We start from the raw sequence: 50,649 nt of genomic DNA on the forward strand, positions 1-50,649 counted from the left end.
CGCGGCTCGTCTGGCGGCGCATCTACCGGCTCGAACCGGAGCAGATCGCGTCCCTGCTCGAGACCCGCGACGCCATGATCCACGGCATCAGCGACGGCATGGTCGCCGTCGACGCCCAGCACCGGATCGCCCTCCTCAACGACGAGGCGAAGCGCCTGCTCGACCTCGACGACGAGGCGACGGGTCGGCCCGCCGCCGACGTCATGGAACCGGCCCTCGCGCAACTCCTCACCGATCCGGCGGACACCGACGAGACGGTGCTCTCCGGGGAGCGCGTCCTGCTCGCCCGCACCTCCGACGCCCTCGTCGACGGCGTCCGCGTGGGGCGGGTCATGATCCTCCGTGATCGCACCGAGCTCTACCAGCTGCTCACCGATCTCGACGGCGAACGCGACGCCACGCAGGCCCTCCGCGCCCAGGCGCACGAGTTCGCGAACCGCATGCACACCATCTCCGGCCTGCTGGAGCTCGGCCGCACGGAGCAGGCCGTGGACTTCATCCAGCGCTCCGGGCACGGTGGATCGCTGGTCTCCGGCTCGATCGCCCCCGGCATCCGGGACCCGGATGCCGCGAGCCTGCTCATGACCAAGGGCACCATCGCCGCGGAGAAGGGCATCACCCTGTCCATCGACGACACCTCCACCCTGGAGCCCGACGGCACCACCGACGTCGTCACCGTCCTCGGCATCCTCGTCGACAACGCGCTGGAGGCCGTGGCCGACGGCGGCCCCGGGCGGATCATGGTGCACCTCGAGACGACCGACGACGGCGTCCGCGTCACTGTCTCCGACGACGGGCCCGGCGTCCCACCCGAGGACTTCGCCGGCATCTTCTCCTCCGGGTACTCGACGAAGGACGGCGGCAGGACCGGGACGCGCGGTTTCGGCCTCGCGCTCGTCGACCGGATCGCCCGACGGCGGTCCGGGCACGTCGTCGTCGACGACTCCGAACTCGGCGGGGCCGAGTTCACGGTCTGGCTCGCGCCCTCGCTCGCCGACGTACCGCACTCCACCCTGCAGGTCCCGTGAGCACGCCGGCGCTGATCCCCACCCTCGTGGTCGACGACGACCGCGAGGTCGCCGGCATCCACACCGGATTCCTGCTCGCCCACGGCGCCTTCGACGTCGTCGGCGTAGCGCACACCGGCGCGCGCGCCCTCGAGCTCGCGGAGGTGCTGCAGCCCCGACTCGTGCTGCTGGACATCCACCTCCCGGACATGTCGGGGATCGAGGTGCTCCGGGCGCTGCGGAACCGCCCGGGCGAGCCCCTCGACGTCGTCGCGATCACCGCGGCCCGCGAGCTCGACACCGTGCGTGCCGCCGTCGCCGGCGGGGTGCTGCACTATCTCGTGAAACCGTTCAGCGCCACGGTCCTGAACCAGCGGCTGGATCATTACGTGGCGTACCGGCGCGAGCTCGACGCCCATGCCGGGGACAGCTCGCCCGCCCTGGACCAGCACCGCATCGACCGGCTGCTCGGCTCGACGGCGGGGTCCGGATCCGCCCCGGGGACGCCGGGGACGACGCCGACCACCACGCTCGCGCCCCCGAAGGGGCTCTCCGCGCCGACGCTCGACGCCGTGGTCCGGGACCTGCGCGGGCAGGGCCGGGGGACGTCGGCCTCCGAGGTCGCGGCCCGCCTCGGGATGGCCCGCGTGAGCGCCCGGCGCTACCTCGAGTTCCTGGTCTCGCGGGGGCAGGCGCGGATCGTCCCGCAGTACGGGTCCGCGGGCCGGCCGGAGAAGTTCTACGTCTGGACGTCTCACACGGGTGAGGAATAACGGCCCCTCCCGGAGGTTGTGAACGGTATGAGTGAGAACACCACAGACCAGGCGGACGCTCCGCGCAGCACGATCGGCTTCATCGGCAGCGGCAGGATCGGGTCCCAGCTCGCCCGCCTCGCCGTGGCCAACGGCTACCGGGTGATCATGAGCAACTCGCGAGGCCCCGAGACGCTGCAGGACCTCGTGGCCGAGCTCGGGGACGCGGCCCGCGCCGGCACCACCGAGGAGGCGGCGACGGAGGGCGACGTCGTCGTCGTGACCGTCCCGCTGCGGGACATCGGCGCCGTGCCGGTGAAGCCCCTCGCCGGGAAACTGGTGCTCGACACGTGCAACTACTACCCGCAGCGGGACGGCCGGATCGCGGACCTCGAGGACGAGAGCACGACGACGAGCGAGCTCCTCCAGCGCCACCTGCCCGGATCCTCCGTGGTGAAGGTGTTCAACAACATCTACTACGGGCACCTGACCACGGACGGCAGGCCGGCCGGCGCCGCGGACCGGCGCGCGCTGCCCATCGCCGGGGACGACTCCGATGCCAAGCAGGCGGTGGTGGAACTCCTCGACGAGTTCGGCTTCGATGCCGTGGACGCCGGGGGCCTCGCGGAGGGCTGGCGCTTCCAGCGCGACACGGCCGCCTACGGCCCAGCGCTGGACGCCGATAACCTGCGCGAGGCACTCGCCCAGGCCCGCCGGTACGCGGAGATGCAGCCGTAGCGTCCCCGGAACGGAGCCTCGCTTCGGAGTCGTCGCGGCGCGGGGATCAATGGGGCCGCCGCGGCGCGGGGATCAGCGGGGCCGCCGCGGCACGCGTTCGGCGCCGGCTGCCCGCCCGGGTACGCCTACCGGCCACCCGTCACGACCGCCGAGCAGCGCGTCGCGTCACATACCTGGTACCGGACGGACGGCTTCTTCGCCGTCGTGGAGTACCGGCCGGAGTTCGGGATGGTGCGGCGCACCCCGTCGGTGAGGAGCGTGACGGTGAAGCCGGAGGCCCCCGTCCACCCGAGCGTCGTCGAGGTGATGCTGCGGGCCTTCGTGCTCGTCGCGCTCAGGGTGATGGCGGGGGTGGGGTTCGGGGTGGTGGTCGGCGTGGCTGCTGCCGGGACGAAGGAGAAGTCCCGGACCACCACCTTCTCGGGCTTCACGTGCGCGGGATCGCCACCGCCGCCATCCGTCACCCACAGGTTGAAGTGGATGCTCTCGCGGGCAGGCTCGGGGACATTCTCCCCCTGCAGCACGGTGCGCTTGAGCAGCGTGCCGGAGTATCCCTCCCCGGCGAAGGTCTCGAAGGTCAGCTTGTTCGGCTCCCAGACCAGGCGGTGCGTCAGGATCGGGTGGTTGGTCACCCCGAAGACAGCGGTGTCGTTTCCGATGCCGGGCCCCTTGGAGGCGTCGATCCAGTAGCCGTGGCCCTGCGTGATGGGCCATACCTGGTTGTAGTTGCTGCCGCCGCCCCAGGAGCTCGCCTCGCACAGATCCACCTCGTTGAAACCCGGAGCCGCCGCCGGGTCGTAGGTGAACAGGCACCCCCACACCACCTCCTTCTGCAGCGTGGTCAGGTCCTTCTCCACCGTGGTGCTGTAGGTCCCGTAGCCGAAGCCGCGCCGTGTGGTGTTGAACTCGGCGCCGATCGCGGCCTGCCCCGTGGGGTTGGAGAGCTTCAGCGTCACGTATCCGTTGGCGTCCGGGCTGCCCACGTTCGCGGGATCGAACTGCTGGTTGTAGTGCGGCGCCCCGGCCCACCAGCGCTTCTCCCAGTTGAAGCCCTTCCAGGCGAAATCGCCGGCCGGGCCGGGGTCGGCGAGGGATGTCGCCCGGGGGGCGGTGACGGGCGCGGTCCCGGCGGCGGCGACGGGCGCCGAGACCGACCCCGTGACGACGACGGCGGCCAGGACGGTCGCGAAGAGGGACCGGATACCCGCCCGCCGGGGTGGATGGGTCCAGAGACGGGGACGGACGGGTGTGGTCGATGGGTGCATGGCTGAGACCTTCGGTGTGCGGGAGCCGGACGGCTCCTCCATCGTCCCGCCTCCCCGCCGCGCGCGGCGGGTCCTCCGACGCAGTTATGACCCAGTTTTCGCGCAGTCAGTCCCCCATCACGACCCGCGGCGGTCGCTCGGGTATTTTGGATCCAGTGCTTCGTGGTCCCCGGACCCGGTGAGCGTCTCAGTGCGGCCGACCCGGCGCACATAAGTCACCGACAGTGCCTCCGAGCACTGAAGCAGAAGTGGAACGTGCTGCCGCATGGGGACAGAGACAACCGACCGCTCCGTGGATCCTTCACGCCGGGGTGCCGGCCACGGCGGCCGCACCCTCCTGATCAGGGCCATCGTGCTCGTGACGGCGGTCCTCGGCCTGAACTACATCGTCTGGCGGTGGCTCTTCTCGATCAACTGGGACGCCTGGTGGATCGCGATCCCGCTGGTCCTGGCGGAGACGTACTCCCTGATCGACTCCCTGCTGTTCGGCTTCACCGTGTGGAGGCTCAAGAGGCGGGAGCCCCCCGAGGCTCCTGCCGGCCTCACCGTGGACGTCTTCATCACCACCTACAACGAACCACTCGACCTCGTCCTGACCACGGCGCGGGCCGCCAAGGCCATCCGGTACCCCCACCAGACCTGGATCCTCGACGACGGCAACCGCGCCGACGTGCGGGCGGCCGCGGAGGCGGAAGGCATCGGGTGGATCACCCGCTCGGGGGACTGGAAGGACATGCCGCGCCACGCCAAGGCCGGCAACCTGAACAACGCCCTCATGTCCACCGACGGCGAGTTCCTCCTCATCCTCGATGCGGACCAGATTCCGGACCCCCTCATCCTGGACCGGACCCTCGGATACTTCACCGATGAGAAGATGGCCCTCGTCCAGACCCCCCAGGTCTTCGTCAACGTGCCGGACTCGGACCCCCTGGGAAGCCAGGCTCCGCTCTTCTACGGGCCCATCCAGCAGGGCAAGGACGGCTGGAACGCCGCCTTCTTCTGCGGCTCCAACGCCAACATCCGGCGGGAGGCCCTCATGCAGCTCGGGGTCACCCGCTACGTCACGGAGATCGAGCTCGCCCTGCACAAGGCGCTCAAGACCTCCGACAGGGTCATCGCCCGCGCCAAGAAGAACCTCGGCGCGGACAATCTGCGGGTCGCCGAGGCCCTGGACCTCGTGGCGAAGGACCTCCGCCGCGTCCGCCGTCGCCTGCAGAAGGGCGAGGGCATCTCCGAGGTGACGTACGAATTCCAGCAGCGCGTCCTGGCGGTGACGCGCGGCCTGGTCGCCGCGGACATCGCCGCGTTCCACGACGACCTCGCCTCCCTGTCCGACCTCGGCATCGAGGGCTTCGAGGACGGGCTGCAGGGCGCAGCGCCGAGCACCCCCGCCCTCGCCGTGGTCGACGACGCCGCCCTCGACCAGCTGGCCCAGCGTTCCTGGTCCCCGCTGGCGGCGATCGACGCCGTCCGCGTCCTGATCGAGTCGGTCAACGCCGAGCGCTCCGGTGAGGCGCAGGCCGTCATGCCGATGGCCACCATCTCAGTCACCGAGGACATGGCCACGTGCATGCGGCTGCACTCCCTGGGCTGGAAGTCCGCCTACCATCACGAGAAGCTCGCCGACGGCCTGGCGCCGGAGGACCTGAGCTCGATGCTGACCCAGCGCCTTCGCTGGGCGCAGGGGACCATCCAAGTCCTGTTCCGTGAGAACCCCTTCGCGCAGAAGGGCCTGACCCTCGCCCAGAAGCTCATGTACGGGGCGACGATGTGGAGCTATCTCTCCGGGTTCGCCGCCGTCATCTACATCGCGGCGCCCATCATCTACCTGATCTTCGGCATCCTCCCGGTGAGTTCGATCAGCACCGAGTTCTTCGTGCGGCTGATCCCGTTCCTGCTGGTCAACCAGCTGCTGTTCGTCGTCGTCGGGAAGGGCGTGAAGACCTGGCGCGGCCAGCAGTACTCCCTCGCCCTGTTCCCCGTCTGGATCCGGTCCATCACCTCGGCGTTCGGCAACGTCTACCTCGGCCGCGACCTGGACTTCGCGGTGACACCGAAGACCCTGCAGCAGGACACCGCGCTGCGCTGGGACCTCGTGAAGCCGCAGCTGTGGGCGATGGGCCTGCTGGCCGGAGCGGCGGTCGTCGGCGTCATCCGCATGGTCCTCGGCCAGGCGGACATCCTCGGGACGTCCGTCAACATCGTGTGGGTGATCTTCGACCTCGTGATCTTCAGCGTCATCATCGAGGCTGTCCGCTACCGCGGCTACGAGCACTACCAGGCGGACATCGCCGCAGCGAAGGCACGGCAGGGCGCGACGGGCAGTCCGCGCTAGGTCCCGCCCCGCCAGAGGCGCCGCCAGACGGAGCGCTTCGGTGGTACCGGTGGAGCGGCCGCCTCCGCCGCCCGACGCGCTGCGGCCCTGCGGTCGCGCCAGCGCTCCACCTCGGCGTCGACGTCGCGCAGTTTCGTGATCACGGGCGGGCCGCCGAGGAGCTGGCGCCTGGCGTCCACCACCCGGTAGTTGAAGTCCTCGAGGACCTCCCGCACCTGGCGCTCGCTGTACTGGCGGTCGAGGCGCTCGTCGAGTTCGGCGTCCTCGGTGCGCAGCAGGATGGCGCGGGGGCCGAGGCCGGTGATGTTCTCGCGCTGGATCAGGCCCTTCACCCACCAGTCCGGGTCGTGGGCCTCCCCCAGCCCCGGAATCGGTTTGCCCGCGAGGGCGAGGTTGTCGAAGTCACCGCGTGCCACGGCGCGATCGACGATGAGGCGTGCACGCTTCCCCTCGTCCTCACCCCGGCGCAGCGGCGCCATCTCGCCGTCGGCCGGCGGTCCGTCGTCGTTCTGGCGTTCCAGTTCGGCCTTCGCGGCACCCTCGTCGCCCTGGACGGCGCGGTACTGGGCAGCCCGGCGCAGCCTCTCCTCGTGCTCCTGTGACCTGCCCATGCCGATGCCCCCTTACTGTGCCGTCCCTTCAGTATTCCGATGCGCCGAATCGGCCCGCAACCGGTTTCCCTGTGGACGAACGGGCCACGGCGATGGCGTATACCCGGCGGGAGCGCGTGCACCCGGCGCGGCGGTGCAGACCCGGGGTAACTGCCCCACGGGTCTGCACACCCGCCGCGGCGGCACCGGGGGGAACGACGACGGCGGGCCACCCCGCAGAGGAGTGACCCGCCGTCGGCACGAAAAACCTACGGGACGAGCCACACCGTCGTGTCGCCGGGCAGCTTGCCGTCCTCGAGCGGCGAACTGCTCAGCAGCACCGTGCCCTCGGGCAGGTCCACCGGCGCCGAGCCGAAGTTGGTCACGGAGTGCCAGCCACCCGGACGGGTGAAGTGCAGGACGTCGCTGGTAAGCTCGTCCACCCACTCGAAGTCCTCCTCGCCCTGCAGTTCACGCCGCAGCGCGAGCGCACGCCGGTAGAAGCTGAGGTGCGAGGCCTGATCGGCTTCCTGCGCCTCGACCGCGTACTCGCCGAACCATGCCGGCTGCGGCAGGTGCGCGCCGCTGAAGCCGAAGCCGAAGGACTCGCCGTCCCGCGTCCACGGCAGCGGGACCCGGCAGCCGTCACGGCCCACGTCGATGCCCCTGTTGCGGAAGAACGTGGGATCCTGCCGGTGCTCGTCGGGGATGTCCGCGACCTCGTGCAGGCCGAGCTCCTCACCCTGGTACAGGTAGGCGGAGCCGGGCAGGGCGAGCATCAGCTGGGAGACGGCGCGGGCGCGCCGCTCGCCGAGTGCGCGGTCCAGCGCCGGCTCGGAGCCGCCGCTCAGGAGCCAGGCCGAGCCGTCCTGTCCGCCCCCGCCGCCCTGCCCGGCCCTGCCTTCCGTCGCGTCGGCGGGCGGCAGGCCGTAGCGCGTGGCATGCCGGACGACGTCGTGGTTGGAGAAGACCCACGTCGACGAAGCCCCCGAGGAGGCCGCCTCGCCGAGGTTCTTGGTGATGATGTCGCGGAACTGGGCGGGGTTCCAGTCGGCCTTGAGGAGGTCGAAGTTGAAGGCCTGGCCGAGTCCCTCGGGGCTGGCGTAACGGGCGCGACGGTCGGCGTGGACCCACGCCTCAGCGACGGCGGTGCGCGGCGGGGTGTACTCGTTGAACACGGTGCGCCATTCCGCGAAGACCTCGTGGACCTCGTCGCGGTCCCAGAACGGGTGCTTGCCCTGGTTGTTGCCGTTCTCGGGTCCGAGTTCGGCCTTGGACGGCAGCGGCTCGGTCATGTCCTTGGTGAGGGCATGGGCCACGTCCACGCGGAAGCCGTCGACGCCGCGGTCGGACCAGAAGCGGAGCGTCTTCAGGAAATCGTCACGGACCTCGCGGTTGTCCCAGTTCAGGTCCGGCTGCTCGCGGGCGAAGAGGTGCATGTACCACTGGCCGTCGGCGGTGCGCTCCCAGGCCGGACCGCCGAACACGGAGTCCCAGTCCGACGGCGGCTCCGATCCGTCGGGGCCCTTGCCGTCGTGGAAGATGTAGCGGTTCCGGGCGGCGGACCCCTTGGGGGAGGCGAGCGCCTCCCTGAACCATTCGTGGCGGTCGGAGGTGTGATTCGGGACGATGTCCGCGACGAGCTTGATGCCGGCCGCGTGCAGGGCGGCGACCATCTCGTCGAAGTCCTCGAGGGTGCCGAGCTTGGGATCGACGTCGCGGTAGTCGTCGACGTCGTACCCGCCGTCGGCGAGCGCCGACGGATAGAACGGGCTGAGCCAGACGGCGTCCACGCCGAGGGAATTGAGGTACGGGATGCGGGACGTGATGCCCTTCAGGTCGCCGATGCCGTCGCCGTTGGAATCGGCGAAGCTCCGGGGATAGATCTGGTAGACGGCGGCCTGGCGCCACCAGTGCGGATCCTGCATGCGCCCGGCAAGCGCCTCGGCGGACAGCTCGGTGGTGGCGTCGACGACGGAATCGACGTCGGGATTGACGGTGGAAGTCACGAAGGTGAGCCCTTTCGTTGGTCGGTCGGATGGGTTGCTTCGAAGGGGTTACTTCGACGATCCACGCATCACGCCGGAGATGACCCAGCGCTGCGCGAAGATGTACACGATCAACAACGGTGCCATCGCCATGAGGTAGGAGGCGAATGCCACCGGGTAGTTCGTATTGAACTGGCCCTGGAAGATGAATTGTGCGAGCGGAAGAGTCTGCGCCGACGGGTCGGAGAGGATGACCAGCGGCAGCATGAAGTCGTTCCAGGCCCAGAGGCAGGTGAGGATCCCGACGGTCGCGTTCATGGGGCCCAGCAGTGGGAAGATGATGCGCCAGAAGACCGTCCACGTGGTGGCGCCGTCGGTCAGCGCGGCCTCCTCGAGTTCGAGCGGGATGGACCGGATGTAGGCGACGTAGACGAAGATGTTGAACGAGAGCCCGTACACCGTGTACAGCAGGATCAGTCCCAGCTGGTTGTCGAGCCCGAGAATGGCGGTCTGCTTCACCACGGGCAGCATGATGATCGGGAACGGAACGAACAGGGCGGCGATGAAGTAGAGGTACAGGCCCTTGAAGAACCGCCGGTGCAGGTTGCGGGCGATCGCGTAGGCGACCATCGAGTTGGTCAGGAGCGTCAGCAGCACCGCGCCCACCGTGACCAGTCCGGTGTTGAGCAGGGCCCGCGGGAAGCTCGTGAGCGTCCATGCCTCGGCGAAGTTCTGCCAGCGCGCCGAGGTCGGTAGACCGAAGCCCGTGCCACCGAGCTGGTCCGGCGTCTTGAGGGCGGTGACCACGGTGAGGTAGAGCGGAATCAGGATCGTGAACGCGCAGACCGCGACGAGCGCGGTCAGCCACCAGTTCACCTGGCGGCGGTCGGGCCGGTGGATCTGCTTGACGTCGTCCGGCCGGGGGTCGGCGAGCACGCGGCGGCCCGCGGATTGCGATGTGGCGGTCATCAGAACGAAGCCTCCCTGCGCTGCAGGATGCGCAGCTGGATGAATGAGATGGCGATGATCACGAACAGGTAGATCACGGCATTGGCGGTCTGGTAGCCGTACTCCCCGCCCTGGAAACCTCCCCGGTAGATCAGCACGGAGATCGACTCGGTCGAGGTACCCGGCCCGCCGGCCGTCAGCGAGATGATCTGGTCGAACACCTGCAGGAAGTTCTTCAGGCTCAGCACCATGTTGATGGTGAAGAACGCGCCGATCATCGGGAAGGTGATCGAGGTGAACTGCTTCCACGGGGTGGCGCCGTCGAGGGCAGCCGCCTCGTAGAGTTCCGTCGGGATGGTCTGCAGACCGGCGAGGTAGATGATGATGTTGAACGCCGCCGCCTGCCATACCGACAGGATCACGACGCCGATCCACGCGGTGTCCGGGCTCGCAAGAATGCTCGTGGTCAGGGACGTGATGCCCAGGGCCTCGGCGATCGCGGGGACGGAGTTCGAGAACACGTAGTTGAAGACGTACCCGACGATCAGGATCGACAGGATGTTGGGGATGAAGAAGATCCCCCGGAACCCTGTCTTGAAGCGGATCCGGCCGTTGAGGGCGATCGCCACCGCGAGCGCGATGATGTTCACCGCGATCGTGGAGACGATCGCGAAGAGGAAGGTGAACCCGTAGGCGTTGTAGATGCGGTCGTCGCCGAACAGATTGACGTAGTTCTGCAGGCCCACGAAGGACCATTCGCCGTACCCCGCGTAGTTGGTCAGGCTGAAGAACATCCCAGTGAGCAGTGGCAGGGTGTGGAACACGGCGAACAGGGCCACCGCGGGCAGGACCATCAGGTAGAAGACCCGCGGCACCCGCCGATCCTGCCGCATCGCGGGAGGAGGCGTGCCCCGGCGTGCGGGGCGGCTCACATCGGTGCTCATGTCAGTCCTTCTCGTTGGGGATGGTACGGGCGGCGATCTTGCTCCACTCGCGGTCCATGACGGACAGGAAGCCCTCCACCGACCCGCCGAGGGCCAGCTCCTGCAGGTACTGCGGCAGGGGCAGGCTCGCCGGCAGCTGGTGGTCGATGAACCCGATGATCCGGTTGTCGTCGAAGTACGGTGCGAGGCCGGCCAGGGCCGGATCGGTGGTCTCGGCACCGGTGGTGAGCGGCGAGAAGGCGCTCTGCTCCTGGGCGTACTGCTGCACCACCTCCGGTGACATGAGGAACTCGACGAACCTCCTGGCCTCCTCGGGGTGCTCGGTGTCGCGTCCGACGGAAACGGCGACGTCGACGCCGGAGACGACGACGGTGTCCTCCGGCGAGTTGGTGGCCGGGTAGGGGAAGGACCCGATGTTGGCGTCCGGGTTGGAGGCGCGAATCGCGGGGATGGCGTAGCTGCCCTGCATGTACATCGCGGACTCCCCCGCGCCGAAGGCCGCGTTGCCCGCGTTGTAATCGCGGCTGGCGGCGCCGTCCTGCCCGAAGCTGTAGAGGGTCGTCAGCTTCTCCATGGCCTCCGGGTAGTCCTTCGAGAAGGACACCTCCCCTGCCGCCACGTCGGATCCCTCCGCACGGAGCCGGTCGAAGAAGTCCTCCGGCTGGAGGGCCCCGCCGAGGTTCACGAAGGCCGGGCTCACGGTCCAGCCGTCCTTGAGGGTGGTGTAGAACGGCGTGACGCCGGCGTCCTCGAAGGTCTGCGCCGCAGCCAGCAGTTCGTCCCAGGTGGTGGGGACCTCGACGCCGTACTGCGCGAAGAGGCCCCTGTTGTACAGGATGCCGCTCGCGTTGCTGGAGAACGGCACCGCGTTCACTTCGCCGGTGCTGCAGGAGCCGAGTTCACCGATGATGTCGCCGACGGCGGGCCGCACCTGCTCGACGACCGTCAGGTCGGAGAGGTCCGCGAACACGCACGCCTCGGCGAGCTCGCCGTACCGCCCGTTGCCGTTGAGGGTCAGGACGTCCGGGGTCTTGTCCTTCACGAGCAGCGTCCGGATTGCGGTGTCAGCATCGGGGACATGGTTCTGCACCACCCTGATGTCGGGATTCTCCGCCTCGAACCGGTCGATGATGCCGTTGAAGTTCGCTACCGCCTCCGGCTTGAACTGGAAGAAGTTCAGGGTGACGACGTCGTCCTGGGTAGCGCAGGCGGAGAGGACCAACGCCAGCGCTGTCCCTCCGACCAGGTATCGGACGGCTCGCGGCGCGCGGCCGGGGGGAAGCTTCACAACAGGCTCTCCTTCGTGCGGTGGTGATGCGAGGCCGATTGCGGACACGCACGAGCGACACGAGTTATTTTTACGGCAGAAATAACAATTGTGTCAACCGTCACCTATGGGAGCCTTCTAGCCACAAGGGACGGGCGGAGGAGCCCTCGAAGCGGCCCTTTACCTGTACTTTGGAAATAAGTAATCCCTCCGGAATGGACGCTCATGGACGCGGTCACCTCGCTCGCCCCCTCCAGCCCCGCCCGAGCACTGGCGCGCGAGGTCCTCATCCGGGGCCCGATCTCCCGCGGCGACCTCGCGTCACGGCTCGGCCTGTCGGTCGCCAGCCTGACCCGCCTGAGCAAGCCGCTCCTCGACGCCGGCGTGCTCCGCGAGTCCGAGGAGGCCGGCGTCGCATCGATCGGACGCCCCGTTCGCCCCCTCGAGATCAGCCCGGACGCGCACCGGTTCGTGGGCGTCAAACTCACCGGCGACACCGCGGCAGCGGTCGCCACGAACCTCAAGGCCGACGTCGCCGGGACCGGCGAGCGCGCCCTGCCGAGTCATGCCATCGAGGACGTGGTCGATGCCATCGTCGGTGCTGTGGCCGATCTCGGCGCGATCGACCAGTTCAGCGGTATCGGCATCAGCATCGGCGGCAGGGTCAACGCGGACTCCTCGGTGCTGCGGGCCCCGTTCCTCGGCTGGCGCGACGTCCCCCTCGCCGACCTCGTGCGGCAGCGCACCGGACTGCCCGTCGTCGTCGAGAACGACGTCGTCACCCTCACCATCGCGGAGCAGTGGTTCGGTGCCGGACGCGGCGAGAAGGACTTCGCCGTCCTCACGGTCGGCGCCGGCGTGGGCTACGGGCTCGTCATCAACGACGTCGTCATCGCCCCGCCGGACGCGGGGCTGGGCCTCGTGGGGCATTACCCGCTCGATCCGACCGGCCCCCGCTGCATGGACGGCCACCGCGGCTGCTCGTCCGCCGTTCTCACCATTCCGGCCATCTGCTCCCAGTTCGCCGCCTCCACCGGCGAGCAGCGCTCCTACGCGGAGATCCTGGCGCTCGCCGCCCGGGGGCATCCGGTGGCGCAGGGGGTGGTGGAGGCCGCCGGCACCGCCCTCGGCCTGCTGGTGTCCGCCGTCGCGAACCTGACGATGGTGGATCTCGTCATCCTCTCCGGCGAGGGCATGGACCTCGCCGACGTCGCCGGCCCGTCGCTGCACGCCGCGATCGACTACCACCGGGACCCGGAGGCCTCCCCCGTCCGGCTGAGCCGGCAGCCGACCGACTTCGCACAGTGGGCGCGCGGAGCCGCCGCCGTCGTCATCCAGCGCACCATCCTGGGGACGCTCCGCTGACGCGCTGCACACTCCGGCACGGAATTATCCAGCAGGCTGATGAATTGCACCCTGTATGACTACTATCGCGATCATCGGAGCAGGACGCGGCCTCGGCGCCGCCGTGGCACGCCGTTTCGGAGCGGAAGGCTTCTCGGTGGCCCTCATCTCCCGGAGCCAGGGCAAGCTCGACGCCCTCGCCGAAGGCCTCGGAAAGGAGGGCATCCAGGCCCGCGGGTTCGCGGCGGACGTCCGCAACCCGGAGTCGATCGCTGCCGCCCTCGAAGCGGCGACGGAGACGCTCGGCCCCATCGAGGTACTGCAGTACAGCCCCCTTCCGCAGAAGGACTTCATGCGGCCCGTCCTCGAGACCACACCGGCGGACCTCCGGGGCCCCGTCGAGTTCTCCATCTACGGACCCGTGGCCGCCGTCCACCAGGTGCTGCCCGGCATGCGCTTCCTCGGCGAGAACCGAGGCACCATCCTCTTCATCAACGGCGGCTCGGCCGTGAAGCCGGGCCGCTCCGTCACGGGGACGTCGGTGGCCTTCGCGGGCCAGGCCGCCTACGCGCAGCTGCTGCACGAGGTGCTCGGCGAGGAGGGCATCCACGTCTCGCAGCTCATCATCGGCGGCCGCATCATCGAGGGCGATCCGGAGAAGGACCCGAATGTCCTCGCCGACCTCATCTGGGGCCTCCACGCACAGCGGGACACCTTCCGCCACCAGGTCAGCGCCGATTGACCGGACTGTCCCGGCTGTCCCGCCGACCGCCCCGGCTGTCCTGCCGACGGACCCGGACCGGGCTACTTCCCGACGCCGTCCGCGAGTCCGCGCACGAAGTACCGCTGCGTGAGGAAGAACAGCAGGATGACCGGGACGGCGGCGATCGTCATCCCCGCGAACACCACGGGGTATTCCGTCCCGTGCTTGCTCATCAGGTTGGTCAGCCCGATCGGCAGGGTCTGCAGGTCTCCCCCGCTGGTGAACACCATGGCGAACAGATACTCGTTCCAGGTGAACAGGATGTTCAGGATGACGCTGGAGACGAGGATCGGCTTGCACATGGGCAGGATGATGCTCCAGAACGCCCTCGCCTTGCCGGCCCCGTCCACGGCCGCGGCCTCATCGATCTCGAGCGGGAGGTCCACCATGTATGCGCGGATGAGGAACGTGGTGAACGGGATCCGGAACGCGACGTAGAGGATCAGCAGGGCCCAGAACGTGTTGTACAGCCCGAGTGCCTGGAACATCTTGACGAGCGGGATCAGCGCGACGGCGGGGGCGAGCATCAGGCCGCCGAGGATCAGCGCGAGGACGGTCCGGCTGAAGGGGATCTGCATCCGGGTGAGCCCGTAGGCGGCCCAGGCGCTGATGAAGACCGTCGCGATGGTCGCCGTGACGGTGACCAGGACGCTGGTCACGAGGTAGCTGCTGACGCCGCGGTTCCAGGCCTTCACGTAGTTGTCCCAGGTGAGCTGGAGCGGCAGCGCGAAGGGGTTCCCGAAGAGCTCGCTGTTGGTCTTGAAGCCGTTCAGGACCATCCACAGCAGGGGATAGATCACGACGACGGCGAGGGCCAGCAGGAACGACGCCACGAAGGTGCGCGCGACCACCCCCAGGAGACTTGTCCGGGTCACCATTCGACTCTCCTCTTCCGTGTGATGGCCAGCTGCAGGAGCGCGACGCCCAACGTCAGGACGAAGATCACCGTGGCGATGGCGGCGGCGTACCCGAAGTCGTTGCGGCCGAAGCCCATGCGGTAGAGCCAGCTGACCAGGACCTGGCTCGAATTGTTGGGACCTCCACTGGTCATCACCATGACCTCGTTGAACACCTGGAAGGCACCCGAGAGGGTCACGATGATCATCAGCCCGGTCATCTCGCGGGTCAGCGGTACCGTGACCTGCAGGAACCGGCGGACCGGCCCGACGCCGTCGAGCGAGGCGGCATCGTAGAGGTCCTGGGGGATGCGCTGGATGGCGATCGCGAACAGCAGCGTGGAGTAGCCGAAGCCCTGCCACTGGCTCATGGCGATGACGGCCCAGATGGCGGTGCCCTCCTGCCCGAGCCACGCCTGCGTCAGGGAATCAAGCCCCACGCCCCGCAGGGCCGCGTTCAGGATCCCGAGTTCCGGCTCGTAGATGAAGTAGAACAGCAGCCCCGCGACCGTCAGGGAGATCGCGGACGGGACGAAGTAGATGGCCCGCAGCGCGCGCCGCCACCGCTCGGACCGCAGGCCCTCCACCAGTGCGGCGAGGAGCAGTGCGCCGAAGACCTGGCAGACCAGCGACACCCCGGCATAGGCGGAGTTGTTGAGCAGCGCGCGCCAGAACACCGGGTCGCCGGCCAGCTTCTCGTAGTTGGCCATCCCGACGAAAGAGGACCCTCCTGCGTAGATGTCCCACTTCATGACGCTGTACTGCAGGTTCTGGAGCAGGGGAAGGTAGACGAACACACCCAGGACCAGGAGTGCGGGAGCCACCCAGGCCCAGCCGCGGGTCCTCCGGTGCCGCCGCACCCTTGCGCCCCCGGTCCGGGGAAGCAGGGGCGCGGCGGGTTCGGTCCTACTCGGCGCTGTCTGAAGCGGCGCGGACACTGCTCAGGACCTCTTCGGGAGTCTCGGATCCGGACACCAGCGCCTCGCCGCCGGCGAGCCAGGCGTCCGCGACGTCGGGCACCGTGACGGCGTCGAGCCACCCGAGCAGGTAGCTGGCCTCATTGAGCTTCCCGACGCCCTCGACGACGGCGGGGCTCGCCGTCGATTCGGAGACGGCGCCCACGATCGTGCTCGGCTGGCTGAAGGGGGCTTCGGCGAGCGTCTCCGCGTTGGCCTTGCTGGTGACGAACTTGAGGAAGTCGACGGCGAGTGCCTGGCGCGGCGACCTGGCGTTGACCATCATGCCCTCGGGCGACCCCTCGAGCGCGGCCGGATCCCCCTCCGCGCCTTCGGGCGCGGGCAGGGCGAAGATCCCGAAGTCCTCGGCGGTGATCTTCGAGGAATCGGTGACGACAGAATCGAACTCCAGGATCTCCTGGAAGTACATGGCCGCCTGGCCAGCGGACTGGGCCTGCTGGGCGGTCGAGTACAGCACGCCGTTGGAGTCCGACCCGGTCGCCGTGCAGTCCTGCACCAGGGTCTGGAACTCCTCGAGCGACGTCGTGTAGCCCGGGTGGTCCCAGGAGGCGGTCGCCGGGACGAAGTCCTTCTCGAGGACGTCCTGCGGCACGTTGTAGGCGAAGAGCTGCTGGAGGACGTGCAGTCCCGGCCAGCCGTCCTTGTTGCCGAAGGCCAGCGGCTCCACGCCCTGCGCCTCCAGCTTCGGGCAGGCGGCGATCAGTTCCTCGAACGTGGCTGGGACGGCCACGCCGGCCTTGTCGAAGAGGGCCTTGTTGTAGCCCATGAACTTCCCGTTGTTGTAGAGGGGAACGGCGTAGTACTTGCCGTCCTTGGCGAAGGCGTCCAGCGATGCCGCCCCGAAGGTTGATCCCCACTCCGAATCGGGGGCCAGCACGGCGCTGAGATCCGTGGCCAGCCCGCCCTCGATGAACTTGTCGGCGTAGTCGCCGGTCCACGAGAAGTAGATGTCGGGCAGGGCCGAGGAGGCGACGAGGGTCTTGGTCTTGTCCTTGATGCTCTGGTCGGTCTCCTGGATGATTTCAAAGTCGACGTCCGGGTGCAGGGACGTGTACTCGGCGGTCAGATCCTCGAAGTAGGGGGACAGCGGTTCCCCGCCGAACTTCGTCAGGATGGATAGGGTGCCGTCGTACTCGGGCGCGGCCGTGAGGTCGGCGGCCTCGATCTCGGCTCCGCCTCCGCAGGCCGTGAGGCTCACCAGAGCCGCGGCCGTGACCGCGCATACCTTCAGTCGGACGTTCTTCATGGCCGATCCTCCTTCATTGGCCGGGACCTGCCCGGAAGCCGTGCGCTGCGGATCGACGGCGGCCCGCTGGGCCGGTCCATCTCCGCGTGGTGCGGATCACAGTAACCCAGATTTGATACCGGTACCAGGGGCGAGCGTGAATATTTCCGACGAATCGATCACTAGCAACAAACCAGCCGACAAACTGTTGACGCTGCAGAATTCGTCGTGCAACGATGTGCCGGTGATACCGGTATCAGTCCGGTGCCACCTCGCCTCTTCCGAAGGGATCATCATGCTGAAGTTCGATGAGGATCAGTTCCTCACCCGCGCCCGGAGCTTCCTGGGCCTCCAGCCGCGCATCGAAGAAGTCGTCGCCGGCCTCTCCGACGTCGACGCCGTCTTCCTCATCGGATCGGGGGGAACCTACGCTGCGATGTGGCCCTACGAGCACCTGCTTCGCCGCACCACCAGGATCCCGGTCCGCTCCGCCATCGCGGCGGAACTGGTCCTCTCGGGCGATGCCCTGCTCACGGAGCGGGCGGTCGCCGTCTTCGCCTCGGCCTCGGGCACCACCGAGGATGTCATCCAGGCCATCGAGTACTGCCGCGCCCGCGGTGTCCGCACCGTCGGATTCACCGGGATCGCCGACAGCCCGATCGCACAGGCCGTAGACCACGCCCTCATCAGCGAGCCCGATGCCTGGCCGTTCGATCTCGGCCTGCTGCTCTTCACCACGCGGTTCCTGTCCGAACGCGGCGAGTTCGCCGGCTACGACAAGCTCGTGGACCAGCTGCAGGCCGTCCCGGCTGCCCTCGTGGAGGTGGCCCGCAAGGCGGAGCCCGTGGCCGAGGCCTTCGCGGCACGCCACAGGGACACGGACTTCCACTTCGTCGTGGGCAGCGGCAATCTCTGGGGCCATGCCTACCTGTACTCCATGTGCATCCTCGAGGAGATGCAGTGGCTGCGCACCACCCGGGTGCACGGCGCCGAGTTCTTCCACGGCTCCCTCGAGCTGATCGAACCCGACACCAGCGTCCTGCTCTTCGTGGGCGAGGACGAGACCCGCCCCCTGATGGAGCGCGTCGTGAGGTTCTCGGAGAAGTACTCGCAGGCGACCACCGTCCTGGACACCGCCGACTACGCGCTGGAGGGTGTCGACGACGAATTCCGCGGCCTGCTCGCCCCGCTGGTGATGGACACGATCACCAGCCGGATCAGCAAGCACCTCGAGAAGCAGCGCGACCACTCGCTCGACCTGCGCCGGTACTACCGGGTCGTGGAGTACTGAGCCGACCGGACGGCGAGTCCCTCCTGCCCGGCCGGGTGCCACCCACCCGGCCGGGAGTCCCTCCTTCGAGCAGCAAGGCACCCATGCGCGTTCTCGGCTTTGGCGACAATATCGTCGACCGCTTCATCGACCGCCGCACGTCCTATCCCGGCGGCAACAGCGTCAACTTCTCCGTCTTCGCACGCCGCCTCGGTGCCGACGCGGCGTACCTCGGCGTCTTCGGGAACGACCGGTTCGGCGACCTGCTGAAGGAATCCCTCCGCGCGGAGTCCGTCGACATCTCACGCTCGGTCACCCGGATCGGGCCGAGCGGCTGGACCAACATCCGGCTCGAGGACGGCGAGCGCCAGTTTTTGGACTGGAACGGTGGCGGGATCACCCTCGCGGAGCCCCTGCACCCCTCCGCCGAGGACCTCGCCTACCTGGCCGGGTTCGACGTCGTGCATTCCAGCGTCTATTCCGGCATCGAGGAGCACCTGCCCGCCCTGCACGCCGCTGGCCCCCGCGTGAGTTTCGACTTCTCCTCGGACGACGACCGGCGGTCCGAGGCGTACCTCGCCGCCGTGTGCCCGTTCGTGGACCTGGCGCAGTTCTCCTCCGCTGATCTCGGCCACCGTGAGACACGCGATCTCCTCTCGACGGCGATCCGCCACGGGGCCGGCGCCGCCCTGGCGACCCGGGGCACCGAGGGCGCCCTGTTCCTGGCCGGCGGCACCTTCCACGAGGGCGGCGTGGAGTACATCCCGCCATCGTCCGTCGTCGACACGATGGGCTGCGGGGACGCGTACCTGACGGCCATGATCCTCCGGCTGCTGCAGGCGGGCTGGTCACGGGAGGCGCCGCCGGATGCCGGAGAGGTGGCGGCCTCGATGCAGGCTGCCGCCCTCTACTCGGCACGGCAGTGCACGGTCGAGGGGGCCTTCGGGCACGGGTGGCCGTTCTCCGACGCGGACCCGGACGAGGCCCGGGCTGCCCTGGCCGGGCCGGGCGTCCCGCTGCCTCGCTACCATTAGCCCATGGCGTCCGAGCATCCTCCCATCAGCGCGCCCACCATCTCGGACGTCGCCGCGGCAGCCGGTGTCGGGCGGGCGACGGCGGCCCGCACGCTCGGTGGCTACGGCTCCGTCAGCGCCGTCGCACGGGAGCGGGTCCTGGCCGCCGCGGAACGCCTGGGGTACCGGTCGAACATCCTCGCGCGGAGCATGACCACCGGAGTCACCAATTCCCTCGGGATCGTCGTCGCCGACATCGGGAACACCTTCTTCTCCGGCCTGATCCGGGGCGCCTCCGACGCCGCGAGCGCCAGGAACCTCGACGTGATCGTCATCAGCACCTACGAGGACCTGGCCGCCGAACGGCACGCCGTCGGCGTCCTCCTCGACAAGCAGGTGGACGGCATCGTGGTGTCCTCGGCGGCCGTCGGCGCACCCGACGCCGAACACCTCGCCGAGGCGACCCGTCGCGGCACCCCCGTGGTCCTGATCGACCGCCTGGTCCCGGGACTGCACCTCGACGCCGTCGTCGTCGACAACCGGGCGGAGGCCCGGCGCGTGACGCGGACGCTCATCGAGGCCGGCCACCGGCGGATCGGGTTCCTGTGGGGCCCGACGACCGATACCGGGATCGACACGCTGGACGAGCTCCTGACCGTCAACACACGCAGCCTGTGGAGCGATGCGGAGCGCCTGCGCGGGTACCTGGACGCACTCCAGGACGCGGGCATCCCCTACGCACCGGGCCTCGTCACCACGGGGGCGAAGACCGAGGAATCCGCGGCGCGGGCCGCCCTGGCCATGCTGCAGTCGGAGGATCCGCCCACCGCCCTCTTCGCGACGGAGGCGGAAGCACTCATCGGCGCCCTGCACGCCGTCCAGGACCTCGGCCTCTCCTACCCCGGGGACGTCTCCCTCGTGGGCTTCGACGACACGAGCTGGGCGACCGTCATGCAGCCGCCGCTCACGATGATCGCCCAGCCGGTGGACGCGATGGGGCGCCTGGCGGTGGAGCAGGTCGTGTCCCGCATCGGCTCGCCGGAGTACGAGCCCCGGCTGCACATGCTGCCGGCCGAGCTCATGACCCGCTCGTCCATCGGGCCGCCCTCCCGGGTGCCGGGCGCGCCGACCGCGTCGGCGGGGAAGGCCTGAGCCCTCCCCCGCCGGCTCGCTGTGCGCCGCGGAGTTCCCGGTCAGGCGAAGCGTCCGGGCCGGAAGGTCTCCAGCATCGGGTGCCTGCGCCCGGTGACGATCTCGTTCGCCAGCAGCTCGCCTCCGATCAGCCCCAGCGTCGCCCCGGAGTGGGTGAACGCGACGAAGCATCCGGGCACGGTCCCGAGTTCACCGAACACCGGCTCGCCGTCGCCCGGGATGGGCTTGCGGCCGATCTTCCAGGACGACGCAGTGAGCTGCGGCTCGCCCTCCAGCAGCCGGGCGGCCTCGTCGGCGAGTTCGTTCACGACCGCCTCGGGGATCGAGTACGTCCCGTCGGCGTTCTGGGTGATGCTCTCCTCGTACCAGTCGTGGTCGAGCGCGAACGTGTTGCCGGGGTTCGGCCGCACGGCCGCCCTCGGGGTGTTCAGCACGGTTCGCACCGGGTGTTCCACGGGAGCGGTCGTCACGAGCATCGACACCGGTGAGGCGTCCGGGATCTCGACCCCCAGTCCGGCGACGACGGCGGGCGTCTGCGGTCCGCAGGCCACGGCGACGGCGTCCGCCGGGAAGGACCCGGCGTTCGGGGTCCCGATGCCGGCCGCCCGCCCGTCCTCGACCAGGACGCGCGCCGTTCCGGCGTTCGTGACCAGCTCGCCGCCGCGGGCGCTGAACTCCTCCATCAGGAAGTCGATCAGGTGCGGCAGGCTCACCCAGCCCTCACCGGGGTTGAAGATCGACACCGTGCCGACCGCGTCCCCGCGAATACCCGGCGTGTGGTCGTTCACGTCGGCCGGAGACACCAGGACGGAGTCGTAAGCGTGGGCCCGCTCGTAGTCATGCCGCGCCACCGTGTCCTGGTCCGAGCCGGCGTCGGCCCAGTGGAGGCCACCGTCGAAGCGCAGCCAGTCGCGGGACGGGTCCGCGGCGAAGAGCGTCCGGTACCGGTCGATGCCGCACACGCGCAACTGGTGGTACGGGTAGGTCCGCTCGCCCGCGCTGTTGAGCCAGGACAGGGACCGGCCCGAGGCCCCGCTCGCGAGCTCCGCCTCCGTGATCAGGACGACCGACGCCCCCTCGCGCAGGAGGTGCACCGCCGTCGAGACCCCGAGGATCCCGCCGCCGAGGACTGCGACGCGTGGTGTTGGTTCAGCCGTGCTCATGGGTTGATTCCTTCGTGAGAGGTGACGTGGTGAATGACGTGCTCAATGACGGTGCTGATGAAGCCGGAGCCGGATGTCCGCTCCGGGAATGCAGGTCCTCGATGATCCGCCGGACGTCGATGGAGTCCTGCGGGTCGACGGGCAGCGGCCCCTCGCCGCGCAGGGCACGCGCCAGGAGGTCGTAGAAGGCGGGATAGTCCCCGCGCTCGGCCGGAACGCGGCGCTCGGAGGTCCCGTCCGAGACGGTCCCCCAGGCCTCCTCCGGTTCGACGCCGTACTCCTCCGCGGCGGGATGGGCGCCTGCTGCCAGCGCAGGTTCCTGGCGGTCGAGCCCCTCCTTCGTACAGGCGCCGGAGGATCCGGAGACGGAGAAGCGCGCGCCGGGCCGGGCAGCGAACCCGCTCATCCACAGCCGCGAACGGACTCCCGAGGCGTGATGCAGGGAGACGAAACCGTCCTGGTCCGCCGCCGCATCCGCTGTCCTGCGATCCAGTTCGCCGTACGTCTCCCGCACCGGTCCGAACAGTCGGATGGCCTGGTCGATGAGGTGGGCTCCGAGGTCGTGGAGGATGCCGCCGCCCTCCGCGACGGTCGCGGTGTCACGCCAGGTGCCGAAGCCACCCTGCCGCCACCATTCGAAGCGGCTCTCGAACGTGTGGACGTCCCCCAGCTCGCCGGCGGCGTGGAGCGTCCCGAGCGTCAGGAAGTCCGCGTCCCACCGGCGGTTCTGGAAGACGGTCAGCAGCACGCCGGCCTCGGCCGCCTCCCGCACCAGGATGGTGCCTTCGGCGCTCGTGGGGACGAACGGCTTGTCGGCGACGACGTGGAGGCCGCGCGCGAAGGCCAGCCGCGCCTGCTCGGCGTGCGTTCCCGGCGGAGTGCCGAGCACGACGACGTCCAGCTCGACCTCCCGGCGTCGATCAGCGCGAACAGTTCGGCTGGGGTGACGACGATCCGGGCGGCGGGATAGCTCGTCCGGGTGCGCATCATGTCCGGGTACTCCAAGGGTCTGTGGTGGGGGTCAAGGTCCATGCTCGCCGCCCGCATTGGGCCGGCCCTGCTTTGGGAGTCCCGTCTCACCTGCCTAGAATGAGACCGGACTCACACGGGTTGCTGAAGAACGTACCCCGCGCTTAGGCGCTGGTCAACTGTTTCGAAAGGGCTTCATGGAATCAGTCTCCCGCTACACGACAGTGGCCGATGTGGCGCGCCTCGCCCAGGTCTCGAAGGCCCAGGCGGCCCGCGCACTCGGGGGTTACGGAGCCGTCAGCGACGAGGTGCGCTCCCGCGTCCTGGCCGCTGCCGAGACGCTGCAGTACCACCCCAACGAGCTGGCCCGGAGCATGAACACCGGCCGCTCGAAGACGATCGGCGTCGTCGTCGGGGACATCGAGAACCCCTACTTCAGCCTCGCCCTGCGCGGCATCTACGACACCTCGAAAGCCGGCGGCTTCGACGTCATCCTGATCAACACCGGCGAGGACCTCGCCACCGAGATCGACGCCGTCCACGTCCTCCTGGACAAGCGGGTGGACGGGATGATCGTCGCGCCCGTCACCAGGTCCTCCAGCACGCACCTCAACCGCGTCGTCGAGTCGGGACGCCCGGTCGTCCTGCTGGACCGGAAGCTGCCGAACCTGCCCGTGGATTCCGTCGTCGCAGAGATGCGGCAGGTGTCATACGAGGCGGCGCGCCACCTGCTCGACGAGGGGCACACGCGGGTCGGCTACATCTCCTCCCTCGACGTGGGCGGTGCCGATTTCGCCGCGGACCTGGACCTCGGCACCAATCCCGTGACAGAGAGGATCGCCGGCATCCGCCGGGCCTTCGAGGAGGCCGGGGTGCCCCTGCCGGCCGACCTAATCCGCCTCGGGGCAGGCAGGCAGTACAGCATCGGTGATGTGGTGCACGCGCTGGTCACCGGGCCGGATCCCGCCACCGCGATCGTCGCCTCGGACAGTGTGATCGCCCTCGAGGTCCTCGCGGAACTCCAGCGCGCTGGCGTACGGATTCCCGACGACGTCTCGTTCCTCATGTTCGACGAGTTGCCCTGGGCCGGGTTGATGACGCCGCCGATCACGGTGGTCGCCCAGCCCGTGTACGACCAGGGCGTCGCTGCCGCGAAGCTGCTGCTCCGGCGCATCGGGGGGGACCGAAGCGAGCCCGAGCACCTGACGCTGCCGTCGCGGCTCATCCGCCGGGAATCCGTCGCACCGGTCGGTTCCGCGGAGGTTCCCGCTTCGGCCTGACCCGCTCGTCCATCTGACCGCCCTCCCGGGCGCCGGATCCGCGATAATGGCCTGAGGACACCACCCGCTACCCGGAGGACCACCATGAAGATCGCACTGCTCGGCGTAGGACGCATGGGCCACGAACTCGGCGTGCACCTGCTGCAGGCCGGCCACGAGGTCACGGCCTGGAACAGGACGGCGAGCGCCGTGGATCGCCTGCACGACGCGGGCGCCGCCCGGGCGGCTGAGGCCCAGGACGCGGTGCGGGAGGCCGACGTCGTAATGACGGTGCTCTTCGGACCGGACACGGTCCGCGAGGTGGTGCTCTCCGGGCTCGAGATCCCGGCCGACGCCGTGTGGTTGGACATCACCACGGTCTCCCCCGAGGACGCGCGCGAATTCGCCGACTACGCAGCGGCCGCGGGCATCCGTTACGTCCACGGGCCGGTGATCGGCAGCCTCGCGCCGGCGCGGGCGGGCACGCTCGGGGTCCTCCTCGGCGGCGCGGCGGCGGACGTCGACGTCGTCGAACCCCTCGCCGCGCTGTGGGGCGATGCCGGGCGCCTGCGCCGCGTCGCGACGCCGGCGGATGCCGCCACCGGGAAGCTTCTCGCGAACCTCGCCCTCGGCATCACGCTCCAGGGCCTGGTGGAAGCCCTGCGCCTCGGCCGGGCCAACGGGCTCGACGCCGCCGCGGTCCTGGGCCTGCTCGAGGGCACCGGCCTGGGCGCCATCGCCGGGATGAAGGGGCCGTCCATCCTCGACGGAACGTTCGGCGATACCCAGTTCTCCGCGGACCTGCTCGCCAAGGATGCCCGCCTCATGCTGCGCTCCACCCCCGATCCCCTGCCCGCGGTGACGGCACTCCTGCAATCCCTCACCGAGGCCCAGCGTGCCGGTGCGGGCGACGACGACATCGCCGTGGTCACCAGGCCCGAACTGGGGTAGCCCCACCGCCCGGTCCAGCCGGAAAAGGCCTGTCTGGATGTCGGTGGCTCTGGGTACCGTAGCTGGTATGGCTACCCCAGACACCCCCGGTCCCGATTCCACCCACCAGCGCCCCGACGGCGTCTCCGACCTCACCGTCGAGGCACTCGGAAAACTCTCCGAAGCCCTCGAGGTCGTGGAGCATGCCCGCGGCTACCTCTACGGCTTCCACCGCCTCACCGGCAAGGCCGACCTCAACCTCTCCGACGCCGAGGACCTCTTCCGCAAGGCCGGGCACACCGAGCTCGCCGACAAGCTCGCCACTGAGATCATCGGCCGCAACGTGATCGAGGGGCGGTGGACCTTCCAGATCATGGAGGACTACGACGACCACTACTACTCCGAGTTCAAGTCCTTCGAGAAGGAGGCGCGCGATTCCCTCGTCGAGGGCAAACGCCACCTCTTCGAAGCGGAGATGAAGGAGGAGCGCCGCACCAAGGGCCAGAAGCACCACGAGGCGCTGCCGCCCGAGGCCTGAGGAACGAACGGGCATCAGTAGACTTCGATCATGTTGCGCTCCGACGATCGGCCCTCCGTCACGCCTGCCCCGGAGCACACCGGATCCCAATCTGCGGGCGGCACCAGCCTGGACTTCCTCGCCGACCGCGTCGACGCGGTACGTGGCTCCCTCCCGCGCACCCTCGCCCTCGCCGGAGAGCTGGGCACCGCCGTGCCCCTGCCGGGATCAGGCAGGACCGCCCTCACCTGGCAGTTCCTCACCACCCTCGCTGCCGAGGACCTCACGGTGGCGCGCGTCGTCGAACCCCACCTCGATGCCCTCGCCATCCTCGACCAGGCCGGGATGAGCTCCCCTGCCGGACCGGCGGGCCTGCCCGGCGGTACATGGGGCGTGTTCGCGGCGGAAGGGCCCGGCGTGGCAGTCATGGCGTCGGAGGAACAGGATGGCACCTGGACCCTCACGGGGACTAAGCCCTGGTGTTCCCTCGCGGAGCACCTCGACTCCGCGATCGTCACCGCGCACGTGCGTGACGGGAAGCGCCGGGCCTTCGCCGTGGACCTCCGCGCCGACGGCGTCACGCCCGAGCCGGCCGGTGCGTGGGTCAGCCACGGCCTCGCGACGGTGACCAGCTGCCCGGTGCGCTTCGACGCCGCCGTGGCCGTCCCGGTCGGGGACGCCGACTGGTACCTCACCCGCGACGGCTTCGCCTGGGGCGGGATCGGCGTCGCGGCCTGCTGGTACGGCGGCGCCCTGGGCGTGGCCCGCACCCTCCTCGCCGCATCCCGGCACCGAACCCCGGACCAGATCGCGCTGATGCATCTCGGTCGCGTGGACGCCGCCCTGCACGGCACGCGGACGGCACTCGCCGCAGCAGCGGACGCCGTCGACGACGGACGCGCCAGCGGCCAGGAGGGCGCGCTGCTCGCGGCCCGCGTGCGCTCCCTCGCGTTCGACGGCGCGGAGCGCGTACTCGAGGCGGCCGCCCACGCGCTCGGCCCGGCGCCGCTGGCGTTCGACGAGCGCCATGCCGCCCGGGTCGCCGACCTGCACCTCTACCTGCGCCAGCACCACGCCGAACGCGACGACGCCTCACTGGGCCGGCGCATCCTCGAGGGAACGCTGCAGGGAGGCGCGCAGTGGTGAGCTTCACGCACGACGGCGAGGGGACACCGGAGAGCCACTGGCGCACCTGGGAGCACGATCGCGAACCCGGCGGCGATCTCCAGGTCGAGGAGCTCTTCGACGGGCGGCTGCCCTCCCGGTTCATCCTCCTCGCCGCACACCCCGACGACGAGACGCTCGGCGCCGGCGGCCTGCTCTCCCGGCTGGCCCGCGACGGCGTGCGATGCGACGTCGTCGTCCTCAGCGACGGCGAGGCGTCCCATCCGTCCTCCCCCACCCACTCCCCGCAACAGCTGGCGGAGCTGCGGCGCACCGAGGTGACGAACGCCCTGCAGGTCCTGGCCCCGGCCGCCCGGCTGATCTTCGAAGGCCTGCCCGACGGCGGGGTCACGCCCGGGGACGTCGCGGCGGTCCTGGCCCGCGAGCTCGACGACGACGAAACCGCCCGCACCCTGGTGGCCGCACCCTGGCGCCACGACGGGCACGCCGACCACGACGCCGTCGGTGCCGCCGCGGCGCAGTTCTGCAGCGACCGCGCCATCACGCTGCTCGAGTACCCCGTCTGGCTCTGGCACTGGGGCACCGCGGAGGAGCAGGCGGACCAGCTCGCCGACCTGTCGCTGTACCACCTCGGCGCCGAGGAGCACGCGCGCAAGGGTTCCGCCCTCGCCACGCACGTCTCCCAGACCCTGCCGCTGTCGGACGCGCCGGGCGACGAGGTCCTGCTGACCCCCGGCGTCCTCGAGCACTTCAGCCGCAGCTTCGAAGCCTTCTTCGTCACCGGCGTGCCGTCGGCCTTCGAGCGGCTGCACCGCGACCGCCCCGACCCGTGGGAGGTCGCCGAGCGGTTCTACGAGCAGCGCAAGCGTGCCCTGACCATCGCCGGCCTGCCGCGGCCGCGCTTCTGCCGGACCCTGGAGATCGGGTCATCGGTCGGAGCCCTCACCAGGGACCTCGCCGCCGTGTCGGACAACCTGCTCGCCCTCGACACCAGCGAGACGGCGGTGCGTCGCACCAACGAGGCGGTCATCCAGCACGCCGCGGCCTATGCGAGGCTCGCGACCGTCCCGCGGGACTGGCCCCGTGAGGACGGGCCGTTCGACCTCATCGTGCTCTCGGAGACGGGCTACTTCCTGTCCTCGGACCAGCTCGACGAGGTCATCCGGCTCATCAGGGCATCGCTCGACGACGACGGCGTGCTGGTCCTGTGCCACTGGCGCCACCCCGTCGAGGGCTGGGAGCTGGACGGGGACACCGTCCACCAGCGCGTCCGTGAGCAGTCCGGACTCACCACGCTCTCCCTCCACACCGAGGAGGACTTCCTCCTCGAGATCCTCGTCCCTGCGCCTGCCATGTCCGTCGCCCGACGCGAGGGCCTGGTGTGATCCCCGGGCAGGTGGCCGTCGTCGTGCCCGCCCGCAACGAGGAGGAACAGCTCGCCGCCTGCCTCGCCTCGCTCGACGCGGCCCGCACCTACCTCCTCCGCACGATCCCGAGGATCCTGGTCTCCGTGACCGTGGTCCTCGACCGCTGCACGGACCGGTCGGCCGCCGAGGCACGCACCGTGCCGGGCATCTCCGTCATCTCGGGGAGCTTCGGCTCCGTCGGGGCAGCCCGCGACGCCGGCGTGCGCTTCGCGGTCGCGAAGTCCCGCAGCCTGCCGCTGCGCACCTGGATCGCAAACACCGACGCCGATTCCACGGTGCCGCGGGACTGGCTCGTCCAGCACCACCGCCTCGGCGGTGACCACGACCTCGTCCTCGGAACGGTCCGGCCCACGCTGACGCCCGACAACGGCGAACGGCTCCGGCTGTGGTCCACGGCCTACGTGCCCGACGACGGGCACCACCACGTGCACGGCGCCAACCTCGGGATCCGGGGAAGCACCTATCAGGAGCTCGGCGGGTTCGGCCCGCTAGAGCAGGACGAGGACGTCGATTTCGTGCAGCGGGCCAAGGCGGGCGGCGCGCGGTGGACCGCCTCCGGAGCACTGACCGTCACGACGTCGTCGCGCACCGTGGGCCGGGTGCCGGCGGGTTTCTCCACCTACCTCAGCGGGCTCGGCTGAGGTAGGTGCCGGCGGCTTTTACGAATCGTCTGCGGTATCTGCTAGAACAAGTGATGTCACGGAACGGGTCTCGCTGGGAGCAGGCCGACGTGGCCGCTTTTCTTCGGGGGATGGACATCATGCGATTCGGCGACATGCTGCGCGAGGCGCGCACCACTGCAGGGCTCACGCAGGCGGAACTGGGAGACGGGGTCTACTCGACCCATTTCGTCTCCCTGCTCGAGCGTGGACTGCGCCAGCCCACACCCGACATGGTGCAGCACTTCGCCGTGCGGCTCGGCATGGACGCCGCGACCCTGAACTGGTGGGTGGAACAGCCGGCCGCCGACGACCAGCCAGGCCTCACCACGGCCATGTTCGCCGCCAACTACGCACGCGACATGCACGACAACGCTCTGGCGGCCTGCGAGGCCGAGCACGCCGCGGGCATCGCGTACGAGCAGCGGAACGCTCCGGTGTGGTGGGACATGTCCATGCTCCAGGCGCAGTCGCTGATCAGCCTGCGTCGGCTCGACGAGGCGGAGACGGTCCTCCTGACCATGGACCGGTCGTCGCTGATGGCTGCCACACCCGAGCTGCGGTCGATCGTCCAGGGGCGGTTGTCCACCATCGCGCGGAGTTCGGGACGGCTGGCGGAAGCCGTGGATCTCGCACACCGGTCGGTGGAGTTCGCCGCCGGGCTCCCGAACCATGCGCCGGCCCGCCTGCAGGCCGCCTTCATCCTCATCGCCGCGCTCTCCGTCAAGGGCGAGTTGGACGAGGCCTGGGACGTGGCGACGAGCCTGGACATCACCGACGGGACGTCCCCCGCCCCCTCCCTGTTGATCGCCCGAGGAGCGTGGGCGATCGGCAACGTCGCCTTCCGTCGCGGGGACCCGGAGGTCGGCGAGAAGTACTACGCCCTCGCGGGCGACCTGCTGTTACCGCAGGCCGACCTGCAGACCTGGACGGAGTTCCATGGCGCCAGCGCCTCCTACAGGCTGCTCGCCGGCTTCGTCGACGATTCCGTCCGGGCGTCGATCGCCAACGCGGAACTCGGGCTCCAGATCGTGGGCACCGAGGTCCAGAGGCTGGAACTCGCACTCGCGCAGGCCAAGCTCGCCGTCCTAACGGTAGACCTCGACACCGCCGAGAGGCTGTTGAAAGGGCTGATCGACCAGCGCCACCTGCTCCATTTCGAAGCCGAGACGGAGCTCGAGGAGTGCCTCGGGCTGTACTACGCGGCCCGCGAATCCCCGAAGCAGGCCGCCCACCACCTGAGTACTGCTGCCCGACTGCACTCCGAGGCCGGCGCGGACGAGAAGGCACGTGAGCTCATGGACCAGGTCCGGGGCCTCTCCGGCTGACCCGCACCACCCACAGCACTCGCGACACCCTGCCGCGCGGGCCTACCACGGTGGGAGTGCGCGACCTGCCGCTAGGACATCGAGCCGAGCAGTGCGGCGCACGCTTCTTCGCAGCGACGGCACGCCTCGGCGCAGACCCTGCAGTGCTCGTGCATCCCCGCGTGCCCGGCACACTCGTCACCGCAGGTCCGGCAGGCCGTCCGGCAGGCCTCGAGCAGAGCGCGGGTCACGGCGGCGTCATAGCTCGTCTGCCGGGACAGCACCCGTCCGGTTGTCGCGCAGATATCGGCGCAGTCGAGATCCGTCCGGATGCAACTGCGCAGCTCGGCCACCATGTCCTCGGCCAGGCAGGCATCCGCGCATGCGGTGCAGGTCTGGGAACAGTCGAAGCAGGCCTCGATGCACCGGGCGAGCAGATCGCTGTCGAAACCGTCGCGATCCTTCGGATAGGTGTCGAGCATGGTGCGGGCGTTGGACATGATTCTCTCCTTCGGTCGGTTCCGGGTATGAGGTCCTGAGGTCGTTCGACAGTACGCTTAGCAGCTGGAGGGTGTCACGGTCCCGGGCGGAAGCGCCGGATGCTGTAGCCGATGAATGCGCCGGCCAGCACGCCGGAGAGGATCAGGCTGGATCCGGCACTCCATCCGCCCGGCAGCCACCACCGCTCCGCGAGCGGCCACCAGCCGGGAGCCGGTGGCTGGACGATCCACGGAACGCCGAGCAGAACCAGACCGAGCGCCCCGGAGACGCTGAAGGTGATGTTGCGCGTGCTCTGCACCCCCTGGGCTGCGGCGGCGAAGGCCTTCCGCTTCACCGGCCGGAGCCACCGCCGCGCCCAGGCGTACTGCTGGGCGAGGACGGTCAACCCCGCGACGAGGGCCAGCAGGCCCGGGCCCGGAAGGACGAGGGCCGCGAGGCCGGCCAGCACCAGGAGCCATCCGACCACCAGTCCGAGAACGCGGGCAGCGCCCCGGGGCATGGTCCGGCCCGCGAGGACGGAGCCCGTGCGGCGCCGCTGTCGGGGAACCCTCGACATCAGGAATTACTCAGTACGCTTTGCATTCCTCTATCGTTGAACTGATCGACACCGGGGACAACCCCGAGCGCTCCCCGGACCACGGGTTGCCAGGCGGTGGATCATGCACCGTTCGGTAAGCGACACAGACTTCCCGCACAGCGCGGGCTTTCAGAAGGAGACTCATCATGATCGGATTCCTCATCGCCGGCCTCATCATCGGCGCCCTCGCCCGACTCATCAAGCCGGGCAAGCAGAACCTCGGCCTCATCGCCACGCTCCTGCTCGGCATCGTCGGTTCACTCATCGGCGGCACCATCGCCAGCTTCATCGGCACCGGGCAGATCATGGAACTGAATGTGTTCGGCTTCATCGTCTCGGTCATCGCCGCGGTACTCCTGATCGGCGTCGCCGAGAGCCTCTCGGGTCGCCGTCGCGTCACCCGCTGATTTCCCCCCGGCACGATCCGAAGGGGCGGCTCCGGCCGCCCCTTCTTCGTGCCCGGCACGCCTCGACCCTTCCGCTCGTTCACCCAGTACCCGTGCCCGCAGAACGTCCAGCTTGCGGGTGTAGCGTAGGCACCAGATGGGGCACAGATTCGTTTCGGAAGGCTCAATCATGAACAAGAACTGGCGCTGGCTCCCCGCCGGCATCGTCCCGGTCGTCATCGTCACCGCCGCCGTGAGCGGATCCGCCATCGCCCAGGCCCAACCGCAACTCCCCGCGAAGACCGCGCAGGAGCTGCTCGAATTCGTGGCCACCAGCACCGACGACGCCTACTCCGGCACCGTCGAGCAGTCCTCGGACCTCGGCCTGCCCGACCTCAGCATGGCCACCCCTCCGGGCGGCACGTCCAGTTCGGACCCCACCTCTACCGCACTCGAGCTCCTCACCGCCGACCACACCGCCCAGGTCTACGTCGACGGTCCCGACCGGGCCCGTGTCCAGGTGCTCGACCAGCTCGCCCAGCGCGACGTCGTCGTCACCCAGGACGACGTCTGGTTCTACGATTCCAGCACCAATGAGGCCACCCATGCCGTCCTGCCCGACCGCGACGCCGCGAAGGCCGAACTCGAGGCGGCGCTGCAGCAGAAGGCGGCCGAATACCCCGAACTGCAGAACGTCCCCCGCACCCCCGCGGAGCTCGCCACCATGTTCCTCGCGGAGATCGACCCCACTACTGAGGTGACCGTTGACGGCACCAGCCGCGTGGCGGGCCGCAGCGCGTACGAACTGCTGCTGACCCCCGAGGACACCGCGACCCTGATCGGCTCGATCGCCGTCGCCGTGGACTCCGAGACCGGCGTCCCGCTCAGCGTCACGGTCCAGGCAAAGGGCCAGGAGGACCCCGCGTTCCAGGCAGGCTTCAGCGCCGTCGACTTCAGCACCCCCGACGCGGCCCTCTTCGCGTTCACGCCGCCGGCAGACGCCACCGTCACCGAGGTCCCCACGGCCGAGGAGGCCAAGGCACGCATGGAGGCGAAGGACGAGCCGGCCGCCGCCGAGGAGCCCGTCGTGCTCGGCGAGGGCTGGAGCGCCATCGTGGAGCTTCCCGCCGGTACCGCCGGGAAGCTCGGGGTCACCCCGGGCAGCGGTGGGGCCGCCGGGATGAGCGACATCATGGACATCAAGCCCGGTATGGATCCCCAGGAGGTCGCCGGAGCCCAGGCGCTGCTGGACCAGGCCCTCACCGAGGTCGACGGCGGCAACGCCCTGCAGACCTCCCTGGTCTCGGTGCTCATCACCGACGACGGCCGCATCCTCACGGGCGCCGTCGGCGTGGACCAGCTCGCCGCCGCAGCCCAGCGGTGATCGCCAGGAACCCCGCGGACCCCGCACCATCGGTGCAGGTCCGCGGGTGAGCGGCGCCGGACTGGCGATCGAGACCCATGGTCTGACCAAGGTGTTCGGCCGCCAGAAAGCCGTGAATGGCGTGGACCTCGCCGTCCCCCGCGGCACGGTGTTCGGCTTCCTCGGCCCCAACGGGTCCGGGAAGACCACCACCATCCGTGTCCTCCTGGGGCTCGCCGCGGCGTCCAGCGGGGAGATCCGGCTGCTCGACGGCGCCATGCCGAAGGAGGCGCGCAGCGTCCTGCCGCGCGTCGGAGCCCTCGTGGAAGGCCCCGCCATCTACCCGTTCCTCTCCGGGCGGGCGAACCTGCAGCGTTTCGACGCCGCCGACCGCCACACCTCCCCCACCACCCGGAACCAGCGCGTGGACGCCGCCCTCGAGCGTGTGGGGCTCAGCCACGCCGCGAAGAAGCGGGCGCACGCCTACTCCCTCGGCATGAAGCAGCGCCTCGGCATCGCCAATGCACTGCTCGCCCCGCGGGATCTGCTGATCCTCGACGAGCCCACCAACGGCCTCGACCCGCAGGGCACCCGCGAGGTGCGCAGCCTCATCCGGTCCCTGTCCGATGACGGCACCACCATCTTCGTATCGAGCCACCTGCTCGCCGAGGTGGAGCAGATGTGCACCATGGTCGCCGTCATGAGCGCCGGCAGGCTGGTGGCCCAAGGGTCCCTGGAAGAGCTCCGGGCCGCGGGCACCGTCCGGGTCCGCGTCACCACGCCGGATGTCGCCGACGCCCGTCGGGTCCTGTCCGGCCTCGGCCTGCACCCCGAACCGCACGGGCGCGACGACGTCGTCGCCGCTGAACTGGCCGTCCCGGGCCTCCTGCCCGAGGCGGTCAACGCCGCCCTGGTCCGCGCCGACGTGCGGGTCCGCGGCTTCGAGGCCAGCGGCGCCTCGCTCGAGGACCGCTTCGTCGCACTCACCGGAGAGGGGTTCGACGTTGCCGGCTGAACGCTCCCTGGGTCTGACCCTCGTCCTGTCCGAGATCACCGTCCTCTTCCGGCGGCTCCGCACGTGGGCGATGATCGGCGCGCTGGCCCTGATTCCCATCCTCATCGCCGTCGTCGTGCGCGTCGCCTCCGACGGCTCGGCCAGCGGCCGCGGCCCGGCGTTCCTCGACAGCATCACGCAGAACGGCCTGTTCGTCTCGCTCACGGCGCTGACGGTGGCCATCCCGCTGTTCCTCCCCCTGACCATCGGCGTCGTCGCGGGAGACACCATCGCGGGTGAGGCGAACCTCGGCACCCTCCGGTACCTGCTCGTGGCCCCGGCGGGGCGCCTCCGGCTGCTGCTCGTGAAGTACGCGGGGGCCGCCCTGTTCTGCCTCGTCGCGACCCTGACGGTCGTGGTCACCGGGGCGATCATCGGAGCGCTGCTGTTCCCCGTAGGCCCCGTGACGCTCCTGTCGGGCGACACCGTGGGCATCACCGGCTACTTCGGCCGGCTCCTGCTGCTCGCGCTGTACGTGACGGTGTCGCTCATGGGGCTCAGCGCCATCGGGCTGTTCATCTCCACCCTCACCACCATCCCCGTCGGCGCGATGGCCGCTACCGCCGCGCTGGCCGCCGTCGCGCAGATCCTCGGCGCACTCCCCCAGCTCGAATGGCTGCACCCCTGGCTGTTCACCAACTACTGGCTGGGCTTCGGCGATTTCCTGCGGCAGCCCCTCGTCTGGAACAGCTTCCTCGACAATGCCCTGCTGCAGTTCGGCTACATCGCCGTGTTCGGGACCCTCGCCTACGGGCGGTTCAGCACGAAAGACGTCCTGAGCTGACCACCGGACGCCGAATGGCACCGGCGACTTAGATTAGGCTACCCTTGCCTCGTGAGGGCTGTGCCCTCCCGACGACTCCCCCACTGCCTGAGATGAGATTTTGATGCACCCGCGCCCCCTGACGAAAACCCTCGTCGGCCTGACCGCCCTGACGTCGATCCTCACGGGCTGCAGCGCGATCGGCGGCAACTCCGCCGATCTCCAGATCTACTCGGCGCGGCACTACGACCTCGAGGGCGCCTTCGGTCAGTTCACCGAGGAGACCGGCATCACCGTCGAGTTCATCAGCGGCGACGACGCCGAACTCCTCGAGCGACTCAAGGCCGAGGGCGACGACACCCCGGCGGACGTCTTCATGACAGTCGACGCCGGCAACCTCTGGAACGGTGCACGCCAGGGCGAACTCGCCGCGATCGACTCCCCGGCACTCGACGAGGCCGTCCCGGAGGACCTGCGGGACGCCGAGGGCCGCTGGTACGGGCTCGCCCTGCGCGCACGGACCGTCACGTACAACCCCGACGCGGTGGACCCCGCCGAGTTCGACGCCACCGACACCTACGCGGGCCTCGCCGATCCGAAGTGGAAGGACCGCCTGTGCATGCGGGACGCCACCTCCGCCTACACGCAGTCCCTCGTCGCCAGCCTGATCGACCTCCACGGCCGGGACCGCGCCCTCGAGATCGTGAAGGGCTGGGTGGCCAACGACGTCGACATCCTGAGCAACGACATCCTGCTGCTGGAGGCCATCGACGCCGGGACGTGCGACGTCGGCATCAACAACCACTACTACCTCGCACGGACGCTCGAGGAGAACCCCGACCTCAACGTGGACCTGTTCTGGGCGAGCCAGGAGGGCGCCGGCACGCACGTCAACATCTCGGGCGCGGGCGTCGTCGAGGGCTCCGACAACGCGGAGGACGCCCAGAAGCTCATCGAATGGCTCGCCACCGACGGCCAGAACGCCTTCGTCGACGCCAACCACGAGTTCCCCGTCAACCCGGCCGTCGAGCCGGAGCCGGTCATCGCTGCCTTCGGCGAGTTCACGCGCATGCCGCTGAACGCCGAGGCCTACGGCACGCTCAACGCCGACGCCGTCGACCTGCTCGCCGAGGCCGGATACAAGTGACCGACACGGCGGCGCTCGCCGAGCCGCGGCCGCCCCGCCGGCGGTACCGGACGTACGGCGTCGGCCGGCCGGCCTGGTCGACGCTCGTCGTCGTCGTCGCCGTCGTCGTCGCCACCCCCGTCCTGGCGGTCGTCGTCGACGGCCTCGGGAGTCTCGGCAGCACCACCCCGCCGCGGGATCTGATCCCGATGATCCTCACCACCCTCGCCCTGATGCTGGGCGTCGGCGCGGGGGCCCTGGTCGTGGGCGGGGGCCTGGCCTGGCTCGTGACCGCCTACCGGTTCCCGCTGCGTGACCTGCTGGTGTGGCTGCTCGTCCTGCCGCTGGCCGTGCCGGCCTACGTCCTCGGGTTCGTCTTCCTCTCCGTGTTCGACGTCGCCGGCCCGGTGCAGTCGCTCCTGCGGACCGTCTTCGGGACCGACGTCTGGGTTCCCGAGGTCCGCTCGCTGCCCGCCGCGATCCTCGTCATGACGCTCTCGCTCTACCCGTACGTCTACCTCATGGCGCGCTCGGCGCTGATCGAGCAGTCCTCCGGGACGTACGACGCCGCCCGCACCCTGGGCTCCACCCGCGGGCAGGCCCTGCGCCGCGTGGTGCTGCCGCTCGCCCGACCGTCCCTGGCCGCCGGACTCGCCCTCGTGATGATGGAGACGCTCACGGACTTCGCCACCGTGCAGTACTTCAACGTGCAGACCGTCTCCGTGGGCGTCTACCTCGTCTGGAAGGGCACGTTCGACTTCCACGCCGCGACGCAGCTCGCCGTCCTCGTCCTGCTGTTCGCCGTCGCCGTCCTGGCCGCGGAGCGTGCGCTGCGGGGCCGGGCGCGCTACCACCAGCAGGGCGGACGCCGGCAGGGGTTCTCCCCCGAACGGCTGCGGGGCGCCCCCGCCTGGGCCGCGACGGCCGCGTGCGTGGCGGCCCTCTCCGCCGGGTTCCTCATCCCCGTGGGGCAGCTGCTGATCTGGGCCTTCGGGCAGATCGCCGCGGACGCCGGGTTCCTCGCCGATCCCCGCTTCGTCGAGTACCTCGCCAACAGCCTCCTGGTCGCGATGATCACCGCCGTCGCGTGCGTGGCCGTGTCCCTGGGCGTCGGCCACGCGATCCGCATGGGTGGGGGCCGCGTCGTCTCCTTCGCCGCGCAGCTGACCACGTTCGGGTACGCGGTACCCGGCGCCGTCATCGGGATCGGGGTCCTGCTGTCCTTCGCCACCCTCGACACCGCCCTGGAACGCGCCGGCGTCCCCGGGGGCACCGGGCTGATCGTCACCGGCTCGGTGGTCGGGATCCTGTACGCCTACGTGATCCGGTTCCTCGCCCCGGCCTACCAGTCCGTCGGCGCGAGCCTCGAGAAGATCACCCCCGCCATCACGTCCTCCGCCCTGAGCCTCGGGGCCGGACCGCACCGCATCCTGCGGCGGGTCCACCTCCCCCTCGCACGCCCCGGCGTCGCCGTCGCCCTGATGCTGGTGGTGATCGACGCCGTGAAGGAGCTGCCCATCGTGCTGCTCCTGCGGCCCTTCGGCTTCACCACCGCGTCGGTGTGGGTGTACGAGCTCGCGCGGGAGAACTTCTGGGAGAAGGCATCCCTCCCGGCCCTGGTCATCGTGGCCGCGGCCATCATCCCCGTCTTCGTCCTCGTCCGCCAGACCCGGCGCCGCGAAGTACACGGGACCACGTCCGGAAAGGAAGGCCAGTGACGGCACAGATGCAGAGCGCCCCACCGGCCGGTACCGGCACCGCCGGCGCCCCGCCCGCGCTCACCCTCGAAGGCGTGACCCGGCACTACGGATCCTCCCGGGGCGTCGAGTCGCTCGACCTCGCCATCCCCACGGGCGAGCTCGTGACGCTGATCGGCCCGTCGGGATGCGGCAAGTCGACGACACTGCGGCTCGTCGCCGGGCTGGAACGGCCCGACGCCGGACGGATCACCGTCGCCGGGGAGGTCGTCGCGGACAGGAGCCGGTTCGTTAACCCGGAGAACCGCCGGGTGGGGCTCGTGTTCCAGGACCACGCCCTCTTCCCGCACCTGAGCGTTGCCCGGAACGTCGCGTTCGGCCTCGACCGACTGCCGCGGGCGGAGCGCCGGAAGCGTGTCGGCGACCTCCTGGACCTGGTCCGGCTGGCCCATCTCGCGGACCGGTACCCGCACGAGCTCTCCGGCGGCGAGCAGCAGCGTGTCGCCCTCGCCCGCGCGCTGGCGCCGCGCCCCGCCGTCGTCCTCCTGGACGAGCCGTTCTCCAGCCTCGACGAGTCGCTGCGCGCGCAGGTGCGCCGAGACACCGTGGCCACGCTGCGGGAGACCGGCACCACGGGCGTCCTCGTCACGCACGACCAGACCGAGGCGCTGTCCGTCGGCACGCGCGTCGTCGTCATGCACAACGGCGTGATCGAGCAGGCCGACGTCCCGGAGAAGGTCTTCGAGCAGCCCGCAACGCGCTTCGTCGCCTCGTTCATGGGCGACGCCGATTTCCTCCCCGCCCGCGTGCACCGCGCCCTACTGACCTGCGAGATCGGCATCGTCTCCACCGTCCCGGGGTGGGCGGACAGCGACGTCGCCGTCGACGTCGTCCTCCGGCCCCACGAGGTGGCCCTGCGCGCGGAGCCGAACGCCACCGCTCATGTCTCGGGCGTCGAGTACCACGGTGCGTTCGTCCTGCACCACGTGCGGCTCGCCTCGGGGCGGACCGTGCGGTCCTGGCAGCCCCACGACGTGCGCCACCCCGTCGGCACGGCGGTCACCGTGACCGTGGCTGCCGGCACCGCGCCCACGCTCCTCGTCGGCGACCGCGCGGTGACCACTCCGCCCCGCAACGCCCCGCGTCCCCCGGTTCTCCCGTGAGCATCGACCCGCAGCTCTCCGAGGCCACGTTCACCGATCTCGCCCGCCACGGGAACCGGCCCGCGATCCTCACCGCCGACGGCGTGCTCTCCTACCGCGAGCTCGCGGCGCGGGTCGACGACGTCGTCGTGCGCCTCGGCACGGAGCGGCGGCTCGTGCTGCTCGCCGCCCGCAACGACCTCGACACCCTCGTGGCGTACCTCGCAGCCGTCACGGCCGGCCACCCGCTGCTGCTCGTGCCGGCGGACAAGCCTGCTGCGCTGGCCTCGCTCGTCGCCGCCTACGATCCCGACGTCGTGCTCAGCACCGATGGCGGCTCCCTCGCCGTCGACGAGCGCCGGCCCGGTACGCGCCACGACCTCCACCCGGAGCTCGCACTGCTGGTCAGTACCTCGGGTTCCACCGGCTCCCCGAAACTCGTCCGGCTGTCCCGGGCGAACCTCGAGGAGAACGCGCAGTCCATCGCCGCGTACCTGGGCATCGGCCCCGACGACCGCGCCGCCACCACCCTGCCGTTCTCCTACTGCTACGGACTGTCCGTGGTCAACAGCCACCTCGCCCGCGGGGCCGGCCTCGTGCTCACGGACCTGTCCGTCGTCGACCCCTGCTTCTGGGACGTGGTCCGCGAGCGCGGTGCCACCTCGTTCGCGGCCGTGCCCTACAGTTTCGACCTGCTGGAGCGCGTGGGCTTCGCGGACATGGACCTGCCGAGCCTGCGCTACATCACGCAGGCCGGCGGGCGGCTGGCTCCGGAGAAGGTGCAGCGCTGGGCGGAGACCGGCCAGCGCCGGGGCTGGGACCTGTTCGTCATGTACGGAGCCACGGAGGCCACCGCACGGATGGCCTACCTCCCTCCGGACCTCGCGGCGGAGCACCCGGGGACCATCGGCGTGGCCATCCCGGGCGGCTCGTTCAGGATCGATCCCATCAGGGGCCTGCCCCACGGGGAACTCGTCTACTCCGGCCCTAACGTCATGCTCGGCTATGCCGAGAGCCCCGAGGACCTCGCGCTCGGGCGCACGGTACACGAACTGCGGACCGGCGACCTCGCCCGGCGGCACACGAACGGCCTCTACGAGGTGATGGGCCGCCGCAGCCGCTTCGTGAAGGTCGCCGGGCTCCGGGTGGACCTCGGGCAGGTGGAGCGGATCCTCGCCGACCTGGGCGCCGTCGCCGCCGTCGCCGGGTCCGACGACGACGGCCTCGTGATCGCCGTCGAGGGCGAACACGACGCCGGCATGCTGGCGAAGCTCCTCGCCGTCGACCTCGGGCTCCCCCGGGCCGCCGTCGGAGTGCACCTCGTGGAACACCTGCCCCGCCTGGGCACTGGCAAGATCGACTACCCCGCCGTCCTCCGCCTCGCGGCCCCTGCGGCGCCCCCCTCCACCCCGTCTGCCTCCACCCCGGCCGCCTCCACCCCGGAAGAGCGTCCCGGACGGGAAGGGCCTGCCGACGTCCCGCGGATCTTCGCGGAGTGCCTGGACCGCCAGGACGTACGGAGCGCGGACACGTTCGTCACGCTCGACGGCGACTCGCTCTCCTACGTGGCGCTGTCCGTCCGGCTGGAGGCGGCGCTCGGGCGGCTGCCCGCCGACTGGCACCTCCGGTCGGTCGGCGAGCTGGCCGGCCGCGGCGCGCCCCGGCGGCGCCGACGGTTCGTCTCCTTCCTGGAGCCGTCCATCGTGCTGCGGGCCGTCGCCACCGTCTGCATCGTCGCCGCCCATGTGGAGCTGTTCACGTTCCACACCGCGCACCTGCTCTTCGTCATCGCCGGCTTCAACTTCGCGCGCTTCCAGCTCACCGGCACGCGGTCCGGCCGGCTGCGGCGCCAGGCCCGGAGCCTGGCGAGGATCGTCGTCCCGTCCGTGGCGTTCATCGCGGTGGCCTACGTCCTCACGGACGACTACAGCGTGGCCAACATCTTCCTGCTCAACGGCATGGTGGGGCCGCAGGAGGTCACGAGCGAGTGGCATTTCTGGTTCGTCGAGATGCTCGTGTACGTGCTCGTCGCCGTCATGGCCCTGCTCGCGATCCCCTGGCTGGACCGCCTCGAACGCCGCCTGCCGTTCGCCTTCGCGCTCGGGCTCCTCGCGGTCACGCTGCTCAGCCGGTACGACATCGTGGATCCGGGCCTGCCCAAGCCGCTGCCCGTGTTCTGGTTGTTCGTGCTCGGCTGGGCGGTCGCGCGGGCGGACAGCACACGCCGTCGCCTGCTGGTGTCCGTCCTGGCCGCGCTGACCGTGCCGGGCTCCTTCGAGGACCCGCTGCGCGAGGTGACCATCGTGGTGGGCCTGCTGCTCATCACGTGGGTGCCGATGCTGCCCGTGCCGTCCGTCCTCCGGCGCGTGACGGGCTGGCTCGCTGCCGCGTCCCTGTATATCTACCTCACGCACTGGCTCGTCTACCCGGTGCTCATGCCCTTGGGCCCGGTGGTCGCGGTGATCGGGTGCCTGCCCGTCGGGGTCGGCTACTGGGCGCTGTGCCGGTGGTTGCCGACCGCCGTCCCGCGGTGGCGGACGCGGCAGCTGGCGGGTTAGGGCCGGGCCGCGAGGTCAGGTGATGCCTTCCATCAGGTGGCTCGGGAAGCCGCTGACCGGATCACCTGGGCGAGGTCGCGGGGCCGGCTCCACATGGGCCAGTGTCCGGTCGGGAGGTCGATGACGTCGAGGTGTTCGAGGGCAGCGACGTCGGTGAACATGGGATGGCCTGCGCGCGCCATGTCCAGCACCTGCGCGCTCGGGATCGAGCAGCACACCAGGGTGGTCGGGACGGCGTGTCGGGCATCGTTGGTGAGTTCGACGGGTTGGCGGAGTACGGGGCCGGGCTCGGGGACGGCCCGGGCCCGGAAGCGTTCGAGGACTTCTGCGCTCAGTCCGTCGAGGCTCGCCTGCTGCTCGAGGACGTCGAAGGACGGCAGTGGAAGCTCCTTCACCTCCTCCGGGAGGTTCGGGGCGAAAGCGCTTCCCGTGGACATGGGCCCCGAGTCGACCCACACCACCCGTCGAACGAGCGCGGGATGCTGGTCGAGGACGAGGCTGACGGGGGCGTTGGCTCCGCTGTGAGCGACGATGACCGCGGGCTGATCCTCGGAGACCCCGGATCGGGCGAGGACGTCCAGGATCGCTGCCGCCTGATCGTCGAGGGTCCTCACCGCACGGTCAGGATCGTCCCCGTTTAGGCCAGGCAAGGTCATCGCGATGGCGCCGGGGTGATCGGTGCTGAGGTGGTCGAGGACGTCGGCCCATGCCCAGGCGCCCAGCCAGTGACCGGCGATGAGAAGGATGGTCGGACTACTCGTCATAGGTGTCATGTCACCACCTTCGGAGATGCTGCAGGCAGGTGCATGTCACTATTTATGGCATGAATATATTTTGGGCGGATCGGTGAAGCGCGCGGAGCGACTCCATGCCCTGTCCGAGATGCTGCGTCGCAGCGGATCGCGAGGGTGCTCCGCCGAACGCCTGGCGGGAGAGTTCGGCGTGTCCGTGCGCACAATCAAGAGAGACCTCGCGGCTCTCGAGAGCGGTGGTGTCCCGGTCTGGTCACGTCCGGGCCCGGGTGGTGGCTACGGAGTGACGGCAGGAGCGTCCCTGCCACCGGTGAGTCTGTCCCCGGCGCAGGCGGTGGCGCTCATGGCGGCCGTGTCCGCTGCGCCCGATGCCCCCTACGCCGATCTGGCAGCAGCCGGGGTCCGGAAGATCCTGGACGTCCTCGATCCCAGGACCCGGGCCCGAGCCGACGAGCTGGCCGGCCGCGTCTGGGTCACCGCGCCTCCCGCTTCCTCGCGCATCGTCAGGTCTGCGCTGGAGGAGGCGATGGCAGAACAGCGGGTGATCCGTCTGCGCTACACGGCGGGAGACGGGACCTCGACCACCCGCGACGTCGAACCCGTGCTGTTCGCCTCCACGAATGGCCAGTGGTACTTCGTCGGGTGGTGCCGCCTGCGCAACGCCGTGCGATGGTTCACAGTGTCGCGCATCGAGCGGGCCACCGTCACCAGGACGGCCTGTGGTGGGCATACCGTCGACGAGGTCGGAGAGCCGCCGGCGAACGCCAGGCCGGTACACGGCCGGGGCGCGTGAGGAACCCGGTCGATTCCTCAGGCTCGTCGGGCACCGCTCGACGTCGGCCCTGCCGCGGGCCAGAGCACATCCAGGGAGTGCAGCGCATGCTTCCGGGCGATCGCGACGACGGCGGCCGCGCAGATCTCGGCGTCACTGCCGGCGTCGTGATGCCGGAAGGTGCCCAGGCCGAGGGCTTTGGCGATGTGCGGGAGCTTGTTCACCTCAAGGCCCAGGAGCCGACGGGCGAGAACCACCGAGCAGTGGAACGGGTTCTCCGGGGCCGCCAGCCCCGACTCCGCGCATGCACCGCGCAGCACGGAGCGGTCGAAGGGTGCGTTATGGGCCACGAAGCGGTCGTCGCCCGCGAACTCCATGATGCGTCCCAGGCTCTCCGTCCATCCCGGCGCCATGCGGACGTCGGCGGGACGGATGCCGTGGACGGACATGTTGATCGGTGAGAACTCGCTGACGGCGCGCGGCGGCTTGATCAGCCAGGACGCGGACTCCACGACGACGCCGTCGCTCACCTTCGCCAGCCCTACGGCGCACACCGAGCCGCGCTTGCTGTTCGCCGTCTCGAAGTCGATCGCGGTGAAGTTGAGACCGTGCATGATGCTCCCTGACGCTGCCGCCACCCGGTCGGGTGGCCCCGGACAGCCTAACCGTCATCGGACGCTTCACCCACGAAGGATCGCCCCGTGCCCGGTGCGGGAATGCTGATGGAATCCTGCTGACAAACGGCGCCTCGACACGGCCCTGGGTCGACCTACAACCGATAGGTTCGAGGTGATCGGGGTGGGGCTCAGCCTGCCCGATCGCCATCATGAGCGAGGGAAGCGGCAGGGGACCCGGATGCGCACGAGGACGAGGCCATGAGTGCTGCCGTCGAACCGCCGGATGCCGAGGGCGGCTACACCGAGCCGGAGGGCCTCGGCCTCCTGCGGCGGCGTGCCCCGGGGCAGTCCGTGATGGAGGAACTGCTCGAGGTCCGCGGGAACCGCGACACGCGCAGCCGCGCCGCCCGGGTGTTCGGCGTCCACCTCCTCGACGCCGCGAGCCGCCCCTGGTACTGGGGCGCACTCGGCGAGCGCGCGGTGGGACGGATACTCTCAGCACTGGGACCGGAGTGGACGGTCCTGCATGCCGTTCCCGTCGGCGAGAAGTCGGCCGACATCGACCACGTGGTCATCGGGCCCACGGGCGTCTTCACCCTCAACACGAAGCGGCATCCGGGTCAGAGGATCTGGACGGCGAAGGGCACGTTCCTGGTCGCCGGGACGCGCCATCCCTACATCCGGAACGCGGAGCACGAGGCAGCCCGGGCCGGGAAGCTGCTCTCGGCGGCAGTCCGCCACTCGGTGACTGCGGAGGCCGCGATCGTCGTCGTCGGCGCGCAGCAGGTCACCGTGAAGGAGATTCACAAGTCAGTCACGGTGCTCACCGAGGGCCAACTGCTGCGCTGGATCACCCGCCGGCCCGTCATCCATACCGAGCAGCAGGTCGCCCTCCTGGCGGCGGCCGCAGCCCAGCCGTCGACCTGGCGGCGTACGCCGTCAGAGCTCCGCGACCCTGTGGAGGTCGCGCGATCCTTCGAGGCCCTGCACCGGCTGGTGGAGCAGGCACGACGGCGACGCCTCGGCTGGCTGCTCGCGGTGCCGGCGGCGACCGTTGCGTCCGCCGTGGGCGCGCTACCCTTCTGACCTCCCGACCCGAAGGCCCTCCCTTGCTGCACTTCCCCTCGAAGAACACCGCCGCGCACCGGCCGGACCCCCTCGACGTCAACCGCCTGCACCAGTTGCTGGGCCACCACGTCTGGGCGTTCAGCAATGGCCGGGTGGATGCTCCGGGGCTGCCGGTGGCCGAGGTGGATTGGCTCTTCTACAACTCGCTCCGGGGGACCTTCGTGCTCAGCGAGTGGAAGCGGTACCCGGCGAACGTCCTGCAGGTGATGGACGAGGGCAAGCCCTGGACCCTGGCCAGCGGGAGGGACGTCGCGAATCCCGTCGAGCAGGTCGGCCGGCAGCTCCAGGCCGTCCGCCGGGTGCTGCGACAGGACGTCTGCAGGGAGTTCTTCCCGTCCGTCGACCAGCATTCCCTCAACCTGTATCCGAGCGTCTATTCTCCACAGATCGATACGGCGACCCGGCAGGAGCGCCTACGCTACGGTGCCGTCCACGGCACCCTCGAGCAGCTGGCCCTTCTGGTCGAGCGCAGGGCGGTCACCGCTCCCCTGCTGGTGTCGGGTGCCGTGGCTCGGCTCACGTTGGCGGAGACCCTCGCCGAGCTCTTCCGCTGCTCGATCGGTTCGGCGGTGCGCCGGAAGCTCGACCCTCCGCCGGTTGTCCGCCCCGACCCTGCTGTTCGCATGGCGGCGATCCATCGTGAACTGGCGGCACTGCACCTCGAACTGGCGTCACTGATCGACGCGCCTCCGGTGGCCGTGCCCGCACCACCTGCACCACCGGCTCCGATCGTGGCAGCCACACACGTACCGGCGCCCCTCGCGACGCGTTTGAGCGACGCGCAGCCGCAGCCCTTGGCTGGGGTAGCGACATCCTCGTCGCCAACGGTGACTACAAAGGCCGCCAGGGCTTCTGTGGCTGGTCACCTGAAGGGACACGTGACCCGCCTCGTGCCGGCCTCCGGGCCGACGTCGGAGCACCTCCGGGATGCGTTTCTCGCCGCCCTTCAGGACAAACAGCTCAAGCGCAGCGGGGTCCACGTCGGCCTGTTCGGCTCCTTCGTGGGCCAGCACCTCACGGGCGAGGCGAAACTCGCCGATCTCACGCCCGGCGGACTGTCCAAGTGGTGCCATGCCCAGGCTGAGGCGGCAGGAATCTGCATCGTCAGGGATCCCATCGACCCCTCCGTCGTCAGAACCGTCAGCTCGCCCAACCCCCAGAAGGAAGCCGTATGACCCAGATCATTCACGACCGGCCGGAGCAGCTCCAGATGATCCTGTCCGGGCTCCTGCAGGGAGAGCATGCCCTTGCCGTCTACGACTGCATCGGAGTCGGGACAGGCTTCATCGGACTCACCAACCAGCGTGTGATTCTTCAGGACAAGAGCTTCGTGGGGAACAAGGTCGCACTGACGTCCTTGCCCTATCGGAACATCCAGGCGGTATCGATGCTGACCAACAAGTCGATGCTCGGGAAGTTCGCGTCCAGCTCGTCGATCGCCGTGTCAGCAGGATCGAAAGCCTTCGAAGCCGACTTCCGAGGTGATGAGAAGGCCAAGCACGCCCACGACGTCATCCTGTGGCACCTCATCAACAGGTGAACCAAGCACGCAGCGCCCGCTACCTCACGGGGTAGGTCCACCCCGATGCACTGCTACTCCTGAGACGAGCCTCCTTGTCCCGTGCCGGAGCACCGCGGCATGCTGGGGTGATGACCTCACTCTTCAGCTGGCGCGGCATCGATGACCCGGATCGCCTGGACCACGCGGCGCTCAGCCTTGCGGAGGACGGCCTGAGCGGGCACGGCGTCTCACTGACCCCGTTATATGCCAGCTCCTGGCAGCTCGAGGTCGGGGCGGGGTGGATCACCCGATCACTGCGGGTGAGCGTCCAGGGCCGGGGGTGGGGCCGTACGCTCGATCTCACCCATGACGGCGGTGGCGGCTGGAGCGCCGATGCATCGAGTTGGGGCGAGACGTCGCTCGATCCTCCCGGGTTGCAGGAACCGGACAGCCTGCGGAGTGCGGTCGACTGCGATCTCGGGTTGTGCCCGGTCACGAACACGATGCCGATCCGGCGCCTGGGTCTCCTCGATCAGGCCGTCCCCGACACCGCGTTGGTCATGGCATGGGTCGAGATGCCCTCCCTCCGGGTCCTCCGGAGCGACCAGGTCTATGCGACCGGACCGGCGTCAACAGGGACATCGGTCCGCTATGCCAGTTCCGATGGGGCCTTCCAATCGGAGCTCACCGTCGACGACGACGGCATCGTCGTCGATTATCCCCAGCTCGCCCGGCGCATTCGCGTCGAGGACTGACCCACTTCGGCCACCGGAATCCCCAGCGACTGATCACACCGCGGTGATCCGGAGTGGTATCTTCTCCGCAGTGACATTCTTCTTCTCTCTGTGATCCAGAGTTCAGGCAGCGGTTCCCGTTCGCTTCCGCTGGAAGCGGTGATTTCGTGCGCCCGCGGCGGGAACTCCCCCGCGAGTTCCCCTGACACCCGGCCCCTCACCGAACTCACCCAGAGAAGATCCCATGCACTCCACCGCACCCGACACCCCGCCCAACTCCCCGCTGACCAGGACTGACCTCCGTCCGGACTGCAGTAGCTGCTTCGCGCTCTGCTGCACAGCACTCGGTTTCTCCCGCTCGGCGGACTTCGCCGTCGACAAGCCCGCAGGATCTCCCTGCCGGAACCTGGACTCCGACTTCTCCTGCACCATCCACGATCGCCTGCGGCCGCGGGGCTTCCGGGGGTGCACGGTCTTCGACTGTTTCGGCGCCGGCCAGAACGTCTCGCAGCATCTCTTCCGTGGTGTCAGCTGGAGGGAGGCACCAGAGACGGCGCCGGAGATGTTCGCGGTGTTCACGGTGGTCCGGCAGCTCCACGAGATGCTCTGGTACCTGGCCGAGGCCGGCAGCAGGACATACGACCCGGACACCCTGCACCGGGTCGACGGCCTGCGCTCGATCATCGAGGGCGCCATGGGTGGTGATGCCCAGCAGGTGCTCGCCCTGGACCTCGGTTCTCTTCACGCTCGCGTACGCTCGACGCTGATGGACGTCAGCGACGAGGTCAGAGCGTCCTATCTCGCGACCGGGGACGATCATCTCGGTGCCAGGCTCGTCCCCGGCGCGGATCTCATGGGCCAGAACCTCAGGTCCCGACCACTGCAGGGAGCGAACCTCCGAGGCACCTACCTCATCGCCGCCGACCTCCGGGAGTGCGACCTCTCCGGGGCGGATCTCCTCGGTGCCGATCTCCGGGATGCCCGACTCGGAGGGGCCGATCTCGCCAGGGCCCTCTATCTGACGCAGTCCCAGCTCGAGGCCGCCCGGGGAGACTCGCGCACGCTCATCCCTGAGGACCTGCATGCTCCCGGTCACTGGCGGGACTGAGATCCGGCGCCCGCTTCGCCCAGCCCGTGGCCTGCTCGAACGCGTACGCCACCTGCAGCAGTTCGATATCGCTGCCGTGCGGCATCACGATCTGCAGGCCCACCGGCAGGCCGTCCGCGCTGAACCCCGCCGGCACCGACACGGCGGGCAAACCCGTCGCGGAGATCAGGCAGGCAGCACGCATCCAGTCGAGGTACGTCTCGAACGCGACGCCGTCCAGCGACGTCGGATACCGCTCGGCGGCGTCGAACGGGAGCACCTGCGCCGCCGGACTCAGGAAGACGTCGTACCTGCCGAAGTAGCGGCGCACGCTGGTGTCGAGGCGGGTCCGGGCGAGGGCGGCGTCGACCAGATCCTGAGCGGTCAGTCGTTGCCCCTGCTCCACGTTCCAGCGGATCTCGGGCTTGATGGCGTCGCCGTGCTTCGCGACGAGGTCGCCCAGACCGAGCACGAAGTCGAAGGCGCGCGTGGTGCCGAACACCTGGTCGGCGTCGCGCAGGTCCGGTGCCGCTTCCTCGACGATCGCGCCGAGACCGGCGAACACCTGCAGCTGGCCCTCGAGGACCCGCAGTACCTCGCGGTCCACGGGTACGCCGAGCCCGAAGTCGGGCGACCACCCGATCCGCAGGCCGGTCAGGTCCCGCTCCAGCCCGGCGCCGAAGGAACCCCGCACGGGGTAGGCGTACGGAATCGCAGCATGGGCGCCGGCGATCGCCGTCATGCCCAGCGCGATGTCCTCGACGTCACGAGCCATGAGTCCGCTGCGGCTCAGCCATGCCCAGGCGTTGCGGGTGGGCAGGGACGGGACGACGCCGATCGACGGCCGGTAGCCGACCACGTTGCAGAACGACGCCGGGACACGCAGCGAGCCGCCCATGTCGCTACCGTCGCCCAGCGGCTGGATGCGGGCCGCGATGGACGCCGCCACTCCCCCGCTGCTGCCGCCGGCGCTGCGGCTCGTGTCGTACGGGTTGACGGTGGTCCCGAACACCTCGTTGAAGGTGTGCGAGCCGGCGGCGAACTCCGGCACGTTCGTCTTGCCCGTCGTGACCACGCCGGCGCTCTTGAGCCGCCCGATGATGAGGTCGTCGAACGTCGGCACGAAGTCCCGGAAGATCGATGAGCCCTGCGTGGTGCGCAGGCCCCGCGTGTTGTGCGTGTCCTTGTGCGTCATCGGCAGCCCGTGCAGCGGCGGCAGGTCCGCGCCCGACGCCGTCAGCTCGTCGGCCGCTGCGGCGAGCGCGACGGCGCCGTCCCGGTCCTCGGTGATGACCGCGTTGATGCGCCCGTTGACGGCGTCGATCCGGTCGAAGTGCGCGTCCAGCGCCTCCCGCGCGGACACCTCGCGGCGGCGGATGGCACCGATTAGGTCGACGGCGGACAGTTCGTGCAGCGCACCGCTCACGCGGTACCCACCTTCGAGAGCAGCGCCGTCATCGCGGCCCGGACGCCCGTGGTCAGGGTCGGCTCGATGGCCGGTGCGAAATAGGGCGAGTGGTTGCCGGGCACGGGGGCGTCGCCGTCGAGCAGTCCCTGCGGGTGTCCGCCGAAGAACCAGTACACGCTCGGCACACCGATGGCCTCGGCCAGAAGCCCGAAGTCCTCGCTGCCCATCACGGGCGGGGACTCGATGACGGCGTCCTCGCCCAGGACCTCACCGAGCACGGCCATGAGGTCCTCCGTGGCGGAGGGATCGTTGTAGCACTGGGGGAAGCTCGTGATCTCCTCGATCACGGGCTCCGGCGCCCCCGACGCCGTGGCCTCGGCGCTGATGATGCGCCGTAGCGAGCCGAGCACGCGCTCACGCACGTCGACGTCGAACGTGCGCACGTTGACGGTGAACTCGGCCGACGCCGGGATGATGTTCTCCTTCAGGCCGCCATGGAAGGTGCCAATGGTGACGACCGCCGACTTCATGGGATGCACCTCGCGGGAGACGATCGTCTGGATCCGGACGATCATGTGCGCTCCGAGCACGATGGGGTCGATCGACTCGTCCGGCTGGGACGCGTGAGCCTGCTGGCCGTGAACGATGATTCTCCAGGAGTCCGCCATCGCCATCGCGGTGCCCTTGCTGATGTTCACGGTGCCGGTGAGACCAGGCCACACGTGCTGCCCGTAGATGATGGACGGCATCGGCGCCTTGTCCCACAGCCCGTCCTCCACCATGGCCTCGGCGCCCTCGCCGGTCTCCTCGCCGGGCTGGAAGATGAACACGACGGTGCCGGACCACGCGTCGCGGCGCTCCGTGAGCAACTGAGCGGCGGTGAGGCCCACGGTCACGTGGGTGTCGTGGCCGCAGCCGTGCATCACGGGGACCTCCGTACCGTCGGCGAGGGTGCCCGTCGTCGTGCTCGCGTAGTCCAGACCGGTGTCCTCGGCGATGGGCAGGCCATCGGTGTCGGCGCGGTAGCCGACCACGGGTCCGTCGCCGTTGCGGAGGATCCCGACGATGCCGGTCCCACCACACAGAAAGGTCTCGAGCCCGAGGTGGGTCAGCTTCTCGAGGATGAACGCGGCCGTGTGCGTCTCCTGCATCGAGAGTTCGGGGTGGGCGTGGAGGTGCCGGTAGAGCTCGTGCATCCGAGCGGTGTGCGCGTCGGAGAGGCCGAGGACGGCGGTGTCGATGGTCATGGTGTCCTTTCGGGCGGACGGAAGTCAGAGCCTAATCCATGAGCATGGTGGGCGTCAGGGTTGCGGCGCTGGAGGCGCGCGCCGCTCCCTGCGGCGCACCGACCAGCGAGCTTCACCGCGGTCAGCTCACGGATCCCGTCACCTGGCGCGACTCCGCAGGTTTCGGGATACAGAGCCGGGCACTAAAATAGGGACAGCGCCGCCCGTACTGATCGTGATCCGACGTCAAGAAGGTGTGAAAGATAGTCGAGAAGCTGAAGGTAATCAGGGGGATGCCGTCGTCGCACCACGGCGGCAGTGAACGGGTACGCGATCTCGCCACGGAACTGGCGGAGCTCGCGCGGTCGCTGCAGCGGGAACCGGACTCCGACGCGATCGTCGCCGGGTTCGTCCACGCGGCCGTGGA

At 69.8% G+C, this 50,649-nt stretch carries 47 protein-coding genes (1 of these 47 cut by a window edge); 30 read left to right on the forward strand and 17 right to left on the reverse strand.

What is annotated here, in order from left to right:
• The 3 genes in view from C4K88_RS08735 to C4K88_RS08745 are tightly spaced (at most 27 nt apart) and all read left to right on the forward strand, a layout consistent with a single transcriptional unit that may run on beyond the window.
• Positions 1-1,028: the 3' portion of an ATP-binding protein gene (locus C4K88_RS08735; protein WP_241521786.1), read on the forward strand. Its footprint begins 568 nt before the window's first position; only the last 1,028 of its 1,596 coding nucleotides appear in the window; its start codon lies beyond the left edge, outside the window; it ends in the stop codon at positions 1,026-1,028.
• Positions 1,025-1,780, forward strand: a complete 756-nt coding sequence (locus C4K88_RS08740; protein WP_241521787.1) for a response regulator — start codon at positions 1,025-1,027, stop codon at positions 1,778-1,780. Before C4K88_RS08735 ends, C4K88_RS08740 begins: the two co-directional genes overlap by 4 nt.
• A gap of 27 nt (positions 1,781-1,807) precedes the next feature.
• On the forward strand, positions 1,808-2,497 hold the full coding sequence (locus C4K88_RS08745) for an NADPH-dependent F420 reductase (protein WP_104121233.1): 690 nt from the start codon (positions 1,808-1,810) through the stop codon (positions 2,495-2,497).
• A 125-nt stretch (positions 2,498-2,622) separates the two neighbouring features.
• Here C4K88_RS08745 and C4K88_RS17515 read toward each other — a convergent pair whose 3' ends face one another.
• Positions 2,623-3,762, reverse strand: a complete 1,140-nt coding sequence (locus C4K88_RS17515) for a LamG domain-containing protein (protein ID WP_174705220.1) — start codon at positions 3,760-3,762, stop codon at positions 2,623-2,625.
• Positions 3,763-4,027: 265 nt separating this feature from the next.
• Here C4K88_RS17515 and C4K88_RS08755 point away from each other — a divergent pair, with 265 nt between their 5' ends.
• Positions 4,028-6,097, forward strand: a complete 2,070-nt coding sequence (locus tag C4K88_RS08755; protein WP_104121234.1) for a glycosyltransferase family 2 protein — start codon at positions 4,028-4,030, stop codon at positions 6,095-6,097.
• Here the strand turns inward: C4K88_RS08755 and C4K88_RS08760 are convergent.
• The 5 genes from C4K88_RS08760 to C4K88_RS08780 all read right to left on the reverse strand — a co-directional run bounded on the left by C4K88_RS08760 (position 6,094) and on the right by C4K88_RS08780 (position 11,855).
• Complete coding sequence (locus C4K88_RS08760) at positions 6,094-6,708, reverse strand: DnaJ family domain-containing protein (protein WP_104121235.1); 615 nt, start codon at positions 6,706-6,708, stop codon at positions 6,094-6,096. The genes C4K88_RS08755 and C4K88_RS08760 overlap by 4 nt on opposite strands.
• Before the next feature lie 248 nt (positions 6,709-6,956).
• The gene (locus C4K88_RS08765) at positions 6,957-8,615 is read right to left on the reverse strand and encodes a glycoside hydrolase family 13 protein (protein WP_104121315.1); all 1,659 of its coding nucleotides are present in this window, start codon (positions 8,613-8,615) and stop codon (positions 6,957-6,959) included.
• A gap of 129 nt (positions 8,616-8,744) precedes the next feature.
• The gene (locus C4K88_RS08770; protein ID WP_104121236.1) at positions 8,745-9,644 is read right to left on the reverse strand and encodes a carbohydrate ABC transporter permease; all 900 of its coding nucleotides are present in this window, start codon (positions 9,642-9,644) and stop codon (positions 8,745-8,747) included.
• Positions 9,644-10,567 (reverse strand): carbohydrate ABC transporter permease, encoded by a 924-nt coding sequence (locus C4K88_RS08775; RefSeq protein ID WP_104121237.1) that lies wholly within the window; start codon positions 10,565-10,567, stop codon positions 9,644-9,646. The genes C4K88_RS08770 and C4K88_RS08775 overlap by 1 nt, the downstream gene beginning before the upstream one ends.
• Position 10,568: 1 nt before the next feature.
• On the reverse strand, positions 10,569-11,855 hold the full coding sequence (locus tag C4K88_RS08780; protein WP_241521788.1) for an ABC transporter substrate-binding protein: 1,287 nt from the start codon (positions 11,853-11,855) through the stop codon (positions 10,569-10,571).
• A gap of 204 nt (positions 11,856-12,059) precedes the next feature.
• Between C4K88_RS08780 and C4K88_RS08785 the strand changes: the two genes are divergently transcribed.
• Together C4K88_RS08785 and C4K88_RS08790 are read left to right on the forward strand one after the other, a co-directional pair.
• Positions 12,060-13,199 carry an ROK family transcriptional regulator gene (locus C4K88_RS08785; RefSeq protein WP_104121238.1) on the forward strand — a complete coding sequence of 380 codons (1,140 nt, stop codon included), beginning with the start codon at positions 12,060-12,062 and terminating at the stop codon, positions 13,197-13,199.
• Positions 13,200-13,254: 55 nt separating this feature from the next.
• The gene (locus tag C4K88_RS08790; RefSeq protein ID WP_104121239.1) at positions 13,255-13,920 is read left to right on the forward strand and encodes an SDR family NAD(P)-dependent oxidoreductase; all 666 of its coding nucleotides are present in this window, start codon (positions 13,255-13,257) and stop codon (positions 13,918-13,920) included.
• Between the two features lie 62 nt (positions 13,921-13,982).
• On the opposite strand, the gene C4K88_RS08795 is transcribed toward C4K88_RS08790, so the two are convergent.
• The 3 genes from C4K88_RS08795 to C4K88_RS08805 form a co-directional block, all read right to left on the reverse strand.
• On the reverse strand, positions 13,983-14,819 hold the full coding sequence (locus C4K88_RS08795) for a carbohydrate ABC transporter permease (RefSeq protein WP_104121240.1): 837 nt from the start codon (positions 14,817-14,819) through the stop codon (positions 13,983-13,985).
• On the reverse strand, positions 14,813-15,661 hold the full coding sequence (locus tag C4K88_RS08800; RefSeq protein WP_241521789.1) for a carbohydrate ABC transporter permease: 849 nt from the start codon (positions 15,659-15,661) through the stop codon (positions 14,813-14,815). The genes C4K88_RS08795 and C4K88_RS08800 overlap by 7 nt, the downstream gene beginning before the upstream one ends.
• 82 nt (positions 15,662-15,743) lie before the next feature.
• A complete protein-coding gene (locus C4K88_RS08805) occupies positions 15,744-17,060 on the reverse strand; it encodes an ABC transporter substrate-binding protein (protein WP_104121241.1) in 1,317 nt (438 codons plus the stop codon).
• 274 nt (positions 17,061-17,334) lie between these two features.
• On the opposite strand from C4K88_RS08805, the gene C4K88_RS08810 reads away from it, so the two are divergent.
• From C4K88_RS08810 to C4K88_RS08820, 3 genes are all read left to right on the forward strand, one after another.
• Complete coding sequence (locus tag C4K88_RS08810) at positions 17,335-18,330, forward strand: SIS domain-containing protein (protein WP_104121242.1); 996 nt, start codon at positions 17,335-17,337, stop codon at positions 18,328-18,330.
• A gap of 83 nt (positions 18,331-18,413) precedes the next feature.
• Positions 18,414-19,343: a PfkB family carbohydrate kinase gene (locus C4K88_RS08815; protein ID WP_104121243.1), complete on the forward strand. Its 930-nt coding sequence runs from the start codon at positions 18,414-18,416 to the stop codon at positions 19,341-19,343.
• Between the two features lie 3 nt (positions 19,344-19,346).
• Positions 19,347-20,474: a LacI family DNA-binding transcriptional regulator gene (locus C4K88_RS08820; RefSeq protein ID WP_104121244.1), complete on the forward strand. Its 1,128-nt coding sequence runs from the start codon at positions 19,347-19,349 to the stop codon at positions 20,472-20,474.
• A 41-nt stretch (positions 20,475-20,515) separates the two neighbouring features.
• Here C4K88_RS08820 and C4K88_RS08825 read toward each other — a convergent pair whose 3' ends face one another.
• Both C4K88_RS08825 and C4K88_RS08830 read right to left on the reverse strand, forming a co-directional pair.
• Positions 20,516-21,637 (reverse strand): NAD(P)/FAD-dependent oxidoreductase, encoded by a 1,122-nt coding sequence (locus C4K88_RS08825; protein WP_104121245.1) that lies wholly within the window; start codon positions 21,635-21,637, stop codon positions 20,516-20,518.
• Positions 21,624-22,526 carry a Gfo/Idh/MocA family protein gene (locus C4K88_RS08830; RefSeq protein WP_306418609.1) on the reverse strand — a complete coding sequence of 301 codons (903 nt, stop codon included), beginning with the start codon at positions 22,524-22,526 and terminating at the stop codon, positions 21,624-21,626. Before C4K88_RS08830 ends, C4K88_RS08825 begins: the two co-directional genes overlap by 14 nt.
• Before the next feature lie 277 nt (positions 22,527-22,803).
• On the opposite strand from C4K88_RS08830, the gene C4K88_RS08835 reads away from it, so the two are divergent.
• From C4K88_RS08835 to C4K88_RS08865, 7 genes are all read left to right on the forward strand, one after another.
• Positions 22,804-23,886, forward strand: a complete 1,083-nt coding sequence (locus C4K88_RS08835; protein ID WP_104121246.1) for a LacI family DNA-binding transcriptional regulator — start codon at positions 22,804-22,806, stop codon at positions 23,884-23,886.
• Between the two features lie 51 nt (positions 23,887-23,937).
• Positions 23,938-24,816, forward strand: coding sequence for an NAD(P)-dependent oxidoreductase (locus C4K88_RS08840; protein ID WP_368771585.1), 879 nt, complete (start codon positions 23,938-23,940; stop codon positions 24,814-24,816).
• Between the two features lie 67 nt (positions 24,817-24,883).
• Positions 24,884-25,333 carry a hypothetical protein gene (locus tag C4K88_RS08845; RefSeq protein ID WP_104121248.1) on the forward strand — a complete coding sequence of 150 codons (450 nt, stop codon included), beginning with the start codon at positions 24,884-24,886 and terminating at the stop codon, positions 25,331-25,333.
• Between the two features lie 30 nt (positions 25,334-25,363).
• The gene (locus C4K88_RS08850) at positions 25,364-26,458 is read left to right on the forward strand and encodes an acyl-CoA dehydrogenase family protein (protein ID WP_241521790.1); all 1,095 of its coding nucleotides are present in this window, start codon (positions 25,364-25,366) and stop codon (positions 26,456-26,458) included.
• Positions 26,455-27,822, forward strand: a complete 1,368-nt coding sequence (locus tag C4K88_RS08855; RefSeq protein WP_167399006.1) for a bifunctional PIG-L family deacetylase/class I SAM-dependent methyltransferase — start codon at positions 26,455-26,457, stop codon at positions 27,820-27,822. Before C4K88_RS08850 ends, C4K88_RS08855 begins: the two co-directional genes overlap by 4 nt.
• Positions 27,819-28,505 carry a glycosyltransferase family 2 protein gene (locus tag C4K88_RS08860; RefSeq protein ID WP_241521791.1) on the forward strand — a complete coding sequence of 229 codons (687 nt, stop codon included), beginning with the start codon at positions 27,819-27,821 and terminating at the stop codon, positions 28,503-28,505. Before C4K88_RS08855 ends, C4K88_RS08860 begins: the two co-directional genes overlap by 4 nt.
• 110 nt (positions 28,506-28,615) lie before the next feature.
• Positions 28,616-29,851 carry a helix-turn-helix domain-containing protein gene (locus C4K88_RS08865; RefSeq protein WP_167399007.1) on the forward strand — a complete coding sequence of 412 codons (1,236 nt, stop codon included), beginning with the start codon at positions 28,616-28,618 and terminating at the stop codon, positions 29,849-29,851.
• Positions 29,852-29,922: 71 nt separating this feature from the next.
• Here C4K88_RS08865 and C4K88_RS08870 read toward each other — a convergent pair whose 3' ends face one another.
• Entirely contained in the window at positions 29,923-30,330 is a 408-nt protein-coding gene (locus C4K88_RS08870) for a four-helix bundle copper-binding protein (RefSeq protein WP_104121251.1), read from the reverse strand.
• A gap of 74 nt (positions 30,331-30,404) precedes the next feature.
• Entirely contained in the window at positions 30,405-30,887 is a 483-nt protein-coding gene (locus C4K88_RS08875; protein ID WP_241521792.1) for a PGPGW domain-containing protein, read from the reverse strand.
• Between the two features lie 167 nt (positions 30,888-31,054).
• Here C4K88_RS08875 and C4K88_RS08880 point away from each other — a divergent pair, with 167 nt between their 5' ends.
• The 8 genes from C4K88_RS08880 (at position 31,055) to C4K88_RS08915 (ending at position 40,997) form a co-directional block, all read left to right on the forward strand.
• Entirely contained in the window at positions 31,055-31,315 is a 261-nt protein-coding gene (locus tag C4K88_RS08880; RefSeq protein WP_104121252.1) for a GlsB/YeaQ/YmgE family stress response membrane protein, read from the forward strand.
• A 169-nt stretch (positions 31,316-31,484) separates the two neighbouring features.
• Positions 31,485-32,678, forward strand: coding sequence for a LolA family protein (locus tag C4K88_RS08885; RefSeq protein ID WP_104121253.1), 1,194 nt, complete (start codon positions 31,485-31,487; stop codon positions 32,676-32,678).
• Between the two features lie 46 nt (positions 32,679-32,724).
• Positions 32,725-33,672 (forward strand): ABC transporter ATP-binding protein, encoded by a 948-nt coding sequence (locus tag C4K88_RS17755; protein WP_104121254.1) that lies wholly within the window; start codon positions 32,725-32,727, stop codon positions 33,670-33,672.
• Complete coding sequence (locus tag C4K88_RS08895; protein WP_241521793.1) at positions 33,662-34,495, forward strand: ABC transporter permease; 834 nt, start codon at positions 33,662-33,664, stop codon at positions 34,493-34,495. The genes C4K88_RS17755 and C4K88_RS08895 overlap by 11 nt, the downstream gene beginning before the upstream one ends.
• A 103-nt stretch (positions 34,496-34,598) precedes the next feature.
• The gene (locus C4K88_RS08900; protein ID WP_104121255.1) at positions 34,599-35,621 is read left to right on the forward strand and encodes an extracellular solute-binding protein; all 1,023 of its coding nucleotides are present in this window, start codon (positions 34,599-34,601) and stop codon (positions 35,619-35,621) included.
• The gene (locus C4K88_RS08905) at positions 35,618-37,318 is read left to right on the forward strand and encodes an ABC transporter permease (protein ID WP_104121256.1); all 1,701 of its coding nucleotides are present in this window, start codon (positions 35,618-35,620) and stop codon (positions 37,316-37,318) included. Before C4K88_RS08900 ends, C4K88_RS08905 begins: the two co-directional genes overlap by 4 nt.
• Positions 37,315-38,460 (forward strand): ABC transporter ATP-binding protein, encoded by a 1,146-nt coding sequence (locus C4K88_RS08910; RefSeq protein WP_241521794.1) that lies wholly within the window; start codon positions 37,315-37,317, stop codon positions 38,458-38,460. Before C4K88_RS08905 ends, C4K88_RS08910 begins: the two co-directional genes overlap by 4 nt.
• Positions 38,457-40,997 carry an AMP-binding protein gene (locus C4K88_RS08915; RefSeq protein WP_104121257.1) on the forward strand — a complete coding sequence of 847 codons (2,541 nt, stop codon included), beginning with the start codon at positions 38,457-38,459 and terminating at the stop codon, positions 40,995-40,997. Before C4K88_RS08910 ends, C4K88_RS08915 begins: the two co-directional genes overlap by 4 nt.
• A gap of 32 nt (positions 40,998-41,029) precedes the next feature.
• Here the strand turns inward: C4K88_RS08915 and C4K88_RS08920 are convergent, their stop codons facing one another.
• Positions 41,030-41,770, reverse strand: a complete 741-nt coding sequence (locus tag C4K88_RS08920; RefSeq protein ID WP_104121258.1) for an alpha/beta fold hydrolase — start codon at positions 41,768-41,770, stop codon at positions 41,030-41,032.
• 73 nt (positions 41,771-41,843) lie between these two features.
• Between C4K88_RS08920 and C4K88_RS08925 the strand changes: the two genes are divergently transcribed.
• The gene (locus C4K88_RS08925; protein WP_104121323.1) at positions 41,844-42,542 is read left to right on the forward strand and encodes a helix-turn-helix transcriptional regulator; all 699 of its coding nucleotides are present in this window, start codon (positions 41,844-41,846) and stop codon (positions 42,540-42,542) included.
• A 17-nt stretch (positions 42,543-42,559) separates the two neighbouring features.
• Here C4K88_RS08925 and C4K88_RS08930 read toward each other — a convergent pair whose 3' ends face one another.
• Positions 42,560-43,135 carry a 3'-5' exonuclease gene (locus tag C4K88_RS08930; RefSeq protein WP_104121259.1) on the reverse strand — a complete coding sequence of 192 codons (576 nt, stop codon included), beginning with the start codon at positions 43,133-43,135 and terminating at the stop codon, positions 42,560-42,562.
• Positions 43,136-43,396: 261 nt separating this feature from the next.
• Here C4K88_RS08930 and C4K88_RS08935 point away from each other — a divergent pair, with 261 nt between their 5' ends.
• The 5 genes from C4K88_RS08935 to C4K88_RS08955 all read left to right on the forward strand — a co-directional run bounded on the left by C4K88_RS08935 (position 43,397) and on the right by C4K88_RS08955 (position 47,609).
• Positions 43,397-44,224 carry a nuclease-related domain-containing protein gene (locus C4K88_RS08935; RefSeq protein WP_104121260.1) on the forward strand — a complete coding sequence of 276 codons (828 nt, stop codon included), beginning with the start codon at positions 43,397-43,399 and terminating at the stop codon, positions 44,222-44,224.
• Positions 44,225-44,247: 23 nt separating this feature from the next.
• Positions 44,248-45,441: an NERD domain-containing protein gene (locus C4K88_RS08940; RefSeq protein WP_104121261.1), complete on the forward strand. Its 1,194-nt coding sequence runs from the start codon at positions 44,248-44,250 to the stop codon at positions 45,439-45,441.
• On the forward strand, positions 45,438-45,806 hold the full coding sequence (locus C4K88_RS08945; protein WP_104121262.1) for a PH domain-containing protein: 369 nt from the start codon (positions 45,438-45,440) through the stop codon (positions 45,804-45,806). Before C4K88_RS08940 ends, C4K88_RS08945 begins: the two co-directional genes overlap by 4 nt.
• A gap of 110 nt (positions 45,807-45,916) precedes the next feature.
• Positions 45,917-46,522 carry a putative glycolipid-binding domain-containing protein gene (locus C4K88_RS08950; protein ID WP_104121263.1) on the forward strand — a complete coding sequence of 202 codons (606 nt, stop codon included), beginning with the start codon at positions 45,917-45,919 and terminating at the stop codon, positions 46,520-46,522.
• 223 nt (positions 46,523-46,745) lie between these two features.
• Positions 46,746-47,609 carry a pentapeptide repeat-containing protein gene (locus C4K88_RS08955; protein ID WP_104121264.1) on the forward strand — a complete coding sequence of 288 codons (864 nt, stop codon included), beginning with the start codon at positions 46,746-46,748 and terminating at the stop codon, positions 47,607-47,609.
• Here the strand turns inward: C4K88_RS08955 and C4K88_RS08960 are convergent.
• Positions 47,566-49,014 carry an amidase gene (locus C4K88_RS08960; protein ID WP_104121265.1) on the reverse strand — a complete coding sequence of 483 codons (1,449 nt, stop codon included), beginning with the start codon at positions 49,012-49,014 and terminating at the stop codon, positions 47,566-47,568. The genes C4K88_RS08955 and C4K88_RS08960 overlap by 44 nt on opposite strands.
• Positions 49,011-50,243 (reverse strand): amidohydrolase, encoded by a 1,233-nt coding sequence (locus tag C4K88_RS08965; protein WP_104121266.1) that lies wholly within the window; start codon positions 50,241-50,243, stop codon positions 49,011-49,013. The genes C4K88_RS08960 and C4K88_RS08965 overlap by 4 nt, the downstream gene beginning before the upstream one ends.
• Positions 50,244-50,649: the final 406 nt, after the last annotated feature.

It is taken from the genome of Arthrobacter pityocampae, assembly GCF_002927275.1.
Classification (GTDB): domain Bacteria; phylum Actinomycetota; class Actinomycetes; order Actinomycetales; family Micrococcaceae; genus Arthrobacter_D; species Arthrobacter_D pityocampae.

Coding starts and splice junctions, on each gene's coding strand:
- C4K88_RS08745 (WP_104121233.1), top strand. CDS start 1,808: ATGAGTGAGAACACCACAGACCAGGCGGACGCTCCGCGCAGCACGATC.
- C4K88_RS17515 (WP_174705220.1), bottom strand. CDS start 3,762: ATGCACCCATCGACCACACCCGTCCGTCCCCGTCTCTGGACCCATCCA.
- C4K88_RS08755 (WP_104121234.1), top strand. CDS start 4,028: ATGGGGACAGAGACAACCGACCGCTCCGTGGATCCTTCACGCCGGGGT.
- C4K88_RS08760 (WP_104121235.1), bottom strand. CDS start 6,708: ATGGGCAGGTCACAGGAGCACGAGGAGAGGCTGCGCCGGGCTGCCCAG.
- C4K88_RS08765 (WP_104121315.1), bottom strand. CDS start 8,615: ATGCAGGATCCGCACTGGTGGCGCCAGGCCGCCGTCTACCAGATCTAT.
- C4K88_RS08770 (WP_104121236.1), bottom strand. CDS start 9,644: ATGACCGCCACATCGCAATCCGCGGGCCGCCGCGTGCTCGCCGACCCC.
- C4K88_RS08775 (WP_104121237.1), bottom strand. CDS start 10,567: ATGAGCACCGATGTGAGCCGCCCCGCACGCCGGGGCACGCCTCCTCCC.
- C4K88_RS08785 (WP_104121238.1), top strand. CDS start 12,060: ATGGACGCGGTCACCTCGCTCGCCCCCTCCAGCCCCGCCCGAGCACTG.
- C4K88_RS08790 (WP_104121239.1), top strand. CDS start 13,255: ATGACTACTATCGCGATCATCGGAGCAGGACGCGGCCTCGGCGCCGCC.
- C4K88_RS08795 (WP_104121240.1), bottom strand. CDS start 14,819: ATGGTGACCCGGACAAGTCTCCTGGGGGTGGTCGCGCGCACCTTCGTG.
- C4K88_RS08805 (WP_104121241.1), bottom strand. CDS start 17,060: ATGAAGAACGTCCGACTGAAGGTATGCGCGGTCACGGCCGCGGCTCTG.
- C4K88_RS08810 (WP_104121242.1), top strand. CDS start 17,335: ATGCTGAAGTTCGATGAGGATCAGTTCCTCACCCGCGCCCGGAGCTTC.
- C4K88_RS08815 (WP_104121243.1), top strand. CDS start 18,414: ATGCGCGTTCTCGGCTTTGGCGACAATATCGTCGACCGCTTCATCGAC.
- C4K88_RS08820 (WP_104121244.1), top strand. CDS start 19,347: ATGGCGTCCGAGCATCCTCCCATCAGCGCGCCCACCATCTCGGACGTC.
- C4K88_RS08825 (WP_104121245.1), bottom strand. CDS start 21,637: ATGAGCACGGCTGAACCAACACCACGCGTCGCAGTCCTCGGCGGCGGG.
- C4K88_RS08835 (WP_104121246.1), top strand. CDS start 22,804: ATGGAATCAGTCTCCCGCTACACGACAGTGGCCGATGTGGCGCGCCTC.
- C4K88_RS08845 (WP_104121248.1), top strand. CDS start 24,884: ATGGCTACCCCAGACACCCCCGGTCCCGATTCCACCCACCAGCGCCCC.
- C4K88_RS08850 (WP_241521790.1), top strand. CDS start 25,364: ATGTTGCGCTCCGACGATCGGCCCTCCGTCACGCCTGCCCCGGAGCAC.
- C4K88_RS08865 (WP_167399007.1), top strand. CDS start 28,616: ATGGACATCATGCGATTCGGCGACATGCTGCGCGAGGCGCGCACCACT.
- C4K88_RS08870 (WP_104121251.1), bottom strand. CDS start 30,330: ATGTCCAACGCCCGCACCATGCTCGACACCTATCCGAAGGATCGCGAC.
- C4K88_RS08875 (WP_241521792.1), bottom strand. CDS start 30,887: ATGTCGAGGGTTCCCCGACAGCGGCGCCGCACGGGCTCCGTCCTCGCG.
- C4K88_RS08880 (WP_104121252.1), top strand. CDS start 31,055: ATGATCGGATTCCTCATCGCCGGCCTCATCATCGGCGCCCTCGCCCGA.
- C4K88_RS08885 (WP_104121253.1), top strand. CDS start 31,485: ATGAACAAGAACTGGCGCTGGCTCCCCGCCGGCATCGTCCCGGTCGTC.
- C4K88_RS08900 (WP_104121255.1), top strand. CDS start 34,599: ATGCACCCGCGCCCCCTGACGAAAACCCTCGTCGGCCTGACCGCCCTG.
- C4K88_RS08920 (WP_104121258.1), bottom strand. CDS start 41,770: ATGACACCTATGACGAGTAGTCCGACCATCCTTCTCATCGCCGGTCAC.
- C4K88_RS08930 (WP_104121259.1), bottom strand. CDS start 43,135: ATGCACGGTCTCAACTTCACCGCGATCGACTTCGAGACGGCGAACAGC.
- C4K88_RS08935 (WP_104121260.1), top strand. CDS start 43,397: ATGAGTGCTGCCGTCGAACCGCCGGATGCCGAGGGCGGCTACACCGAG.
- C4K88_RS08945 (WP_104121262.1), top strand. CDS start 45,438: ATGACCCAGATCATTCACGACCGGCCGGAGCAGCTCCAGATGATCCTG.
- C4K88_RS08950 (WP_104121263.1), top strand. CDS start 45,917: ATGACCTCACTCTTCAGCTGGCGCGGCATCGATGACCCGGATCGCCTG.
- C4K88_RS08955 (WP_104121264.1), top strand. CDS start 46,746: ATGCACTCCACCGCACCCGACACCCCGCCCAACTCCCCGCTGACCAGG.
- C4K88_RS08965 (WP_104121266.1), bottom strand. CDS start 50,243: ATGACCATCGACACCGCCGTCCTCGGCCTCTCCGACGCGCACACCGCT.